Here is a 54,429-nt window from a genome sequence, read left to right as displayed (position 1 = left end):
GATCGCCGTCTTGCCTTGCTTAAGAATCAGATACCCGGCGATATTCACCGCTTTCGTCGACTTGCCGACACCGCCTTTTTGCGAGCCAATCAGAACAATCATGCTGCCATCTCTCAAGTTATTAAGCTGATAACTTATTAAGTTAATGCGCTTATTAGGTTGATAATCAAACAGGTTAACAAGAACAACTCGCGAACAATATGCACCAACTGCGGCGGCTTGCCAAGCCAGTATGTCGTTAACTGCGCAGCTTATTTTGCGGTGAATTGCCCGGGTGGGTAAGTAGGAATTCTCTGGGAAGTCGCGGAGCGGATAAGAGGATATTAATTTAACAGCTTAATAAGTTATTTTCTTATTAAGCTGTTTTCGGCATTACTTCTTCATCATCGCCTTCAGATTGGCGAACGGATTGTGGGTGGCGACGCCGATGTCTTTCTGGGCGTCTTCACCCGCCACTACCGTGGAACCGTATTGATCGGCCTCGGTGTATTTCGAGTGTTCATGGTCGTGACAATACAGGCACAGCATCTCCCAGTTGCTGCCGTCTTCCGGGTTGTTGCTGTGATCGTGATCGATATGGTGCACCGTCAGTTCGCGCAGGTTGGAATACACGAACTCGCGCGAGCAGCGCCCGCACACCCAGGGGAACAGTTTAAGCGCTTTTTCGCGGTAGCCGGTTTCCAGCTTCGCATAGTTTTTGGGGATGTAGGCCATGGTGGTTGTCCGTCGGGAATCAATATGCGGTAAATAATACCACACTGCATGCGGCTACAACGTGCGGCTCATCACCGTGACGGTTTCACCGGCGACCCGGCGCTGCTCCAGAGGGCGCCAGCCGAGCTTTTGATACAGCGCCTGCTGGTCGGGCGTGTACAGATAGAGCTCGTCGATGCCTTGGCTTCGGCCGTGCTCAATGCAGCGCGCGATCAGACTGCGGGCGATGCCTTGACCGCGGTGCTGCGGGTGGGTGAAGACTTCGCTCAGCCAGTATTGGCGCTCCGGTTTATCCGCCAGCTCATAAAGCGTCAAACTGGCGGTGCCGAGGATCTGCCGTTGCTGCGACAGCGCCAGCAGCACGATGCCCCGATGATGTCCGGGCTCGCTGCGCTCAGCCAGACGCCGGCTGATGGCGTCGCGGTTGCTCCACTGTGCAAAGGCGCCCCATTCCTGATGCAGTAATTCGGCCAGTTCGTCAATGCGCTGACGATGTGCGAGCAGCGGTTCGATATGCATGGTTTGCCCGTTTTTGTTGTCCGTAAGAGAAGCCACTATAGCCGGGGCGATCGGTTAATGAAACGTCTCCATCGCCCAGTCGATAAACGCCCGCAGCTTGCCGCTGAGGTGGCGATTGGACGGATAGACGACATACATCTGTTCCGGCGGCGGCTGCCAGTCGTGCAGCAGGCTGACCAGCTCGCCGGCATCGAGGTGCGGCTGCGCCATAAAACGATAGGTCTGGATGATGCCCAGGCCGGCCAGGCTCGCCGCCAGCAGCGCGTTGCCTTCATTGATGCTGACCGGGTAGCGTTGTTGGATGGCGATCTCTTTGCCGCGTTCGACGTAGCGCTGCGGATGGATGCGGTCGTTGAGCGGGTGGCGATAGTGCACCATCGGAAAACCCTGTTCCAGATCGCACGGGTGGCGGGGCGTGCCGTGGCGCGCCAGGTAGTCTGGGGTGGCGCAGCTGACCCAGTCCAGATCGAACAGGCGCCGCGCGATCAGGCTGGAGTCGGCCAGCGGACCGCTGCGGATCACGCAGTCGGCGCTGTCGCTGATCAAATCGATAACGCGATCGCCGACGCTCAGATCGATCTGTATCTGCGGGTAGCGCGCCAGAAAGTCGGGAAGGGCGGGCAGCAGCAGCCGGCGGGCGGTGCCGCCGCCGGTATCGATGCGCAGCACGCCCTGTGGAGAACTTTGCGATTCGGTCAGGCAGCCTTCCATCTGCTCCAGATCCGCCAGCCATTTCACCGTGCGCTGGTAATAGCATTCGCCCTCACGGGTGACCGAAACGCTGCGGGTGGTGCGCTGGAACAGCTTGGTCTGCAGGTGATCTTCCAGGCTCTGGATCAGCTTGGTGACCGTGGCTTTCGGCATGCCCAGCGACTCGGCGGCGCGGGTAAAGCCGCCGGTTTCCACCACGCGGTTGAACACCCGTATGGCGAGTAAATGATGGTCCATAGGCTCTCAGCGTAGTGCGCCGGCTGCCGCCGGCGCGTGTTTATGCGGGTAAATAATGATTAACACTGTTTAGCGCCAATCACGCCGGCGCGCAAGCTGAGACCGAACACCAGCGCGGCGGAGAGGATCAGCGCGCCGCCGAACAGCATGGCGCTGCTGACGCCCTGCCAGTCCACCACCTCGCCGCCCAGCAATGCGCCGGAGGCCAGCGCGATTTGGACGACGCACACCAGCAGCGCCTGGCCGGCCTCCGGCGCCTGCGGCACCGCGGCGAACATCCAGTTGGTGGCGCACACCGGCACGGCGCCAAAGGCCAGTCCCCAGACCATCACCATCAGCGTGGCGCCGCCGAGGCCGCTGAGCAGCGGTGAGACGATCAGGATGCCCGCCAACATGGCGGCGATCAGGATAAAGGTGGCGCGCAGGCTGTATTCCCCCAGGCGTTCGCCGAGGAACGTGCCCAGCAGGCCGACGGCACCATAGGCCAACAGCTGCAGCGAGATGGCCGACGGGCTGAGCACGAACACCTGCTGCAGCAGGGGGCGCAGATAGGTATAGGCGGCGAAGTGGCCGATGAACAGCAGCACGATGGCGATAAGGCCGATGCGCGCCATCGGCAGGCGCAACGGCAGCACCAGATCGCGCGGCGTGACCGGCCGGGACGGCGGCACCGACGTCAGTAAGCGCAGTTGCGCCAACAGTACGCCGACCGCCAGCGCCGCGCCGCCGAAGAAGGCGGCGCGCCAGCCGAACAGATCGCCGACCAGTGCGCCGATCGGCACGCCGCACACCGCGCCGACCGAAACGCCGCTGAGGATCAGCGCGGTGGCTCGCCCCTGGCTGGCTTCCGGCACCAGATGGCGGCCATAGTTGGCGGCGAACGACCAGAAGCCGCCGACGCAGACGCCCAGCAGCACGCGGCCGAGCAACATCATCGGAAAGTTGACGGCCAGCGCCGCCACCAGATTGGATACCACCAGCAGCAACGACAGCCCCAGCATCAATAAACGCCGATCCAGGCGGCCGGACATCAGGCTCAATGCGGGGGCGGCCACCGCCGCCACGATGCCGGGCATGGTGACCATCAGCCCGGCGCTGCCGGTACTGACGCCGAGCGAGGGGGCGATGTTGGTCAGCAGACCGATCGGCAGAAACTCGGTGGTGACCATGACAAAACAGGCAACCGTCAGCGAGAAGATCGCCAACCACGGGGATGATGCAGGGTTATCTTTATGATTCAGCATAATGCCGCTCTTCTCAGGTGAATGCGCAGGCCGCGCGAGGGGCGCAGCGTGACCGAAATCACAATTTACGGCAGGCGAGAGCGGCGGATAAATCCATTCACGGTGGTTACACTGTTTCTGAGGGGGAATAATCGCCAGCGGCGAGTGGAAACGCGGCTTGCGCCGCGCTGAGGGAAAGGGATAAAACGGCATAAGGTGATGACCGAATGCCGTTTGCGTTTAAAGCCCCGGCGCTTTCCACATGGAGGTGGTCAGGCCGTTATCCACCAGCGTCAGCTGATCGGCGTAAACCTGCCGCCAGTTTTCCTTCTGCTCCTGATACAAGGCGTGGTTGGTCATGTCCGGCTGATGTTCACGCTCCCAGCGCACCAGGCGCTCGCCGGTTTCGGCCAGCGATTCGTACAGCCCGGCGCCGACGCCGGCGGCGATGGCGCAGCCCAGCGCGGTGGCCTCTTTCACCACCGGTACCCGTACCGTCAGCCCGGTGACGTCGCTGAGGATCTGACTCCACAGTTTGCCCTTCGCACCGCCGCCGGCGAACACCAGCGAGCGGGCCTGCACGCCGGAGAAGGCGGCGATCTGCTCCAGATTGCAGGCGGAGACGATGGCGGCGTTCTCTTCCAGCGCGCGGAACAGCGTCTGTTTGTTGCAGCGTTCCGGATCGATCGACAGGTTGATGAACGACGGCGCGGCGTGATACCAGGTTTTGAAATGCATAGCGTCGGAAAAGATTGGCATCACGCCGTAGGCGCCCGGCGGCACTCTGGCCGCCATCTCTTCCAGCAGGCTGTAGGCATCGACGCCCAACCGCTCCGCCAGCAGTTTCTCTTCGGCGCAGAACGCGTCGCGGAACCAGCGCATGGTCAGGCCGGTAAAGAAGCTGATGGATTCCGCCTGCGCCATGCCGGGAATGACGTGAGGATTGATGCGGATATTCATCTCCGGATCGATGGCCGGCTCCGGCAGGTTAACGATTTGCTGCCAGAAGGTGCCGCCGAGCACCGCCGTTTGCCCGGCACGCACGATGCCAAGCCCCAGACTGCCGAGTTGCACGTCGCCGCCGCCCATCACCACCGGGGTGCCGCGCAGCAGCCCGCTCTCCTGCGCCGCCTGTTCGGTGACGCGCCCCAGCACGCTGCCGGTCTCTTTCACCGGCGACAGAATATCTGCGCGCAGGCCGGCCATATCGAGCAGCGCCGGCCGCCAGTCGCGGCTGGTCAGATCCAGCATGCCGGTGGTGCCGGCGTTGGAAGGATCGACCGCCAGCTCGCCGCTCAGCATGTTGGCCAACCAGTCGCTGATCATGGTCAGCGTCGCCGCCTGGCGGTAGATGTCCGGCCGATGGTGCGCCAGCCACAGCAGGCGCGGCATGGCGCTCAACGCCAGCGTCTGGCCGGAATAGTGATACACCTCGCGTTCGAAACCGTGGTTGTGCAGCTCTTTCAGCTCGCTGACTTCGTGGCTGGCGCGCGCATCGACGTTGGCGCAGGCCCAGATCGGCACGCCGTTGCGATCGTACAGAACGATGCCTTCACGCATCGAGCAGCAGGCCACCGCGCGGATCGCCTGAGCGCTCAATCCCGCGCGTTGCATCGCCTGGCGGATGCACTGACAGGCCAACTGCCAGTTGCGGCTGAGGTCGAACTCCATCGAGCCGGGCACGCCCGGCACCGCCAGATGCTGCCACTCCGCCTGGCCGTGCGCGATCTGATTGCCCGCCAAATCGAAGATCACCGCGCGAATACTGCCTGTTCCTGCGTCCAGCGCCATCAAGTAGTTATCCATAGCCTATGCTCTCAGGGGGAGGAGTGTTAACTATAGATGCCGCCGCCTTGCCCCGCCGGGGAAGGTATGGGCACCGCCGGTGCGATTTGTGAGCCATGCGGCAAAATTGCCGTTGCGGCAGGGCAATCGACGGGAATGAACCTATGGTTGGAAAGCGCCATGTTACGGCGCGCCGTTTAAACAAGGAGCTGTCATGCACGTCACATTGGTTGAGATCAACGTTAAACAGGACAAGATCGACGAATTTATCGAGGTTTTCCGCGCCAATCACCTGGGGGCGATCGAAGAGCCGGGCAATCTGCGCTTCGACGTGCTGCAGGATGAGCATATTCCAACGCGGTTTTACATCTACGAAGCCTATCGCGACGAGCAGGCGGTGGCGGCGCACAAGCAGACTCCGCACTATCTGCAGTGCGTGGAGAAGCTGGAAGCGCTGATGACCGGTCCGCGCAAGAAAACCACCTTCATCGGCCTGATGCCGGAATAATCGCCGGATTTTGCCGGTGTCCATACGCCCGGTTTGGCTGTAACCTGCAAGCTAAAGTGAATTTTCAATGGGATAAGCGGGGCGAGGATGACATTGCGCGATCGGCTGTTGGCGCTGTTGGTGGTGGTGATCTGGGGCGTGAATTTCGTCGTGATCAAGTTCGGTTTACAGGGCATGCCGCCGTTTCTGCTGGCCGGAATGCGTTTTTTGCTGGTGGCGTTGCCGGCGATCTTCTTTATCCCGCGCCCGACCATTCCGTGGAAATGGCTGTTGCTGTACGGCATGACCATGAGCTTCGCGCAGTTCGCTTTTCTGTTCGTCGCCATCAAGGTGGGCATGCCGGCGGGATTGGCTTCGCTGGTGCTGCAGGCGCAGGTGTTCTTCACCCTGCTGCTGGGGGTCGTGCTGATGGGCGACAAGCTGCGCGTCAATCATTTCGTCGGCATCGCTATCGCCAGCGGCGGCATGCTGGTGCTGGCGCAGGCCAGCCTGCATAAGCCGGGCAGCGGCGCGGTGCCTCTGGCGGGCCTGTTGCTGACCCTGGCGGCGGCGTTTTCCTGGGCGCTGGGCAACCTGACCAACAAGAAGATCCTGGCCGGTTTCCCGCAGCGTAATATCTTATCGCTGGTGGTGTGGAGCGCGCCGATCCCGGTGGTGCCGTTCCTGGCCTGCAGCTGGCTGTTCGACGGCCCGCAGGCGGTGCTGAGCAGCCTGAGCCATGTGCAGCTCGGCACCTGGCTGGCGGTTGCCTACCTGGCGTTCGCCGCCACGCTGTTCGGTTATTCGGTGTGGGGCAGCCTGCTGGGGCGCTACGAGACCTGGCGCGTTGCACCGCTGACGCTGCTGGTGCCGCTGGTCGGGCTGTTCGCCGCCTGGTTGCTGCTGGACGAAGCGCTGTCGCCGGCTCAGTTCGGCGGCGCATTGCTGGTGCTGGCCGGCATGGCGGTCAATACCTTCGGGCTACCGCGCCGCCGGGCGGCGATCGCGCGTTAAACCGAACAGGGCAATTCTGTTCAATACCGGGTTGGCGCGGCCCGGCACTCTGGTGCCTGTGAATATTTTCTCAGGTGCCTATCATGAACATTTACCTCTCTATGGCCGCGTTTGCGCTGGCGGCCTCCATCACCCCCGGCCCGGTCAACATCGTCGCATTGAGCGCCGGGGCGCAATTCGGCTTTGGCGCGACCCAGCGTCACGTGTTCGGCGCCACGCTGGGGTTTACCCTGTTGTTGGTGCTGCTGGGATTGGGCATGCACCAGTTGCTGATCCTGTGGCCGGCGTTGACCCGCTTGATCCAGTGGGCCGGCGTGGCCTTCCTGCTGTTTATGGCTTATCGCCTGGCGTTTGATGATGGCAATTTGGGCCGCGGCGCGGCGCGGCCGCCTTCCTGGCGCTACGGTGCGCTGATGCAATGGCTGAACCCCAAGGCATGGCTGGCGTCGGTGGCCAGCCTCGGCGCCTTTGTCGGCGACGGCGATTGGCTGCTGCTGTGGCAGTTCGCCGGGCTCTACTTCGTGATTTGCTATGCTTCGGTGGCCTGCTGGGCCTATGTCGGCGCGATGCTGCGCGGCCTGCTCAGGCAGGCGCGCAACGTGCAGCGTTTCAACCGCGCGATGGCGCTGCTGTTGGCGGCCAGCGCCTGCTATCTGCTGGCTGAGGGTTTTTGATACTGGCCCGGCGTGGCGGCCAACAGCTGTTTGAAGGTGCGCTGAAAGTGCGCCTGATCGGCAAAACCGCTTTCGCTGGCGGCGGCGGCGATCGGCAGGCCGCTTTTCAACAGGCGGTGGCCGTGCTGCACGCGGCGATTGACCAGATAGGCGTGCGGCGTCATGCCGTAACGCTGGCGGAAGGCGCGGATCAGGTAAGAGGGCGACAGGGCGGCGGCGCGGCAAATGTCTTCCAGCGTCAGTGCCTGGGTGCAGTGCGCGTCGATGAACGCCGCCGCCGCTTCCAGCCGGGGATGCGGCGTTGTTTCGGGATGGCGGATGTCACCCAGCGCGCGCAGCAGGGCGCTGAAATACTCCACCATGGCGATCTGCTTTTCCAGCGCGCCGCACTGCGGAGTCGTCAGTAGCGCGTACAGCCGGTTCAGGCCGCTGAACAGCTCTGGATCGCGGCTAAGCGGTTGGCTAAAGGGGACAAAACGGTCGCCGTCGCCGCCGAGCAGTTCCTGCTGCAGTGCGCCGATCCAGGCGAGATCGAGATAGAACATGATGTACGACCAACGGCGGTCGGCTATCGGGTTGCAGGCATGCGCCTGCTGCGGGTTGATGATCACCAGATCGCCGGCGCCGACCTGCATGCGCCGCTCGCCGTTGACATAGGTGCTGATGCCGCCGGTGATGGCGCCGATGGAAAAGAATTCGTGGCTGTGCAGGCTGTAGCACACCTGGCGGCCATCCTCGATGGCGCGTGCTTCGACAAACGGCAACTGCGGATCGCGCCAGAACTGCGGCGTTTTTTCACTCATACGCTTTCCTTTTCACTGCGGCGGCATCACAGTGTTATAGCCTGAAAGCGACGAGAGGGGGAATGGCGGATGATGATTTTTAACGTGTTCGGCCGCCTGGTGGGCGTGAAGCGCATCGGGGACGAATGGCGGCTGTTCCGCGTGACGCTGCCGGAGCGCAAGTATTCCCCCAACTACGATATCGTGCTGCCGGCCGAACTGCGCGAAGAGGAGATCGCCGGCTATCTGGGGGATATCTATCACGAGGCGGCGACGCCGCAGCGGCCGGACGTGTTTCGCGTCGAATAGCGCGGCGCGTTACTCTTCCGTATTGCGCGCCATCATCCGGCGTTGGTGCTCCTCGCTGGCGGCCTGGATCTCTTCCAGCACCGAGCCGACGTCGGCGCGCTTCTGGATTTCGCTGAACCGGCCGCTGAGCACGCTGTCCGGCGTCAGGTTGCCTTCCTGATACAGCGCCCAGATCTCTTTGGCGTATTGGCTGTCGCGCAGCTCCGGTGCGAACTGACCGTAATACTCCGCCAGATTGCCGATATCGCGCTCGAACATGCTTTTGGCGTGGTTGTTGGCGGCGGCGTCCACCACCTGCGGCAGATCGATGATCACCGGCCCGTCTTTATCCATCAGCACGTTGAATTCCGACAGGTCGCCGTGCACCAGCCCGGCGCACAGCATGCGCACCGCGTAGTTCATCATCAGGGCGTGATCGGCGCGCGCCTGTTCCGGCGTCAGGGTAACATCGCTCAGGCGCGGCGCCACCAGGCCTTCTTCGTCGGTGATCAGCTCCATCAGCAGCACGCCGTCCAGGCAGATATCTGGCTGCGGCACCCGCACTCCGGCCTTGGCCAGCAGATACAGCGCGTCCACTTCGGTGTTTTGCCAGGCTTCCTCTTGCTGCTGGCGGCCGAATTTGGAGCCTTTGCTCATGGCGCGCGCGTCGCGGCTGTTGCGCACCTTGCGCCCTTCCTGATAGTGAACGGCCTGCTTGAAGTTGCGCTTCTCGGCCTCTTTGTACACTTTGGCGCAGCGGATCTCATCGCCGCAGCGCACGATAAACACGTCGGCTTCTTTGCCGCTTTTCAACCGGCGGATGACTTCGTCGATTAACCCGTCATCAACCAGCGGCTGGAGTCGTTTTGGAATTTTCATGCAGCCTTGTACCCTATTTAGGCTCCGGTGTGAATGGCTTGCGCAGTTGATAGCGTAAGTTAGACCCGAAAGGCAAACATTAGTTTTGCCGCCGCGTCATCATTACGCGGCGGCGGGCGCTCACAGGCTGGCGGCCGGCACCCAAACGCTGACGCTGCCGGCATTGACCGGGAAATGGGCGCTGCCCTGATCGTCGGTAGTGATTTCTTCCTGGCGGTTGCCGAGGAAATCGCGCCAGGCGGTGTGCGCCAGATCGGCGCCGAGCGCGACCGTCTTGCCGCTCTCGCCGCCGTTGGTCAGCACCACCACGCAGCCGGGGGCCTCGGCGGTGCCGGCGCGGCTGAAGGCCACGCAGTGGCTGTCGTCGAAGTAGTCGGTTTGTGGGCCGTTGGCGAAGCGCTGGCGAGCGGCGATCAGTTTCTCCAGCTCCGGGATCGCCGGCATGTCTATTTGGTATTCGCCGCCGTCGCGCCCTTTGTCGCGGTAGCTGGCGCCATACAGGTCTGGGTAAAACACGCAGGGCACGCCCTGTTCGCGCAACAGGATCAGCGCGTAGGCCAGCGGTTTGAACCAGGGTTCCACCGGCGCTTCCAGCGACTGCAGTGGCTGGGTGTCATGGTTGGCGACCAGCGTCACCGCATGGGCCGGAGCGGCGGCGGTCAGGGTATCGGTGAAGATCTGTGCCATGTCGAAGCCGTCGCCCTGTTTCGACGCCTGATGAAACTTCAGGTGCAGCGCCACGTCGAACAGCATCACCTTACCGTCCACCAACTCGATGTATTGTTGCAGCGCGCTGAGATCGTGCGACCAGTATTCGGCAACGATAAACAGGTCGCGTTGCGCACTGCCGCGCACGTGATCCGCCCACTCTTTGAAAAACCAGGCGGGAATGTGTTTGGCGGCGTCGAGGCGGAAGCCGTCGCACGGCAGGCTGTCCAGCAGCCAGCGCGCCCAGTATTTGAGCTCCTCCGTCACGGCGGCGTTGCGGAACTCGACGTCGGCGCCCATCAGATAGTCGTAGTTGCCTTTCTCGTCGTCGACCTGATTGTTCCAACCGTCGTCGCCATAGTCGTTGGCGATTTTGAATACCCCTTTGTCGTCCGGTTGCTCAACGTAGTCGACGCCGCCGAAGCATTTGTAATCCCAGATGAATTCGGAGTGCATGCCCCGGCGGCCGGGGAAGGTGAAGCGGGTATAGGCCAGCGCGTCGAAGCCCTGGTCGTCGATGTTATTGCGGTTGTTGGCATCCACTTTGAACACGTGTACCCGTTCTTTTTCGTCCGCGCCGAGCTTGTGGTTGAACACCACGTCGTAGATCACCCTCACGCCGTGTTCGCGCAGGGTAGTGGCGGCATGTTCGAGCGCCGCCCTGTCGCCGTATTTGGTGGCCACGCTGCCTTTCTGGTCAAATTCGCCCAGGTCGAACAGATCGTAAGTATCGTAGCCGACGGAGTAGCCGCCGGAAGCGCCCTTATAGGCGGGCGGCAGCCACAGGGCGGTGATGCCCAGTTCGGCGAGGTGCGGGGCGCGTTCGGCGGCCTCCCGCCACAGTTTGCCGCCGTCGGGGTAATACCAGTGGAAAAATTGCAGCAGGGTGGTTTTTTGCGTCATGAGCCAGCGTCCCGGTTAGCCAGAAGGAGAGGAGCAGTTAAAAGCATGGGCTACTTTTGGCAAAAGGGTAAATGACGCAGAGAGAAGAGCGGGGGCGGAAGGAAATATGTAACCGACCTTAACGAGATAGCGGTGAAGTTGTCGCTATCAATCTTTTTGATTATTCATTTTTATTATTATTTTTCAATTGGATGTGTTTTGTTTTCTTTGTTGTCTCTATTCTTGTTGTTTTTGCGCCCTTTTTTATTTGATTTTTATTTCAATTTTAATTGATTATTTAATATTTAAATTCAATTTATCGTTATTTATAAGTTTAAAATTCTGTTTAATGAAATGTTTTGACATATCCGCTCACGCCGTTGGTTATTCATTCGCAATTATTTATGCGTTATCGTTATGTTCTAAATTAGGTAACACTATCAACCAATAATCTGTCGCAACGCAGAGCGAACGAGAGAGCACAGAGGAGCATAACGCCGTGAACATCAGGGATTTCAGAGCATTGGCGCGCAGTTTGGTCAGAGAATTCGGCATGTTGAACAAGCAGAGCAACGGCTCGCGCTTTTCGCCGCTGCAGATCCATCTGATGATCGAAGTCAGCGAGCAGCCGCTCGGCGTCACGGAGTTGGCGGCCCGATTGTGCATTGACAAGGCCAGCGCCAGTCGGGCGTTGCGCAGCCTGGTCGCCGCCGGCGTGATAGAGACGGTGGATCATCCGGATGACAAGCGGCACAGCCTCCATCGGTTGAGTAAACCGGGCGGCAAGACGCTGGCCGGCATCGAGAACGACGCCGACGGTTTTATGCAGGCGGCGCTGGCGCAGTTGGACGACGATGAGCTGGCGAGCACCACTGCGGCGATGAAAAAGATGACCGCGGCGCTGCGCAGCGCGCGCAAACAGCGCGACGCCAACCTGCGGGTACGGCCGATCGCCGCGCGCGACGATGCGGCGATGGCGGCGATCATTCGCGGCGTGTTTCGCGAGTACGGTATGGACAAGATGGAGGGGGTCAGCCTGCACGATCCGGATCTCGATCGGTTGACCGGCCTGTATCGCGACAACGGCGGCCGCTATTGGGTGCTGGAGCGGGACGGGCAGGTGGTGGGCGGCGTCGGCATGGCGCCGCTGGCCGGCGAAGAGCCCGGCTATTGCGAACTGCAGAAACTGTTCTTCAAACCCGGCGCGCGCGGATTGGGCATGGCGCGCCATATGGTGGTGCAGGCGCTGAAGGCGGCGCGGGCGGCGGGTTATCGCTACTGTTACCTGGAAACCACCGAGCAGTTGAAAGAGGCGATCGGGTTGTACTACGCGCTCGGTTTCACGCTGCTGACGGAGCGGCGCGGCAATACCGGCCACCACGGTTGCAACGTGTGCATGCTGAAAAATCTGCAGAACGACGATATGTGAGCGGTTTCAAGGTTAGCGCCCGCGCCTTGTGTCACCCTGTTAACCGTTTGATAACAATCATAACGTTTTATCAGGGAGGAGAAGGATGTTGGGGGATCCGATGGCGCTGTCTGCGCTGGTTACGCTGGTGGTCATTGTGCTCTGGGCCAGCGCCCGTTTACCGGAGTATGTGGTCGCGCTGCTGTTCTTTGCGGCGGTGATGGTGTTGCAGCTGGCGCCCGCCGCGGTGACCTTTTCCGGTTTTGCGTCTTCCGCATTCTGGCTGGTGCTCAGCGGCTTCGTACTGGGCACCGCCATCCGCAGCACCGGGCTGGCGGATCGCCTGGCCAACCGACTCTTGCCGCATCTGTCCGGTTCCTGGCTCCGCCTGGTGGGCGGCGTAGTGGCGATAAGCTATGCGTTGGCGTTTGTCATGCCTTCCAATATGGGGCGCATCACGCTGCTGATGCCGATCGTCATGGCGTTGGCCGAGCGCGCCGGGCTGGCGGAAGGGTCACGCGGCCGTATCGGTTTGGCGCTGGCGGTGGGGTTCGGCACCTTCCAGCTCTCCGCCAGCATTCTGCCGGCCAACGTGCCCAACCTGGTGATGAGCGGCGCGGCGGAAAATGCCTACGGCAGCCACTTCGCTTATCTCACTTATCTGCTGCTGCACGCCCCGGTTCTCGGGGTAGCCAAAGGCGCGCTGCTGACGCTGTGCATTTGCGGCCTGTTTCGCGCCCGGCCGCAGCCGGTGGCGGCCATGGCGGCGCAACCTCCGCTCAGCGCCGCCGAATGGCGGCTGATCGCGCTGTTGGGCGTCACGGTGCTGCTGTGGATGACCGACAGCTGGCACGGCATCGCTCCCGCCTGGGTGGGGTTGGCGGCGGCGTGTTGCTGCCTGCTGCCGCGCATCGGTTTTCTCAACGGCGAGCAGTTCGCCGTCGGGGTCAACGTGCGCACCTGCATCTATGTCGCGGGGATCTTGGGCCTGACCGCGCTGGTCAGCCATTCGGGTCTTGGCGATCGGCTGGGCGGCGTGCTGTTGACGGCGATACCGGATCTGCACGGCAAGCCGTTCACCGCGTTCGGCGCGTTGGTGGGGATCACCGCATTGCTCAATTTCGTGGTGACCGCCAATGGCGTGCCGGCGCTGTTTACCCCGCTGGCGGAGGCGCTGTCGGCGGGCAGCGGTTTACCGCTGCTGACGGTGCTGATGACCCAGGTGAGCGGTTACGCCACTCCGCTGCTGCCGTATCAGGCTGCGCCGATCGTGGTGGCGATGGGGATGGGCAAAGTGCCGGCGCGCGAGGGGCTGAAGCTGTGCCTGTTGCTGGCGCTGCTCAGCTTCGCGCTGCTGGTGCCGTTGGACTATTTGTGGTTCAGGCTGCTGGGGTGGATCCCGTAAACAACCCCGCGCCGCCGGCAAAACAATCTTCGTCCAGCGTCAGAGTGGCGATTTTATGCACCGGCCCGCGCATGCTGACCTGAAAGTCGCCGCTGAAGGCGATCTGCAGCTCGCCGCCCGGCATCCGTACGCTGACCCGATCGTCGACTCGTCCCAGCTTGCGCATCACGCTGGCGGCGGCGCAGCTGCTGCTGCCGGAGGCCAGGGTGAAACCGGCGCCGCGCTCCCAGATGCCGATGCGCAGCGTCTGGCGATCGACCACTTCCACCAGTTGTACATTGGTGCGTTTCGGGAACAGCGGATGGCGTTCAATCTGCGGCCCCAGCCGGCGCACCTGTGCCAGATCCAGTTTTTCAACCGGCACCACGCAGTGCGGGTTGCCCATCGACACCAGCGACACCCTCAAGGTCTCTTCCTCCAGCGGCAACGGGTAGTTCAGCGCCTCCGGCAGATCGATCAACGCCGGCAGGGCCGCCGGGCTGAAATTGGCGCGCCCCATCTCCACGGTGATCTGATGCGGGTCTTCCGCTACCTGGCAGCGCACGTCGCCGCCGGCGGTGTGCACCAGAAACGGTTGATGCCCTATGCGGCCGCTGTCGAACAAATAGCGCGCGTAGATGCGCAGACCGTTGCCGCTTTTCTCCGCTTCGGATCCGTCCGGGTTGATGATGCGCAGGGTGGGATTGACGGCGTCGCCGCTGTCGATCAGCAGGCCGTCGGAACCGACGCCGTAATGCGGATGGCACAGCAGACGAATTTGCTCCTGATTCAAGCGGTCGGCGACCGCACGGTGACACACCAGGTAGTCGTTGCCCAGCCCGTGATATTTGTGGAACAGCAGGGGAGTCATGGCGTTGCTCGGCTCAGCAAGAAAAGGTGGCTACAGCTTACAACAGAATGTTGGCGTCAAAACAAACAAAAGGCGGCCTAAGCCGCCCTTTTGCACGATTGCCGGTCTGGCAATTAATTGTAGATGATCGCGGTGCCGTGCAGCTTGTTGTCACCGGTGGTCGCGATGATCTGGAAGGATTTTGCGCCCGCCGCGTCGGCTTTGGCCGCCAGTTTGTTCTCCAGGCTGCTCAGGTCGGATGCCCCGCTGACGGTGACGACGCCGGCTTTTTGCAGATCGGCCGGTTGAGCGTTGACCAGTTCGGCGGCGAAGCTGCCGAAGGAGACGGAGGCCAGTGCGATGGCGGCGATGGTCATTTTCAGGTTTTTCATGGTCTTATTTCCTATCTATGTTCTTTACAATGTTTGTTTGGTAAGGTCGTTAAATTAATTAACGATCGATAATTTAATGTTAGATGCCGGTTTGACGGATTGCAAGTATTTTTTTAACGCTCGTTAATTAATTTTTTCTTACGCCCTGGCGTGGTGAGCAGAAAGTCGTGCAGTCCGTGAGTGTAATGCTTTGTTATTGATAGATTTCAGCAGTGCCGTGCAGCTGGTTGTTACCACCGGCGCCGATGATGCGGAAGGATTTTGCACCGGCCTGATCGGCTTTCGCAGCCAGGCTGCTTTCCAGTGAGGTCAGATCGGACGCGCCGCTGACGGTGATGACGCCCACTTTCTGCTGGTCGGCCGGTTGGCTGCTGACTAAATCAGCGGCGAAACTGCCGAAGGAAACGCTGGCCAGGGCGAGGGCTGATAGAGTTAATTTTAAGTTTTTCATGATGTTAATTCCTTTCCGATAACGGTGAATAGAGGGTGTTAATCCGGTTCGCTAATTTTTCTTAACGATCGATAACTAAATGCTAATCGGTTCTCGACGAGCGCGCAATATTTTTTTATAATGATCGTTAAGTTATTTGTGCTAACCCTGCCGTGGAGCGGGATAGGAGAGGAGCGATGAGCATCAATGAAACGGTCTGCGGCAAGAAAAGCCGTGGCAGACCGAAACAATTTGATCGCGACCGGGCGCTGGAAAGCGCGCTCGATCTGTTCTGGCGGCACGGTTATGAAGCCACTTCGCTGGCCGATCTGGTGGAAGTGACCGGCGCCAAAGCACCGACGCTGTATGCGGAGTTCGGCAACAAGGAAGGGATGTTCCGCGCGGCGGTGGAGCGCTATCTGCAAAAATATACCGCCTGCACCAACCAACTGTTGGAACAGGCGTTGCCGGTGGCCGAGATCGTCGAGGCCTACGTGCGTTCTTCCGTCGAAGTGTTTACCGACCCCGATACGCCGTCAGGCTGCTTTATGGTGTGTGCCTCCGCCGCGCTATCGTCCGCTTCCGACGACGTCGCCCAGATGCTGCGCAAGAAACATCATGCGCAGGAAGCGGCGCTGAAAGCCTGCTTCGATCGCAAGGTGCAACAAGGCGAACTGCTGGCGAAAACCGACACCGCGCTGCTGGCGAAATACGTGATTTGTACCATTGAAGGCATGTCGGTGCAGGCGCGCGAAGGGGCAAACCGGGGCGATCTGTTGCGGTTGCTCGAGGCGCTGATGCTGGTGTGGCCGCGGCTCAGCCAGATAGGCAATAAGGTGTAATAACGGGCCCGGTTTTCACCGGGCACCGTAAAGCATTACTGATTGACCGGGATCACCGCGCCCTGGTACTTCTCGCGAATAAAGTCCTGAATCGGCTTGGAGTGCAGCACCTTCACCAGTGCCACGATCTCCGGTTTGTTCACGTCGGCTTTATGCACGGTGATTATGTTGGCGTACGGGTTGTTTTCGCCGCTTTCGACCGCGATCGGGTCTTTGGTGGGATTCAACCCGGCGTCGATGGCGTAGTTGGCGTTGATCACCACCGCGTCGCCTTCGTCGTTGTTGTACATCTGCGGCAGCAGCGCGCCCTCAACGTTGGCCTGGAACTTCAGGTGTTTCGGGTTTTCCACCACGTCGGCGATGCGCGCATCCACCTTGCTCACCCCCGGTTTCAGCTTGATCACGCCTTGCTGTTCAAAGATTGACAGGATACGGCCTTCTTCCGCCACTGCGTCGCGCATGATGATTTTGCCGTTGTCCGGCAGATCTTTCAGGCTTTTGTACTTCTTCGAGTAGATGCCGATAGGCTCGATATGGATCGCGCCGGCACTGACGAAGTCGTAGCTCTTGTCATCGGCATGGTCTTTCAGCACCGAGTTCAGGTAAGGCACGTGCTGGAAGTAGTTGGCGTCGATGTCGTGGCTGGCCAGGGCGGTGTTCGGCAGAATGTAATCCTGAAAGCGCTTGATCTGCAGATCGATGCCTTCCTTCGCCAGTATCGGTTTGGCCTGTTCGAGGATTTCGGCGTGCGGCACGTTGGAGGCGCCGACCACCAGCTTGGTCGCCGCGGCGGCGCCATAGGAGGCGAGGGTGGCGACGGAGGCGAAAGCCAACATCAGTAGGTGCTTTTTCATCATCGTTTTCCTTGGTTAATTAACGTTTGTCGAGCGTTCTTGTCAGGGTGTCGCCAATGAACTGAATGACGAAAACGATCAGCAGAATCGTCAGCGTCGCCACCAGCGTCACGTCACTGTGGTTGCGTTGGAATCCTTCCAGATAGGCCAGGTTGCCCAGGCCGCCGGCACCGATCACCCCGGCCATCGCGGTGTAGCTCACCAGCGCGATCAGAGTGACGGTGATGCCGGAAACCAGCGCCGGCGAGCTCTCCGGCAGCAAGACGCGGAAAATCAGGGTGCGGTTTTTGGCACCCATCGAGCGCGCCGCCTCGATCACCCCTTTGTCGACCTCGCGCAGCGCAATCTCCACCAGCCGGGCGTAGAACGGCGCCGCACCGACGATCAGCGCCGGCAGGGCGGCGTCGGCGCCGAGAATGGTGCCGATCAGCGACTTGGTGAACGGAATCAGCAGTACGATCAGAATGATGAACGGAATGGAACGGAAGACGTTGACCAGCACGGAGATCAGCGAGTAGACCGCTCGGTTCTGCAACAGCTGCCCTTTCGAGGTTAAAAACAGCAGCACGCCGAGCACCATACCCAGCACCAGCGTGGCCAAACCGGCGAGACCGGTCATGTACAGCGTTTCCCAGGTGGCGTCCCACAGTTGATCCAGACGCAGGTGGGGGAACAGGGATTCAATCATGTTGGATAACCTCGACGGCGATGTTTCTTTCGTTCAGCAACTTGAGCATGTCGGCGACCTGTTGTTCGTTGCCTTCGGCGTGGATGTACAGTTCGCCGTACGAACCGTTGAGGGTGTGGCTGATCTTGCCGTGCAGAATGTTGACGGTCAGGGCGTAGCGTCGGATCACCTCGGAAATCACCGCCTGATGGGTTTGCACGCCGACGAAGGTCAGCTTGAAGATCGCGCCCGGCAGGTGGGCGGTGAGCCGTGGGTTGAAGCTCTCTTCGGCGTCCGCATATTGCGACACCTGTTTGACGAACTGCCGGGTGATCGGCTGCTGCGGTCGGGTGAAGACGTCGAGCACCGGGCCTTCTTCGACGATGCGGCCGTTCTCCATCACCGCCACGCGGTGACAGATCTTGCGCACCACATGCATCTCGTGGGTGATCAGCACGATGGTCAGTTTCAGCTGGCGATTGATGTCCAGCAGCAGATCGAGAATGGCGTCGGTGGTCTGCGGATCGAGGGCCGAGGTGGCCTCGTCGCACAGCAGCACGCTCGGATTATTGGCCAGCGCGCGGGCGATGCCGACGCGCTGTTTTTGGCCGCCGCTGAGCTGCGACGGGTAGGCGTCTTCGCGCCCCTGCAGGCCGACCAGCGCGATCAACTCCGCCACGCGCGGCGCAATCCGCGCCTTGGGCACGCCGGCGATCTGCATGGAAAACGCGATGTTCTGGCTGACGGTGCGCGACCACAGCAGGTTGAAGTGCTGAAACACCATGCTGATTTTCAGCCGCGCCTGGCGCAGATGGCTGCCTTTGGCGCGGGCGATGTCGAAACCGCCCACCTCAATGCGGCCGCGGGTCGGTGTTTCCAGCCCGTTGAGCAGGCGGATCAGCGTGCTTTTACCGGCGCCGCTGTAGCCGATGATGCCGTAAATTTGCCCGGCGTCTACCGCCAGACTGACGTCGTCTACCGCCACGACGGGGCCCTGAGTGCTGTCAAAAGTTTTGCAAACGTTCGAAAGAACGATCATAGCGAAGCGAATCCTTATCGATACATCACAGCATTCCGTCCGGAACGCGTTGCGCCGGACAGGGATCGTTCGGCTTATCGGCGGGGCACAGCCCGGCGGGAAGTGGCGGACGGAACCGCTGTTGCGGGTGAATACCGGGCAATCCTACCGAGGGTTTATAGTGACAGGAAGAATGTAAAATCTATTACTTATTCTTGTTTGATATATATAACGGCGGGCGAAACGTGGAGGGGAAAAACCGGCCGCAGGGCGGCCGGCGATGGCGGGCTAGCGTTTGTCCAGCTTCATGTGCAGCAGCGGGAACGGGTTGCCCTGGCCGTCGAGCGGCGAGCGGCCGGTGATGACAAACCCATAGTGGCGGTAAAAGCCGCTGGCCTGCGGATTTTGCTCGTTCACGTCCAGCTGCAGCTCATCGTGCAGCGTTTCCGCGTGGGTCAACAGCGCTTTGCCCACGCCTTGGCCGCGCTGATCGGCATCGATAAACAGCATCTCCACCTTGTTGCCGTTCAGGCCGATAAAGCCGCAGGGATGCCCCGGTTGGTCTTCGGCCACCCAGACGTTGACCGCGGGCAGGTAGTCATTCAACACCAGCGGGAACAACTGCGCGATGTTGTCTTCGGTTAAAAAATGGTGGGTGGCGCGCACCGAACGCAGCCAGATATCTGCCAATTGCGCGTTGTCTTCCGCCGCGCGTGCTCTGATGGTAATCATCGAACTCTCTGCTATCTAAGTTGAAGGAAAAGAAACTAGATAGAGGTTTTGTGGGGTTAGTGCCGAATTAACGTGGGTTAACGCCCTGCAAAGCGCCTCTGCAGTGGATCGAATAAGCCCGCCTTCTTGCAAGCGGTATAACAACTGTAATTCAGCAAGTTAATGCTTTCAACCGCCCATGGCGCAATGAGGCGCTCGCCGCATGATACACTGGCCGCTGAACCAGCAAGAGGGCGGCAGGATGGAAGCGGTACGCGCAGCGATAGAAAAACAGGTGCTCAGCCTGACCGGGCTGGCGCTCGGCGGCGTCGACTTCGAGAACCCGCCGGGCGATCCGGGGTTGTTCGGCCCGCAGTCGGTCATCTGGCAGGTACACCGCGATTTCACCCCGATGCTGTGCGGCGGCGTCAGCGCCTTGCTGCTGCAAATGCTGCATCCGCTGGCGCTGGCCGGGGTGTGGGATCACTCCAACTTCCGCGAAGATATGATTGGCCGCCTGCGCCGCACCAGCCAGTTCGTGTCGGTCACCACCTTTGGCCCGACCGCCGAGGCGGAGCGGCTGATCGCCAAAGTCAAAGCCATCCATCTGCGGGTGACCGGCGTCGGCAGCGACGGCACGCCTTATGCCGCCAGCGATCCGGCGCTGCTCACCTGGGTTCACGTGGCGGAGAGCAGCCGTTTTCTGGCCAGCCACCTGCGCTACCGTAATCCCCATCTTTCCCGCGATTTACAGGATCAATACTATCGCGAAGCGGCGCGGATAGCCGCTGCGTTGGGGGCGACCGCCATCCCCCAGTCCTGCGCGGAGGTCGAAGAGTACCTGCAGACGATGCGGCCGCAGTTGGTGTGCGACGAACGGACTCAAGAGGTGGCACGCATTCTGCTGAAGGCGCCGGCGCCGAGCGCATTGGCGCGCCCGCTCGGCAGGGTGGTGATGCAGGCGGGCATCGATCTGTTGCCCGATTGGGCGCAGCGGCAGTTCGGTTTTCAGCCGGGCGCGCTGCGGCGGCGGCTGGTGCGAACGGGCGCCGCAGGCCTCGGCAAGGTGCTGGGCGCGTCGATGCGCAACGGCTCCTATCAGCGCGCGGTGCGGCGCATTACTCAGCCGTCATAAGCCACAGCCGCTATAATTAGTCTTTGTTTATCTTCGTTTACGGCCGCTTTTGAGACTTTTACGGGTGATCCGGCCAGTAATGCGTTTTACACTTGGGGGCAAAGCCACATTCCATTTTTGGCGCGCAGCCGATTCTGCCGCGCCCTGACCCTATTGAGGTGATATGAACGAATCATACGTACTTGCTGAAGTCAGCAATGAGAACCAGACGCTGGTCGCGGTGGTTCAGCAAGATCACCGGGCAGCCTATTTTTACATCTATCCCGCCGAAGCCTACAGCGATCGCTATCAGGTGCGTGCCTGCTGGCTGCGCAATCTGGCCGCCGCGCCGCTGCAGGAAGATCGCGCCGCGCTGGAGCAAGGGCAGCCGCCGATGTTGGCGGCGGAGTTTTGCCGCAACCTGGAAGGGGAAGCGCCGCTGAACCCGGAAGGGTTGATGGTGGTGTGGAGCGAAAGCGACGACGGCGCAGCCCTGTGGTATTACGGCCAACTGCTGGCGGTGATCCCCGGCTGGAGCCTGTATATCGACCATTCGGTGTGCTATTCCGCCAGCTGCATCAAGGAGAGCCCGTTGGCCTATCCGCTCGGCTCGGCCTCGACCAACACGCAATATGCGCAGGCGGAGAGCACCCGCCAATTCTGGCGCAGCTGGCAGCGTGAAGAGGGCAATCCGTGGCCGAAGATGCAGCGCGATTTTCAGGCGCGCTATGAGCAGCATTTCGGCCCCTCGGTAAAATACTACGCCATCGATCAGGGCAAGTGGCCGCCGATGGCCATCACCCAGCACGAGCGCGACGGCATTTATTACTTTCTCACCATGGGGGTCAGCATCCGGCCGATGCCGTGGGTGGAGATCCTGTTCAACGACGAGGCTTCGCGCTATCGCCGCATGGAGATGGCGATCGCCATCGACAGTCAATACATGACCGAAGACAACGCGGTGCAGATGGCCAGCGCGCTGGCCGGTTTCGCGCACGCGCCGTGGGCGCGGCTAACCTGGATCGGCGAAGGGCATACGCTGGAGTCGGACGTGGCGCCGCTGGGCTACGAGGGCTATATTTTATCGTCGTCCTTCTACCCATATAACGCGCACCTGGCTTTGCCGCAGCAGTACGGCGACCCGGTGAACCTGTTCTGGGCCAGCCCGGTGTTTACCGCCGAACGCCAACTGGCGCACGCCACGCCGAACGGCGGGCACGATCTGGTGAACCGGCTGCGCGAGCAGGGCGTCGACCATATTTTCCGCCCGCGCCAGCCGGTGTGCTGATGCGATTGACTCTTCAGGAGCTGCCATGACCGCCGCGCTGTTGATTATCGATGTGCAGGAAGGTTTGTTTACGCCGCCGCCGGCGGATGCCACGGGCACCGTTGCGCGCATCAATCTGCTGAGCGAGCGCGCCCGTCGGGCCGGCGCGCCGGTTGTCGTGATTCAGCACCACACGCCGGACGACGAACTGCCGCACGGCAGCGCCGCCTGGCAAGTGCTTGCGGCGTTGACGGTGGCGCCGGGCGACCACCGGGTGGAGAAAACCACGCCGGACTCCTTCCTGCGCACCTCGCTGGGCGCATTGCTGATCGCCAACGGCGTTTCGCAGCTGGTGGTGTGCGGCTACTCCACGCCGTTTTGCATCGATACCACGGTGCGTAGCGCGGCGGCGCGCGGTTATCCGGTGACGCTGGCGGCGGATGCTCATACCTGCCACGACAAATCCTATGCCGACGGCCTGCTGATCCGCACCCACCATAACGAGACGCTGTCGAATATCGACAGTTTCGGCGTGCCGATCCGCGCCGTGCCTGCGGCGGACATCGTGTTCTGATTACGGAAAAACGGGGGCCTCGGCCCCCGTTCGTTATTTCAGGCCCGCCCGCCGCGCCGCCACCTTGGCCAGCGCCGCCCAATCCAGATCCGCATCCCCCTGCGCCATCGCGTCGAGGAAGTTGTCTTTCAGCACCCCGGCGAACGGCATCGGCGTATGGCTGTCGGCGCCGGCGGCCAGCGCCAACCCGACGTCCTTCAGCCCCAGCGCCAGCCGGAATCCAGCCGGGGAATAATTCTCGGCGGCGATCAGCGCGCCATAGCCCTGATAGGCCGGGGCGGCGAAGACGGTGCTGCTCAGCATCTGCAGATAGTCGGCGCCGGACACGCCATAGTTGCGCACCAGCGCACTGCCTTCCGCCATCGCTTCAATGGCGCTGGCCAAGGTAAAGTTGGTGGCGATCTTGACCACGTTGGCCTGCGCCGGATCGGCGCCGAAGTGCCAGGTTTTCTGGCCGAGGGCATCGAACAGCGGCTGCGCTTTCTTCAGCAGCTCGCTCTCGCCGGCCGCCAGAATATTCAGCTTGCCGGCGGCGGCCACGTCGACCCGGCCCAGCACCGGCGCGGCGAGATAGCCGATGCCGTGTTCCGCATGCAGCGCCGTCAGGCGTTTGGCGAGCTCGACCGAGATGGTCGCCATATTGATATGCAACGCGCCCGGTTTCATTCGTTGCAGCAACCCGCTGCCCACCACCACCTGCTGCGTGGCGGCGTCGTCGGCCAGCATGGTGATCAGCACATCGGCATCGGCCAACTGTTCCGGCCGCTCGGCCTGCCGCGCGCCGGCGCTGACCAGTGGCTGCGCCGCCTGTGGCGAGCGGTTCCATACCGTTAATGCGAAGCCCGCCTGCAACAGGTTGGCCGCCATGGCGCTGCCCATCCCACCCAGTCCGGCAAATCCGATCTTCATCATGCGCTCCTTTTTCAGGTTGAAGGTTTTACCCTAGCGCGCCGGGCCAGGAACGCAAATGCCGGAGTGTAACGCCGTCTTACGCACCGGCGGCGGGCTATTGACGTGCTGCCGCTGCGGGTATACCTTGATGGCATGAATATATCGATGCCTTCCACCCACAATCAGTCATGGTGGCGCCTTTTCTGAGGCGGCACGAGTATTCACATTTCTTTTTAATGCCGCCGGTTTGGCGGCATTATTTTTTGTGGCGTTGATCCGGCGGTGTACTGACCTTCAGGAGCACTGCCATGAGTTACACCATTCTTACCGGCGATCGCGCCACCGGCCCACTGCATTTAGGCCACTTCGTCGGCTCGCTGCGCCAGCGCGTCGAACTGCAGCACCAGCATAACCAAACGGTGATGGTGGCGGATCTGCAGGGCCTGACCGACAACGGCAACAACCCGCAAAAAATCAGCGCCAACGTGCTCAACGTAGTGGCCGACTATCTGGCGGTGGGCATCGATCCGCACAAGACCACGATCTGCCTGCAGTCGGCGCTGCCGGCGTTGGCCGAGCTGACAATGTACTACCTCAACCTGGTCAGCGTGGCGCGACTGGAACGCAACCCGACGGTGAAAAATGAAATCGCCGAGAAGGATTTCGCCCGCAGCCTGCCGGCCGGCTTTTTGATCTATCCGGTCAGCCAGGCGGCGGACATCACCGCCTTTGGCGCCACCCACGTGCCGGTCGGCGAGGATCAGCTGCCGATGCTGGAGCAAACCAACGAGATCGTGCGGCGTTTCAACCATATCGTCGGCCAACCGGTACTGACGGAGTGCCAGCCGCTGCTGAGCAACGTCGGGCGTCTGCCGGGGCTGGACGGGCAGGGCAAGATGTCGAAATCGCGCGGCAACGCCATCCAGCTTGGCGCCAGCGCCGACGAGGTGCACAAGGCGGTGATGAGCATGTTCACCGATCCCGGTCATCTCAACGTCAGCGATCCCGGCCGGGTGGAGGGCAACATGGTGTTCACCTACCTGGACGCCTTCTGCGACGACGCCACGCTGGTGGCGGATCTGAAGGCGCATTACCGCCGCGGCGGGTTGGGGGACGTGAAAATCAAACGGCTGCTGGAGGATTGCCTGCAGAGCCTGCTCGAGCCCATCCGCACCCGCCGCGCCGAATTCATCGCCGATAAAGGCGAGCTGACGCGCATCCTGCAGCACGGCACCCGCCGCGCGCATCAGGTCAGCCAGCAGACGCTGCAGCAGGTCAAGGCGGCGCTGGGGCTGGACTTCTTTAGCCTGGAATGATGCGCACGCCGGGGCGTCACGCGTCACGCCCCGGCCATAAAACCATCATCCCACTGTCATAAACTTATTCGTTAATAGGTGCCCATAATGATTAGCCACTGAAACCAGAGAAATCATATGGCTCAGGCACTGTTAAAATTGGCACAGCACGACTTCCCAGGGCAGCACGCCGCCGCATCCCGCAAAGTGTTATCGGTAAAGGGACTCGGCAAGGCCTACAAAGCGCAGCAGCGCGTGCTGGATGACATCAACTTCGATCTGCACGCCGGCGAGTTCGTGGCGGTGATCGGCCGTTCCGGCGCGGGCAAGTCCACGCTGCTGCACACCCTGAACGGCACCATCCCTTCCAGCTGCGGCGAGATGCTGCACTTCGAAGACGATGGCGTGGCGCAGGATATCGCCCAGCTTGCCGGCCGCCAGATGCGCCAGTGGCGCGCGCGCTGCGGCATGATCTTCCAGGACTTCTGCCTGGTGCCGCGGCTGGACGTGATGACCAACGTGCTGCTGGGTCGTCTGAGCCACACGTCTACCCTGAAATCCTTCTTCAAACTGTTCGATGACGCCGACCGCGCTCGCGCCATCGAGCTGTTGCAGTGGCTCAACATGCTGCCGCATGCGCTGCAGCGCGCCGAGCACCTCTCCGGCGGCCAGATGCAGCGCGTCGCCATCTGCCGTGCGCTGATGCAAAACCCGCAAATCCTGCTGGCCGATGAGCCGGTGGCGTCGCTCGATCCGAAAAACACCCGCCGCATCATGGACGCGCTGCAGAAAATCAGCGAAGACGGCATCGCGGTGATGGTGAACCTGCACTCGGTCGAACTGGTGAAAGAGTATTGCTCGCGGGTGATCGGCATCGCCCACGGGAAGATCGTGTTTGACGGGCATCCTTCGCAACTGAACGAACGGATCCTGCACCAGCTGTATGGCGAAGAAGCCAATCAGATCCATTGAAGCACTTTTGACCTTTACCCTTTACACACAAGGCACACCTAATGAAAAAAGTATTGAGTCTGACCACCCTGATGGCCGGCGCGATGATGGTCTTTAATGCTGCCGCAGCGGATGCGCCGAAAGAGCTGAACCTGGGCATTCTCGGCGGCCAGAACGCCACCCAGCAGATCGGCGATAACCAGTGCGTGAAGCAGTTCCTGGATAAAGAGCTGAACGTCGATACCAAGCTGCGCAACTCGTCCGACTATTCCGGCGTGATCCAGGGCCTGCTGGGCGGCAAGATTGATCTGGTGCTGAGCATGTCGCCGTCCTCGTTCGCTTCGGTCTATATCAAGGATCCGAAAGCGGTGGACATCGTCGGCATCGCGGTCGACGACGTCGACCAGTCGCGCGGCTACCACTCGGTCGTGGTGGTGAAGGCCGGTAGCCCGTACCAGAAGCTGGAAGACTTGAAGGGCAAGGCCATCGGCTTCGCCGATCCGGACTCCACCTCCGGCTTCCTGATCCCGAACCAGGCGTTTAAAAAGCTGTTCGGCGGCACGGTCGACAACAAATACAACAACACCTTCTCCAGCGTCACCTTCTCCGGCGGCCACGAGCAGGACATCCTCGGCGTGCTGAACGGCCAGTTCGAAGGTGCGGTAACCTGGGCGTCGATGATCGGCGATTACAACACCGGCTACACCAGCGGCGCGTTCACCCGCATGATCCGCATGGATCACCCGGACCTGATGAAACAGATCCGCATCATCTGGCAGTCGCCGCTGATCCCGAACGGCCCGATCCTGGTGAGCAACTCGCTGCCGGCCGACTTCAAGGCCAAAGTGGTCACCGCCATCAAGAAGCTGGATAAAGACGATCACCAGTGCTTTATCAAAGCGATGGGCGGCAAGCAGCACATCGGCGACACCACCCTGGCGGAATACCAGAACATCATCGATATGAAGCGCGAGCTGACCAAAGGCGACCGTTAATTCCCGGCTGCCTCGGCCGTCCGAATGAAGGGGTTCAGCGTGCTGAACCCCTTGTTCCATAAAGATGGAAGACCTGTTTTGAATACCGATTTCGCACACTATTACCAACGGATCCGCAGCAAGCAAAAGCGCGAAGCGCTGTTGTGGTCGCTCGGGCTGGTGGTGTTGTACCTGGGCGCCGGCAACCTCGCCGAGTTCAACCTGCACACCGTCTGGGTGTCTATTCCGCACTTCTTCGACTACCTGGCCGAAACCATTCCGACGCTGCACTGGCACCTGCTGTTCGCCGACGGGCGCACCGAAGGCTCGCTGGCCTATTGGGGTTACCGCCTGAACATTCAGCTGCCGCTGATCTGGGAGACCCTGCAACTGGCACTGGCGGCGACCATTTTCTCGGTGCTGGTGGCGACCGTACTGGCGTTCCTGGCGGCCGGCAACACCTATACTCCGGCCTCGGTGCGGCTGGCGATCCGCACGCTGGTGGCGTTTCTGCGCACCATGCCGGAGCTGGCGTGGGCGGTGATGTTCGTGATGGCGTTCGGCATCGGCGCCATTCCCGGCTTCCTGGCGCTGGCGCTGCACACCATCGGCAGCCTGACCAAACTGTTCTACGAATCGATCGAAACCGCCTCCAACAAGCCGGTGCGCGGGCTGGCGGCCTGCGGCGCGACGCCGCTGCAGCGCATGCGCTTCGGCCTGTGGCCGCAGGTGAAACCGGTGTTTCTCTCCTACAGCTTCATGCGGCTGGAGATCAACTTCCGCCAGTCGACCATTTTGGGACTGGTGGGGGCGGGGGGCATCGGCCAGGAGCTGATGACCAACATTAAACTCGACCGCTACGATCAGGTCAGCATGACGCTGCTGCTGATCATCGTGGTGGTTTCCGTGCTCGACTATGTGTCGGGCGAACTGCGCAAGCGCGTGGTGGAGGGGGCAAAATGACAGCGGGCACTCCGGCGTCGGCGGAAACGCTGCGCCAGCTAAAACAGCAGCATCCGGCGATCTTCGCGCAGCAGGGGCGTTATCTGCGCACCGTCGGCCTGATCGCGCTGGCGATCGTGCTGTACTACGTGTTCTTCTTCCTGGTCTTCGGCATTAGCTGGCCGCAATTTATCAACGGCTGCCAGCAGCTGGGGCGTTATTTCCTGCGCATGTTCGTCTGGCATGACTTCGTCAACTGGCCGTTCATGTACTACTTCCAGCAGATTGGCATCACCATCGCCATCGTGTTCGCCGGGACGATCACCGCGTCGCTGATCGCGCTGCCGCTGTCGTTCTTCGCCGCGCGCAACGTGATGTCGACGCCGCTGCTGCGGCCGATTTCGGTGCTGGTGCGCCGCTTGCTCGACGTGCTGCGCGGCATCGACATGGCTATCTGGGGGCTGATCTTCGTGCGCGCCGTCGGCATGGGGCCGCTGGCCGGGGTGTTGGCTATCGTGATGCAGGACGTCGGGCTGCTGGGCAAACTGTACGCGGAAGGGCACGAGGCGGTGGACAAGTCCCCCAGCCGCGGCCTGACGGCGGTGGGCGCCAACGGGTTGCAGAAGCACCGCTACGGCATCTTCACCCAATCGTTCCCCACCTTCCTGGCGCTCAGCCTGTACCAGATCGAATCCAACACCCGCTCTGCGGCGGTGCTGGGCTTCGTCGGCGCCGGCGGCATCGGCCTGGTGTATGCGGAGAACATGCGGCTGTGGAACTGGGACGTGGTGATGTTCATCACCCTGATCCTGGTGGTGGTGGTGATGATCATGGATAAGGTCTCTTCGCTGCTGCGCAACAAGTACATCATCGGCGAAGATATCCCGCTGTATCAGCAAAAAAGCCAAATCGATTGAGAAACCCCTTGCCGATCCCTATACTGCCGCACATTCAAGGTGTGTGGCAGTCATTTCGTTTCGCAATGTGCGCACGTCCCCGTTAGACAAGTAAAGGCAATGCAATCCCATGATGAACAACGACGTGCTGCGCAGCGTGCGCTATATGCTGAGCATTAACAACGCCAAAATGGTCGAGATTATCAAACTGGACGATTTCGAGGTGGCGGTGTCGGCGATGGACGCTTACGTGATCAAAGAAGGCGAGCCGGGCTACGAGAAGTGCCCGGACGAAGTGATGGCGCACTTCCTCAACGGCCTGGTGTTCTTCAAACGCGGCAAGGACGACAAGTTCCCGGCGCCGGCGGTTGAACTGCCGATCACCAATAACCTGGTGCTGAAAAAGCTGCGCGTGGCGTTCGAGCTGAAAGACACCGATATGCACCAGATCTTCACCGCGGTGGATTTCCGCATCTCCAAGCCGGAACTGAGCGCGCTGTTCCGCAAAGAGGGCACCAAGAACTACCGCCCATGCGGCGATCAGATGCTGCGCTACTTCCTCAAAGGGCTGGCGCAGCGCGTTCGCGGCGAGTAACGCGCAGCGTTCACCGAGCATCAGGCGCAATCGCAAGGTTGCGCCTTTTTTATTATCTCTCTCCCGCCTGCCGTTGTTGTACAGGCCCTCAGCCATCCGTCATCGATGGAGGGCGCGCCGCCTATCCGGTTACTTTTTCATGGTCAATTCAATCCCCCAACCATGAGGAAAGCAGGATGCCAACCATCACGAAAACCCAATCACTCTACACATTGACCCGGCCTGTCTGGCTGGATGCGGCAGGCATGAGCAAGGGCATCGACCACGATCGCCAGCACCTGGGCATCATTCTCGCCGCCGGGCAGGTGCTGCGCGTGCGGCAGACCAACGCGGCGTTTACCGGCAAGCTCACGCTGCGCTTGCTGAATGACGACAGCAAAACGGAGGCTGAATTCAGCGTCGGCGCGAGCTGGGTCGAGGCCCAGGTCAATGCCGTCTCGGTACCCTTTATCGATACGCCGTACGGGCAGGGCGAACCGGTACTGGAGTTCGACTATCCGGACACGGCGAAAGCGCTGCCGGTTTATCGCCGTGGCGAAAACGAAGCCGCATTCTTTGCCCGTTGGGACGATCGGGACGCCGAGTTTGCCCTGATCGATGCGGAATACGCCGTGTTGCTGGTGCCGAAAATCAGTAAACCGGCGCTGAAGTCGCTGGGCGAAGCGAAAAACATCGACGGGCTGATCGCCTACTACGACCGCATTTTCACTTTCTACAATGCGCTGACCGGCGTCTCGTTCGAGGCTGAACACGAATCCGATCGCAATATTCACAACCGCTATTTTATGAAGGCCGATAAACACGGCGCCGGTGCCGCGTATTACGGCGGCCGTTGGACGGCGGAAACCAGCGATTCGGTCAGCAGCTTCTGGCTGACGCCGCAAGACAGCAACTGGGGCAGCCTGCATGAGATCGCGCACGGCTATCAGGGGCACTTTATGGGCGATAAATATTTCTCCACCGGTGAGATGTGGAACAATATTTATGCCGCTTGCTATCAGGACGTGATGCTGGGGGAACGCAAGTACCGGGAGGGGTGGCTGTATAACTACGGCAACGCGGCCGGCGTCGAGAAGAAAATCGTCGATCTGATCGCTCAAGGCACGCCGCTCAACCAGTGGGACCTGCGCTCCAAGCTGTTCTTCGCGATGCTGATGGTCGACAAGGCTGGCAAGAACGCCTTCACGCACTTTAATCAGCAGTATCGCCAAAGCTGCAATACGCCGGGCTTCGTGCCGTCAGAACATGCCTTGCTGGATCTGCTGTCGGCAAGCTTCGCCGCGGCTGGCGAGCAGATCGACGTGACGCCGTTCGTCGAGTTGACCGGCGGCGTGATCACGCAAACGCAGCGCGATCTCAACGCGTTCAGCCACGCCAAGGCGGTATATCCGCTGTATCAACTGGTGGATGCGCAGAGTTTGCCGGCGGTGCAGGCGCAGCTGAAGCTGGATTCCTCCCTGCGCCTGGTCGATTCTTATCAGCTCAAGGCGAGCGGCCTGAAAGGCGATGTCACCCTGAGTCTGGATATCGATGATTTTGCGCAGATCTACGGTGAGGATTTGATCCTGATGGAAGGGGCGCGCTATGCCCACAAGGTCCGTATCGACGCGCCGACCCTGACCCTGGCTGCGTTGCCGATCGGCGTGTACACCCTGCGATTGCCGACCGGCAAAGATCGCAAATACCGGCCAACGGCGGGTTACCTGACGGTGAAGCAGGGGAAAAACGCGGTGACGCTTCGCTTCGTGCGTAAAGCTGCTTCGCCGATCGTTTCACAGGAGATCAATCTGTTGGGCCTGGGCGATGCGGTCTTCGCCACCGTGGTCGTCGATCGCGCCAAAGGGGCGGTGGTGGTTGACGTGACCAGCACCACGCCGCACTCCTACTTCCCGGGTGAAACCTATGCCCGGATGACGCTGCGCGATCGACAGGGCGCGGTGCGCTTCAGCAAGGAGATTCAGGGCACTCAGGCTACCTTAAGTCATGACGAGCTGCCGTTTGCCGAGGGTGATGATATCGAAATTTACCATGTGGAGCCGAGCCGGGTGCGCCTGAATCCGGCGGCGACCGGAGTTATCGATAACAAAAACAAAACCAACGTGCTGCGTATCGAAAAAAGCGGGCTGAAAAACCCGGCGCTGTCCGGCGATCCTGAACAAGCGCTGCTGACGCGTCTGGAACAGGCTGCGCAGCGTTTGCGCCGCCTGTTGCCGGCCTATTATGCGCCGTCGTCGTTCAAGGACGATATTTATCTGGCGATCGGCGCCTTCGCCGAGCCGCAGCGCGAGTCACTGTTGGCGACCTATCGGGATTGCCTGCCTGCCGACAATACGCCGCCGGGCGCCAACGTCGGCAATGCGTTTACCGTGGCTGCCAAAGGGATCGGCGATCGCCAGTTTCTGACCTGTGCCGTCGATCTGGTGAAGAAAACCGTGACCGTAACGTTGGCGGCGGGGATTGCTCACCACTACTTTGCCGACAGCTACGCCTTCCTCAGCGTGACGGATGCGGACGGTAGTACCTTGCTCAGCTACGACATCATCGGCAGCCAGAATCAACCGGCCAAAACCTGGGTGCTGCCGCTGTCGGGCTATGGCGGCGAGGTGATCCATCTGCGGCATGAAGAGCCGGACAACCGTCTGGCGATCGTCAACGAGATGCAGCACGTGCGGCTGGCGGAGAAGGGCAAGCAACAGACCTACTGCATTACGCCGGTCGGTTTGAAACGCATCAACGACTGATTCCACATAGTCCTTCCGGGGCGGTGAGTTTCGCCGCCCCGGTTTTCCTCTGCACATTGCCTTATTGCACTCTTTTTGTTCTCCCGTTGCGCGCCGCTGGTGCAGCCCGTTCGCCGGGGCTGTCATAAGTTTTAATTATAATTTATTGAAATCATGAGATTAAAAACTGGCACGCTGGTTGCTCTGTTGAATCCCATCTTGTGTACCAGATGGAATTCAGCCGATGAGCGAACCTGTTGAAGCGTGCGGTTTTACCCTCAGTGAATGGCAGCACCATTATCAAACCCGTCCGGCGGGCGAGCGCCTCGCCTGCGTCAGTGCGACGATCGAAAGGCTGATCGCCGGCCTGAAGCCGGACGATAACGCCTGGCTGTATCTTGCCACGCCGGCGCAGCGCGAGCAGCAGTATCGGCAGCTGGCGCAGAGGCTAGAGGCGGTCGCCGGCGATCTCAGTTGCTTGCCGCTGTTCGGCGTACCCTTTGCCATCAAAGACAATATCGACGTCGGCGGCTGGCCGACCAGCGCCGCTTGCCCGTCGTTCACCTATCAGGCCGCGGCGGACGCCACCGTGGTCGCCAGGCTGCGCGCCGCCGGGGCGATCGCCCTCGGTAAAACCAACCTCGACCAGTTTGCTACCGGGTTGGTGGGCACCCGCTCACCTTATGGCGCGGTGGTCAACAGCTTCGACAGCCGCTACGTCAGCGGCGGTTCCAGCTCCGGCTCCGCTTCGGTGGTGGCGCGCGGCCTGGTGCCGTTCGCGCTGGGCACCGATACCGCCGGTTCGGGGCGCGTACCCGCCGGGTTCAACAACATCGTCGGGCTGAAGCCGACCAAGGGGCGGTTGTCCAACCGCGGCGTAGTGCCGGCCTGCCGGTTGAACGACACCGTTTCGATCTTCGCGCTGACGGTGGCCGATGCGGCGCAGGTGGCGGAGCTGGCGAGCGGCTTTGACGCGGCAGATCCTTATTCCCGCGCCGATCCGCATACCGCGCCGGCGGATATTCCCGCCGCGCCGCGTTTCGCCGTTCCCGCCCAGCTGGAGTTTTTCGGCGACGTGCAGGCCGAGCGGGCGTTTCATCGTGCGCTGGCGCAGCTGCAGGCGGGCGGCGCCACGCTGGAGCCCCTCGATTTCGCGCCGTTTCGCACCCTGGCGGAACAGCTGTATTACGGCCCCTGGGTAGCGGAGCGCACTGTGGCCATTGAGCAGGTGCTGGAAGCGAACCCGCAGGCCATCGATCCGGTGGTGCGCGGCATCGTCGGCAACGGCCTGAGCTACAGCGCCTGCGACGCCTACAAGGCGGAATACCTGCGCGCCGAATTGGCGCGGCAAATCGCCCAGCGGCTGGCGCCGTTCGACGCGCTGGTGGTGCCGACCGCGCCCACTATCCGCACCCTGGCGGAGATGGCGCAAGAGCCGGTGCTGTTCAACTCGCAATTCGGCACTTACACCAATTTCACCAACCTGGCCGATCTGAGCGCGCTGGCGTTGCCGGGGCCGCTGCGCGAAGACGGGCTGCCGGCGGGCATCACCCTGATTGCGCCCGCCTGGCATGACCGGGCGCTGGCAGCGTTTGGCCTGCGTTGGCAACGGCAAAGCGCCTTGCCGCTCGGGGCTATCGGCCGGGTATTGCCGACGCAGCCTGCGCCGGCGCCGTCCACAGGGCACGTGCGTCTGGCGGTAGTAGGCGCTCACCTCAGCGGCATGCCGCTCAACATCCAGCTGACGCAGCGCGACGCGGTGCGGGTAGAGCAAACCGTTACCGCTCCCTGTTACCGCCTCTACGCGCTGGCCGATACCGAGCCGCCAAAGCCGGGGCTGGCGCGCACGGCACAGGGGGCGGCGATCCACCTTGAGCTGTGGGACATCCCGCTGGCCCGTTTCGGCGAGTTTGTAGCGGAAATCCCGGCGCCATTGGGCATCGGCACGCTGCTGCTGGCGGACGGCCGGCGGGTGAAGGGGTTTATCTGCGAAGCCTGGGCGTTGGAAGGCGCCACGGATATCACTGAGTTTGGCGGCTGGCGTAACTATCTCGCCAGCGTTAAGGGGGCATGAACATGTTTACTACCGTACTGATCGCTAACCGCGGCGAAATCGCCTGCCGCGCCATTCGCACCCTGAAACGCCTGGGCATAACCAGCGTGGCGGTCTATTCAGACGCCGACCGCAATGCGCCGCATGTCACCGAAGCCGACAGGGCGGTGGCGCTCGGCGGCGACAAGGCCGCCGACAGCTACCTGCGCATCGACAAGATCCTTGCGGCGGCCGCCGCCACCGGCGCGCAGGCGATCTACCCCGGCTACGGCTTTTTGTCCGAGAGCGCCGAGTTTGCCGAAGCCTGCGAGGCGGCGGGCATCGCCTTTATCGGCCCGACGGCGGCGCAGATCCGCGAGTTCGGCCTCAAGCACCGGGCGCGCGAGCTGGCGGCGTTGGCCGGGGTGCCGATGACGCCGGGCACCGGCTTGCTGGAGAGCGTTGAGCAGGCGGTCGCCGCCGCTGCGGGCATCGGCTACCCGGTGATGCTGAAAAGCACCGCCGGCGGTGGCGGCATCGGCCTGACGCGCTGTGACGACGAGGCGGCGCTGCGCGACGCGTACGACAGCGTCAAACGGCTGGGGGAGCAGTTCTTCCGCGACGCCGGCGCCTTTATCGAACGCTTCGTCGATCGGGCACGCCACGTCGAGGTGCAGATTTTCGGCGACGGCCAGGGGCGGGTGGTGGCGCTCGGCGAGCGCGACTGCTCGCTGCAGCGCCGCAACCAAAAGGTGGTGGAAGAAACCCCGGCGCCGCACCTGCCGGCGGCGACCCGCCAGGCGCTGCATCGGGCGGCGGTGGCGCTGGGCGAGTCGGTGAATTACCGCAGCGCCGGCACGGTGGAATTCATTTACGACGCCGCACGCGACGAGTTTTATTTCCTGGAAGTGAACACCCGCTTACAGGTAGAGCACCCGGTTACCGAGATGGTCACCGGTCTGGATCTGATCGAATGCATGTTGCAGGTGGCGGCGGGCGACGCGCTGGATTGGGCGGCATTGCACCGCGCGCCGCAGGGCGCGGCGATCGAGGTGCGCCTCTATGCCGAAGATCCGCTGAAAAACTTCCAGCCCAGCCCCGGCGTGTTGACCGAGGTGCATTTCCCGACCGACGTGCGCCTCGACGGCTGGGTGGCGACCGGCAGCGAAGTCTCTGCGTTTTACGACCCGATGATCGCCAAGCTGATCGTCCATGGCGCCGATCGGGCGCAGGCGCTGGAAAAACTGCGCGTGGCGCTGGCGGCGACCCGTCTGCACGGCATCGCCACCAACCTCGACTATCTGCGGCAGGTAATCGCCACGCCGCAATTTCAGCGCGGCGACGTCTGGACGCGCCTGCTGGACGATGTGCGTTTCCAGCCGCACTGCCTCGAAGTGCTGCAACCCGGCACCTACAGCAGCGTGCAGGACTATCCCGGCCGCCTCGGCTATTGGGATATCGGCGTGCCGCCGTCCGGCCCGATGGACGACTTCGCGTTTCGGCTGGCCAATCGCATCGTCGGCAACCATCCGGCGGCCGCCGGGCTGGAATTTACCCTGCAGGGGCCGACGCTGCGTTTTCACTGCGACGCCACCATCGCGCTGACGGGCGCCAGCTGCCCGGCCGATCTCGACGGCGAAGCGGTCGCTTACTGGCGGCCGATTACGGTGCGGGCCGGGCAGGTGCTGACTCTGGGGCGCGCTACGCACGGCTGCCGCACCTATCTGGCAGTGCGTAACGGCTTCGACGTGCCGGTATATCTCGGCAGCCGCTCTACCTTCGCGCTCGGGCAGTTCGGCGGCCACGCCGGGCGCACCTTGCGCGTGGCGGACATGCTGGCGATCGCTCAACCGGCGCTGGCGGCCAGCACCACCCCGGCACCGATCGCCGCGCCGCAGGCGATGGACAACAGCCTGATCCCGCACTACGGCGATCAATGGCACATCGGCGTGCTGTATGGGCCGCACGGCGCGCCGGACTTTTTCACCACCGAATCGATAGAGGCCTTCTTCGCCACCGACTGGCAGGTGCATTACAACTCCAACCGCCTCGGCGTGCGTCTGGCGGGGCCGAAGCCCGAGTGGGCGCGGGAGGACGGCGGCGAAGCCGGTTTGCATCCTTCCAACGTGCACGACTGCGAGTACGCCATCGGCGCGATCAACTTCACCGGCGACTTCCCGGTGATCCTGACCCGCGACGGGCCCAGCCTCGGTGGCTTCGTTTGCCCGGTGACCATCGCCAAGGCCGAACTGTGGAAAGTGGGGCAGGTGAAGCCGGGCGACCGCATCCGTTTCCATCCGATCGGCTTCCGGCAGGCGCAGTCGCTGGAGCAGGCGCAGCTTGGCAGCATCGAAGCGCTGGCGGCGGTGAAGGCCATCACCCTGCCACCGCCGGATCTGGCCCCGGCGGATACCGTTTCCGCCGCGGTGCTGGCGGCGCTGCCGGCGGCGGAGGGGCGCCCGGCGGTGGCGTATCGTCAGGCGGGGGACGGCTACATCCTGATGGAGTACGGCGACAACGTGCTCGATCTGGCGCTGCGCCTGCGCATTCATCTGCTGATGCAGTCGCTGCGCCAGGAGGCGATCCCGGGCGTGGCGGAGCTGGCGCCGGGCGTGCGTTCGCTGCAGATCCGCTACGACAGCCGGCAGATAAGCCAGGCCGACCTGTTGCAGCGCCTGCTGGCGCGCGAACGGGCGCTGGGGGACGTCAGCCGGCTGAAGGTGCCGACGCGCACCGTCTGGCTGCCGATGGCGTTCGAGGATTCGGCCACGCTGGGGGCGGTGGATCGCTATCAGCAGACGGTGCGCGCCTCGGCGCCCTGGCTGCCGAACAACGTCGATTTCATTCAGCGCATCAACGGCCTGAGCCGACGCGAGCAGGTGCGCGACATTCTGTTCGACGCCAGCTACCTGATCCTCGGGCTGGGGGATGTGTACCTCGGTGCGCCATGCGCGGTGCCGCTCGATCCGCGCCATCGCCTGCTGAGTTCCAAATACAACCCGGCGCGCACCCACACCGCCGAAGGGACGGTCGGTATCGGCGGCATGTACATGTGCATCTACGGCATGGATTCGCCGGGCGGTTACCAGCTGGTCGGGCGCACGCTGCCGATCTGGAACAAATTCCTCAAAAACTCGCAGTTCACCGCCGGTGAACCCTGGCTGCTGCGCTTCTTCGATCAGGTGCGCTTCTACCCGGTCAGCGAGCGAGAGTTGGACGAGCAGCGCGAAGCGTTCCGCGAAGGGCGCATGCAGGTGCGCATCGAAGAGAGCGAGTTCGACTTCGCCGCATACACCCATTTCCTGGCCGACAACGCCGGGGCGATCGCCGATTTCCAGCATCGTCAGCAACAGGCGTTCAGCGCCGAAGTGGCGCGCTGGCGCAGCGATGACGACGAGGCCGAGGCGCAGCTGTTGCCGCCGGTGGAAGAAGACGCCATCGACGGCGATCTGGTCAGCGCCGATCTGAACGGCAGCGTGTGGAAGATCCTGGTGGAGCCGGGGCAGGCGGTGGCGGCCGGGCAGCCGCTGATCGTGGTCGAGGCGATGAAGATGGAGCTGGCGGTCACTGCGCCGCGCGCCGGGATCGTTAAGCGCATCAGCTGCCGGCAGGGGCGGCCGGTCGGGCCGGGCGACGCCCTGCTGTGGCTGGAAAAGGCGGTTTGAACGGAGGATCGATGATGCAAATCACCAACGGAGAGCACAAGGCGCGCCCGGAGGGGCTGGCGGAGCGCATTTATCTGCAGCTCAAGGCCGACATCTTCGAGTTTCGTCTGCTGCCGGGCGATCGCTTCAGCGAAAGCGAGGTGGCGCAGCGCATGGCGGCCAGCCGCACGCCGGTGCGCCAGGCGCTGTTTCGGCTGGAGCGTGAAGGCTATGTCGAGGTGCTGTTTCGCAGCGGCTGGCAGGTGCGGCCGTTCGACTTCGCCTACTTCGAAGAGCTGTACGATCTGCGCATCGTGCTGGAACAAGAGGCGGTGAAACGGCTGTGCGAACGCCCGGCCGGGGAAACGCAGGGCGCGCTGGCGGCGCTGAGCCATTTTTGGGCCGAAGCGCCGCGACTGGCGGACGGCAAGGCGGTGTCGCAGCACGATGAGCAGTTTCATCAGGCGTTGGTGGCCGCGGCGGGCAACGGCGAAATGGCGCGCATTCACCGCGAACTGACCGAAAAGATCCGCATCATTCGCCGGCTGGATTTCACCCAGCAGGCGCGGGTGGACGCCACCTACCGCGAACACGCCGCCATTTTGCAGGCGATCCTGCAGCGGCGAAGCGGGGAGGCGCAAACGCTGCTCGGCGAGCATATCGCCGTCAGCAAGGCAGAGGTACGAAAAATAACGCTGCACATGTTGCACCAGGCGCGGGCTCAGCAGCCTGCGCGCTCGGCGTAACGATTTTGATTTCACACACATCAGGAGTTTGAACTATGCAACGTCGTCGTTTTATCAAAGCTTTTGCGCTGTCCGCCGCCGCGATCGGCCTTGGCCTGGCCTGGAGCGCACAGGCCGCCGACACCATCAAGGTCGGCATTCTGAGTTCGCTCTCCGGCACCATGGCGATATCCGAGACGCCGCTGAAGGATGTGGCGCTGATGACCATCGACGAGATCAACGCCAAAGGCGGGGTGCTCGGCAAAAAGCTGGAGCCGGTGGTGGTGGATCCGGCTTCCAACTGGCCGCTGTTCGCCGAAAAGGCGCGCCAGCTGCTGAGCCAGGACAAGGTGGCGGCGGTGTTCGGCTGCTGGACTTCGGTGTCGCGCAAGTCGGTGCTGCCGGTGTTTGAGGAGCTGAATGGGCTGCTGTTCTACCCGGTGCAGTACGAAGGTGAAGAGATGTCGCCGAACGTGTTCTACACCGGCGCGGCGCCGAATCAGCAGGCGATCCCGGCGGTGGAATACCTGCTGAGCGAGGACGGCGGCGGCGCCAAACGCTTCTTCCTGTTGGGCACTGATTACGTCTATCCGCGCACCACCAACAAGATCCTGCGCGCTTTCCTGCACAGCAAGGGGGTGCAGGACAAGGATATCGAAGAGGTCTACACGCCGTTCGGCTACAGCGATTATCAGACCATCGTCGCCAACATCAAGAAATTCGCCGCCGGCGGCAACACCGCGGTGATCTCCACCATCAACGGCGATTCCAACGTGCCGTTCTACAAAGAGCTGGCCAACCAGGGCGTCAAGGCCACCGACGTGCCGGTGATCGCCTTCTCGGTCGGCGAGGAAGAGCTTCGTGGTATCGACACCAAACCGCTGGTGGGCAACCTGGCGGCCTGGAACTACTTCGAATCGCTGGATAACCCGACCAATAAACAGTTTGTCAGCCAGTGGAAAGCCTACGCCAAGGCGCACAACCTGCCGAATTACGCCACTGCGGTGACCAACGACCCGATGGAGGCCACTTACGTCGGCCTGCATATGTGGGCGCAGGCGGTGCAAAAGGCCGGCACCACCGACGTCGATAAGGTGCGCGCGGCGATGGCTGGGCAAACCTTCGCCGCGCCGTCGGGATTCACGCTGACCATGGACAAAACCAACCATCACCTGCACAAGCCGGTGATGATCGGCGAGATCGAGGGCAACGGCCAGTTCAACGTGGTGTGGCAGACCGAGGCACCGGTGCGCGCGCAGCCGTGGAGCCCGTATATCGCCGGCAACGACAAAAAACCGGATTACCCGGTGAAAGGCGGCAAGTAACGTCACTCAGCGCCGGCGCGGCCCAACGCCCGCCGGCCCAACAGAAGAGGCAGCTGATGCAATCTCCGTTTTTATCCTCTCTGCGCGCCGGGCTGTGGCTGCTGTGCGCCTGGCCCCTGCTGGCGCAGGCCGGGCCGGCCGATGAGTTCGCGGCGGCCAACCGTGCACAGCAGGCCAAACTGCTGCAGGCGTGGGCGGCCGAGCCGGACGCCGCGCGCCTGCCGTTGCTGCAGGGGCTGCAGCAGGAAACCGTGGCGATCGACGGGGCGAAGCGCGCCTTTATCCGCCAGGGCGACCGCTATCTGCCGCTCGAAGGTGCGGCGGCTCCGGTTGGCGAACCGAAGAAGGTATGGCTGAACAACCGGCTGCGCATTCTGATCGCCAACGCGTTGTCGGCGCAGCGATTGGTCAGCGCGGATGCGGCGGTGCGGCTGCAGGCGGCGACCGCGCTGCAGCGTGAGGCGCAGGGCGAGCAGTTGCCGCTGTTGACCCGGCGGCTGGCGCAGGAGAAAGACCCGCAGGTGCACGACGCGCTGAGCATTGCGCTGGCCAACCTGCAATTGACCGACGCCAGCCCGCAGGTGCGTTTCAATGCGGTGCGGCTGCTGGGCGAATCGGGCGAGCCGGAAACCCGCGCGCGGCTGCAAGCGTTGACCGATGCTGCCCACGAACCGGACGCCGCGGTGCGCGCCGAGGCGCAACGCAGCCTGCAGCGCGTGCAGCACCGTCTGATGATCGGCGATCTGCTCGGCCAGGCGTTCAGCGGCCTGTCGCTCGGTTCGATCCTGCTGCTGGCGGCGCTCGGCCTGGCGATCACCTACGGCCTGCTCGGCGTCATCAATATGGCGCACGGCGAAATGCTGATGCTCGGCGCCTATTCCGCTTACCTGGTGCAGGGGCTGTTTCAGCAGTGGGTGCCGCAGTGGCTGGCGCTTTATCCGCTGGCGGCGCTGCCGGTGGCGTTCGCCATCACCGCCGGGATCGGCATGCTGCTGGAGCGCACGGTGATCCGCCACCTGTACGGCCGGCCGCTGGAAACCCTGCTGGCTACCTGGGGCATCAGCCTGGTGCTGATCCAGCTGGTGCGGGTGCTGTTCGGCGCGCAGAACGTCGAGGTCGCCAACCCGGCGTGGCTGTCGGGCGGCGTGCAGCTGTTGCCGAACCTGGTGCTGCCGTGGAACCGCATCGCGGTGATCGCGTTCGTGCTCTTGGTGCTGGCGTTGACCTGGCTGCTCTTGAACAAGACCCGCCTCGGCATGAACGTGCGCGCGGTGACGCAAAACCGCGCGATGGCCGCCTGCTGCGGTGTGCCCACCGGGCGGGTGGACATGCTGGCTTTCGGGTTGGGATCCGGCATCGCCGGGCTCGGCGGGGTGGCGCTGTCGCAGCTGGGCAACGTCGGGCCGGAGCTGGGGCAAGGCTACATCATCGATTCGTTCCTGGTGGTGGTGCTCGGCGGCGTCGGCCAGCTGGCGGGGACGGTAGCGGCGGCCTTTGGCCTCGGCATCGTCAACAAGATCCTCGAGCCGCAGATCGGCGCCGTGCTGGGCAAGATCCTGATCCTGGTGCTGATCGTTCTGTTTATTCAAAAGCGTCCGCAGGGGCTATTCGCCCTTAAGGGCAGGGTGATTGACTGATGAGCCAACCATTGACCGTAACCGGCGTGCAGAAAGCGCCTCGGCTGGCGTTGAGCATCGGCGTGCTGGCGTTGCTGGCGCTGCTGGTCATGCCGTTCATGACGCTGTTGCCGGCGGATCATCCGCTGGCAGTGTCCACCTATACCCTGACGCTGACGGGCAAGATCCTGTGCTACGCGGTGGTGGCGGTGGCGCTCGATCTGGTGTGGGGCTATGCCGGGCTGTTGTCGCTCGGCCACGGGCTGTTCTTCGCGCTCGGCGGCTACGCCATGGGCATGTACCTGATGCGGCAGGCGGCGGGCGACGGGCTGCCGGCGTTTATGGCGTTCCTCTCCTGGACTGAGCTGCCGTGGTTCTGGAGCGGCACCCAGCATTTCGCCTGGGCGCTGTGTCTGATCGTGCTGGTGCCGGGCCTGCTGGCCTTTCTGTTCGGCTACTTCGCCTTCCGCTCGAAAATCAAAGGGGTGTATTTCTCGATCATGACCCAGGCGCTGACCTATGCCGGCATGCTGCTGTTCTTTCGCAATGAGACCGGTTTCGGCGGCAATAACGGCTTTACCGGTTTCACCACGCTGCTCGGCTTTCCCATCACCGCCGCCGGCACGCGGGTGGCGCTGTTTCTGGCGACGGTGCTGCTGCTGGTCGCCAGCCTGGCCATCGGCTTTGCGCTGGCGCGCAGCAAGTTCGGCCGGGTGCTGACTGCGGTGCGCGATGCGGAAAACCGCCTGACTTTCTGCGGCTACGATCCGAAGGGCTTCAAGCTGTTCGTCTGGACGCTGTCGGCGGTGCTGTGCGGGCTGGCCGGCGCGCTCTATGTGCCGCAGGTCGGCATCATCAACCCTGGTGAAATGTCGCCGACCAACTCGATCGAGGCCGCCATCTGGGTGGCGCTTGGCGGGCGCGGCACGCTGGTGGGGCCGCTGCTCGGCGCCGGCATCGTCAACGGCGCCAAGAGCTGGTTCACCATGGCCATTCCCGAATACTGGCAGCTGTTCCTCGGCCTGATGTTTATCGTCGTTACGCTGTTTCTGCCCAAAGGGGTGATCGGCCTGCTGCGGCGGAGGAAAAGCTCATGAAGGCGATGCAAGTGACCGACGAGCTATTTACCCATCCGCTACCGGCGGATAAATATCGGCAGCAAACCGATCCGGTGCTGCAGCTCGACAACATCAACGTCAGCTTCGACGGTTTTCGCGCGCTGACCGATCTGTCGCTGCGCATTGGCGTCGGCGAACTGCGCTGCGTGATCGGCCCCAACGGGGCCGGCAAGACTACGCTGATGGATGTGATCACCGGCAAGACCCGGCCGGACAGCGGCAGGGTGTTTTACGACCAGACCGTCGATCTGACCCGGCTGGCACCGATGCAGATCGCCCACGCCGGCATTGGCCGCAAGTTTCAAAAGCCGACGGTGTTCGAGGCGCTGACGGTGTTCGAAAACCTGGAGATCGCGCAGAAAACCCGTAAGTCGGTGTGGGCCTGCCTGCGCGCCCGCCTGAGCAGCGAGCAGCGCGACCGCATCGACGAGATGCTGAAAACCCTGCGGCTGGGGCATGAGCGCCACCGGCCCGCCGGGTTGCTGTCCCACGGGCAGAAACAGTTTCTCGAGATCGGCATGCTGCTGGTACAGGAGCCGCACCTGCTGCTGCTCGACGAACCGGCGGCCGGCATGACCGACGCCGAAACCGACTACACCGCCGAACTGTTCCGCGAGCTGGCGGGCAAGCATTCGCTGATGGTGGTGGAGCACGACATGGGGTTTGTGGAGACCATCGCCGATCGCGTGACGGTGCTGCATCAGGGACAGGTGCTGGCGGAAGGATCGCTGGCGCAGGTGCAGGCCGATGAACGGGTGATTGAGGTATATCTGGGGCGCTGAGGAGGCGTAATCATGCTGCAGGTAGAGGAATTGAATCAGTGTTACGGCGGCAGCCACATTCTGCGCGGCCTGTCGTTTGAGGCGCGCATCGGCGAAGTGACCTGCCTGCTGGGGCGCAACGGCGTGGGCAAGACCACGCTGCTGAAATGCCTGATGGGGCTGATCCCGGCGCGCAGCGGCAGCGTCCGTTGGCAGGGCGAAACCATCACCGGTAAAAAGCCGCACCAGCGGGTGCAGGCGGGCATCGCCTATGTGCCGCAGGGGCGGGAAATCTTCCCGCGTCTGACGGTGGAAGAAAATCTGCTGATGGGGCTGGCGCGCTTCTCCGGCGGCGCCGCGCGCACGGTGCCGGATCCGATCTATGACCTGTTTCCGGTACTGAGGCAGATGAAGGATCGGCGCGGCGGCGATCTCTCCGGCGGGCAGCAACAGCAGCTGGCGATCGGCCGGGCGCTGGCCTGCCGGCCGCAGCTGTTGATCCTCGACGAGCCGACGGAAGGGATCCAACCGTCGGTGATCAAGGAGATCGGCGCGGTGATCAAGCAGCTGGCGGCGCGCGGCGATATGGCGATCCTGCTGGTGGAACAGTTCTATGACTTTGCCGCCGATCTGGCGGACAGCTATCTGGTGATGTCGCGCGGCAGCATCGTGCAGCGCGGCGCCGGCAGCAATATGGAACAGGACGGCGTACGTGGGCTGGTGGCGATTTGAACGAGGTAAAGGGAGCCGCATGTCTGAAAGTCGTGCAGCTGTTTCTCCTTGCGGATGTTATGGACTAATCTAAAAGGCGTTTTTTATTAATCCCTTGCCATGGATAGCTAACATCATCATGAACGAAATCACTGTGTCACGCCTCGCTTGCATCGTCCTGTCCCTGTTTCCGGCCCTGTGGGGGCTGTTCAGCCTGTTGAACAATACGGCGGACTTCGCCGGCACCGCGCGCAATGCGGTGGGGCCGCTGCTCGCCATGCAAGATACCTATCAGACGCCGGGGCTGATGTGGCGCGCCGTCACCGCCGACTGGGCCTGCATGTTGGGGTTGGCGGCCATCACCGCGCTGGAAACGCTGGCCGGGTTGCTGGCGACGGCCGGCGTGGTGCTGATGGTCGGGCGATTGAAAGACCCTTACGCCGCTTTCGCCAAGGGTAAAGCCTGGGCGATGCTGGGGGCGCTTTGCGCGATCGCGGTGTGGGGCGTCGGCTTTATGGTGGTCGCCGGCGACTGGTTTATGGCCTGGCAGGCCAAAGAGAACCCGCTGGCGGTGCAACTGGGGGCGCTGATCTACCTGGCGCCCAATGCGTTTGCCTTGCTGTTCCTGATGCTGCAGCGGGAGCCGCGCTAAACGGCGGCGGAGCGGGGCGCGGTTACAGCGCCTTGCTCATATACCAGATGCCTATCGAGCCTTGGGCGCTGGTGTAGCAGGTCTCGCCACAAATGCTCAATCCCTGACGCTGATAAAAACGTTGGGCGCCGGTGTTGCGTTGCAGCACCTCCAGCCACAGCGTTTTTTGCCGGCGCTCGATGGCCCGCCGCTGCACCTGTTCGAACAGGCGCTGGCCATAGCCGTTGCCGGCGTGGCCCGGCAGGAAATAGATTTTCTGCAGCTCTGCGCCGATTTGTTCGGTTGGTGCCAGCAGGCTGTCGAAGTTCACCCGCGCATAGCCGACGAGGGCATCATTCTCATAGGCCAACAGCCAGCACACGTCGGGATCGCGCAGCGTCCGTTCCAGCGCGGAGACGGAAAAATCCTCGGCCAGAAAGGCCTCCAGCTCGTGCGGGTAGTGCCACAGCTCACCGAAGTGCGAACGATAGGTGCTGATGCCGATATCGCGCACCTGGGTTAAATCTTCTACCAATGCCTGACGGACGGTGAACATGAGTGAACCTCATCGAAGCGAGAACCGATGAGTATAGCGGCTTAATTTTCAAGATGTCGCGGCGTTTCGCGGCGAAAGCCCAGGCCGATGATGCGACCGAACAGGCGCGGCAGCCAACGGCTGTTGCCGACGCGAGCGATCAGGCGCGAACCGCCGGCGGCGCGACGCTGACCCGGCTTGCGCTGGCTCATTTTGATCTGCAAAAACTGGATCGCCCGGGTGGGGAACTCACGCCGGCGCTGCACGCTCAGCAAATGTTTCAGCTGCAGCCGATGTTGGCGCAGCGGCGGTATCAGGGCGTTGGCGGCGGCTACCGCGTCCTGAATCGCCAGATTGACGCCCACGCCACCGATCGGTGACATGGCGTGCGCGGCGTCGCCGATGCACAGCACGCCCGGTTTGGCCCAGCGATCCAGACGATCGATGCGGATGCTCAGCAGTTTCAGCTGATCCCACTCGACGATCTCCTGCAGGCGATCGTCCTGGAATGGCGCCACCTCGGCGAGGTGCAGCAAAAATTTCTCCAGCCCGTTGCGGCGGATCGCGTCGAAGCTGCCTTTGTCGATCGAGTAGCCGCACTGCCAGTAGTCACCGCGATCGATCATGATGAAGTTCTGCTTTGGCCCGGTGTGGCCCATTGACCAGGCCGGATCGCCCGGCTGCTTGCTGAGCTTCATCCACAAGACGTCGCGCGGGGCACCGAAGGATCGGCTGCTGAGCGCCGCCTGCTCACGCACCACCGAGTTGCGGCCGTCGGTGCCGATCACCAACTGGCTGCGCACGCGGATCGGGCCTTCCGGCGTGTCGGCCAGTACGCCGCATACCTGGCCGCGGTCATACAGCAGCTCATGAACCTGCGTTGAGGTCAACAATCTGAAATTGGGAAAAGCGGCGGCCTGCTGTGCCAAAAAATTGAGGAACTCCCACTGCGGCATAAAGGCGATAAATTTGCAGCGCGTCGGCAGGCGGGTGAAATCCGCCAGCTTGATGTCGCGCCCGGCGACTTCGGCGTGCAGGGATTCCGCGCGCTGGTGCGGCAGCGTCAACAGTTCATCGAGTAGGCCCAGCTGATGCATGACTTCCAGCGTCGAGGGATGAATGGTGTCACCGCGAAAATCGCGCAGGAAGTCGGCGTGCTTCTCCAGCACCGTCACGTCGATCCCCGCCCGCGCCAGCAGATAGCCGAGCATCAGCCCGGCGGGGCCGCCTCCCACGATGCAGCAGGCGGTGGCGTAAGGTGTGATCGGTGATGACGACATGGCGGTTGACCCCGGAGAGCGGCCCGCATCCCGCGAACCGCAAATGAGTGTTTAGTATTGATAATGATTATCAATATCACATTTAACTGTCAACCCGCGGCGCAGTGTGGTCAAAGGGAGCGGACAGATGGCCGACGCGGAACAGCTGGCTGTTTTGCGGCCGCGCCTGCGGCGCTTCACGCCAGATATCCAGCCGTACTAACCGCCACTCGGCGGGATCGAACGCCACGATGGAGGCCAGCGCGCCGGGGGCCGCCTGCTGTTGGCGACGCAATGCAGGCAGATCGCTGTAGGGGGCGATAGCCTGTTCCTGACGGGTCGCCCATGCGGCCTCGGCCAGATGAAGGCGATCGAAATGCGTCAGCCACGGCAGCCAGTGGCTGACGCGCGGCCAGCCGAACGCCTGGCTGAGGCCCCTGAAGCCTTCGCCGGCCAGGAAGTCGCTCATGCCGGCGCTGCTGTTCCACAGGTAAAAAGGGGCGTAGAGATTCTCGGCGCTGCCTTCGCTGCGCTGCGCGTACAGATAGGCTTTGACGATCAGCTGCGGGCAGGCGTCGAGCAGGTGGCCGAAATCGGCAATGCGGCGGCGAACGATCGCCATATCGTAGTCGGCGGGCAGGGTGAAACGGTATTGCATCGCGAGCATAAGGATTCTCCTGAAAGACATTGACCCGGAGAGCGTGACACGCCATCTTTATCAGTAAAATCGGTATTATTTTGATTGATGGTTCAGAAAATCAGGACGGTCAGCATGGGACGAATTACCTTCGATCTCGAGGATTTACGCAGCTTCGTCACCGGCGTCGAGCTGGGCAGCTTCGCCAAGGCGGCGGAACGGCTGGGGCGTTCGACGTCGGCGGTCAGCGCCCACCTGAAAAAGCTGGAGCAGCAGGTCGGCGCGCCGATCCTGCGCAAGGCCGGACGCGGCATGGTGATGACTGAGGCGGGGGAGACCCTGCTCGGTTACGCGCGCCGTCTGCTGGAGCTCAATGATGAGGCCGCCGCCGCGGTGCGAGGATTGGATCTGCAGGGCACGGTGCGGCTGGGGCTGCAGGAAGATTTCGGCGAGACGTTTCTGCCGCAGGTGTTGGGCAGCTTCGCGCGCGCCAATCCGAAGGTGCGTATCGAGGCGCGCATCGCCCGCAATGCCGAGTTGATCGACTGGGTGCTGAAAGGCCAGCTGGATCTGTCGCTGGCGTGGGATGGCGGTTTGAGCACGCCGTTTCATCAGGCGCTGGGCCGGCGGCAACTGCACTGGATCGCCTCGCCCGGCTTCGCGCTGGCGCCCTGGCGAGAAGGGGATGAGCCGCTGCCGCTGGTGATGTTCGACGCGCCCTGCCTGATGCGTAGCGCGGCGACGCAGGCGCTGGATCGCGCCGGCATCCCCTGGCGCATCGCCTTTACCAGCCGCAGCCTGAACGGCGTGTGGGCGGCGGTGAACGCCGGGTTGGGCGTCACGGTGCGGGCGGCTGCCGGTTTGCCGCCCGGCCTGTCGCCGCTGGCGCCCGATTTGCTGCCCGCTCTGGGCCAGCTCGGCGTGGTGCTGCACCGCGCCGAGGATCAGCCTTCTGCCGCCGTGCAGCGGCTGGCGCAGATCGTGGTCGAGCGGATCGAATCTTAATCTTTGGCGATCGGCTGCTTGCCGCTCAGTTGGCCCCATTCGCTCCAGGCGCCGTCATACAGTTTGACCTGCGGAGCGCCGAGCGACAGCAGGCCGAACGCCAGCACCGCCGCCGTTACGCCGGAGCCGCAGCTGGTGATGATCGGGCCGTTGATGTCCACGCCCTTGTCGCTGAAGGTTTGGCGCAGCGCTGCCAGCGATTTGAAACGGCCGTTCTCCAGCAGCTCGCCGTACGGAATATTGATGCTGCCGGGAATGTGGCCGCGATGCAGGCCGGGGCGCGGCTCTGGCGCTTCGGCATAAAAGCGCGGCGCGGCGCGCGCGTCGAGAATTTGCACCGGCGTGCCTAACGCCTGCTCCACTTGCCGCATATCCACTACCGCTTCGGCGTTGAAGCGGGCGTTGAAGGTCTGCGGCTCAGGCTGCGCCGGGCCGGTTTCCAGCGCTTGCCCCAGCGCGGTCCAGCCGTTCAGCCCTTCGTCCAGCACGTAAACACGCTGGGCGCCGAAATTGCGGAAAGTCCACCAGCCGCGCGGCGCGGAGAACTGGTTGCCTTCGTCGTAAATCACCAGGGTGTCGCGCTCGCTGATGCCCAGCTTGCCCGCCGCTGCGCCGAATTCCGCCGCCGTTGGCAACATGTGCGGCAGCGTGGTGTTCTTGTCCGCCACCTCGTCGATATCGAAGTAGACCGCGCCGGGGATATGGCCGCGTTCGAACTCGGCAAGCATGTCTTTTTTCGGCGTCAGCCCGACCGGCGACATTCGCACGTCGAGAACGACCAGATTTTCATCGTTGATATGTTGCGCAAGCCATTGGGGAGTCACCAGAAACGGAGAGTTCATCGTCATTGTTCGCCTGTTGTGAAAACGGGTTTTCACTATACACCAGGCCGCGCGGGGATGAAGTATGATGTTCAGTGACAGGGGATGGACGGGGTGAGGAGAAAATATGACGGAACGGGCGTTTGGCGGAGCCAAGATCGCGCTGCTGTGCGACGGTTTTCTGCTGGTTTACCAACGGGACGATAAGCCGGGCATTCCGTGGCCCGGCCTGTGGGATCTGCCTGGCGGCGGGCGGGAAAACGGCGAAACGCCGCTGCAGTGCGTGCAGCGGGAGACGCGGGAAGAGTTCGGCGTATCGATCGCCGAACGGCAGATCGTCTGGCGGCGGCGCTACGACGGCATTTCGCCCGGCGGTTCGCCGACCTGGTTTATGGCCGGAATGATCACTCCGGCGCAGATCGCCGCGATTCGCTTTGGCGACGAGGGGCAGCGTTGGCGGATGATGCCGGTGGAGCAGTTTATTCACCATCCGCAGGGTATCGAACATCTGCGCCGCCGGGTGGCGGAGTATTGGCGGCAGGGCGGTTAACCCCGTTGTTTCAGGACGCCGCCACTCGGTTGATCTGCGCCGGCTCCAGGATGCGTAAGTCGGTTTCCCGGCGCGCCACCGCCAGCATCGCCAGCCCAACCCGCTCGGTGGTGGTCACCTGAGCGGGAAGCAGCCGCAAAGCGCTAAGCCACAGCGGTTTGAACAGCCGATAGGCCAGATCGTAGAGGCGGGTTTTGGAGCGAATGCCGTGCAGCGGCACAATGGCGCCAGGGCGGAACATCACCGCGTGGAACGGCAGCGTCAGCAAGGCGTTTTCGGTAGCGCCCTTGACCCTGGCCCACATGCTGCGGCCGCGTTCGCTGCTGTCGGTGCCGAGGCCGGAGACGTAAATAAAGACCATCGTCGGGTTCAGCATCGCCAACGGGCGGGCGGCGGCCAGCGTCAGATCGTAAGTCACCGCGCGATACTCGGCCTCGCTCAGGCCGGCGGACGACGTTCCCAGGCAGAAGAAACAGGCGTCGTAGCCGGCGAGCTGCGGCTCCAGCGAAGACAGGTTGCGCAGGTCGGGCAGGGTGAGCTGACGCAGTTTGGCGTGGCTCTGGGCCAACGGGCTTCGGCCGATGCTGAGTACTTCGCTGACCTGCGGATCGCGCAGGCATTCCCGCAGTGCGCCCTGGCCCACCATGCCGCTGGCGCCGAAAATAATCACTTTCATGTTCTGTTCTCCCGTTGGCCGACGGCGCGCTGCGTGCGCCAGCGGCTGGGCGTCAGCGCTTCCCACTGCATGAACGCGCGGCTGAACGAATTCAGTTCTTCAAATCCCAGTACAAAGGCGATTTCTCCCGGCTCGAGATCGGTGTCCGCCAACAGCCGACAGGCGGTGCGGTGGCGGGTTTTGTCCAACAGCTGCTGGTAGCTGTAGCCGTGCTGTTGCAGGCGGCGCTGCAGCGTGCGCGGGCTGAGATAGAGCTCAGCGGCCACGCTGTTGACGCTGGGGCGTTGGCCGCGCATGCTGCGCCCGAGGATCGCCATCACCTGCGTCGGCAGATCGTGTTCCGCCAAAGAGCGGGCCAGCTCCGCCTCCAGCCCCGGCAGCAGCACCGCCAGCATGTCCTGGTTATAGGTGACGAAGGGTTGACGCATCAACGCGCGATCGAACACCAGCACGTCCAGCGGGGCGTTGAATGCCACCGGGCAACCGAAATAGCGCGCCAGCGGGGAGGCGGCATCCGCTCGCCGGGTCAATTCGATCGCCAGCGGCTGCAGGGGCAAGCCGGTGCCGCGTCGACACAGGGTGGTGATGGCGGCGAACATGGCGTCGATCAGCATCGCCGGCGCATGGCCTTCGCTCATGGTCCAGCGAGTGTGCAGGCGCATGCTGTCGCCGTCTTCCACCAGCATCAGCTCCTCCGGGCAGACCAGCCGTTTGTAGCGCGCGATCTTTTGCAGCGCTTCGCCCAGCGTCGCGGAATGCAGCGCGGCGACCAAAGCGATGTCATAGTGTTCCGGCGCCACATCGCCGCCGAGGCGCAGACCGAAACCCGGGTCGTCGCTCAGCTGCGGCAGGGTGCGCCAGACGGAGAAAAATTGCTGCGTGGTGAGTTTCACCTTGTCGCGCCGTTCGCCGAACAGCCCGGCGGGCAACCCGGCCAATCGGCCGAGCTGCTCGATATCGACGCCCAGCGCCGCCAGGCGTACCGCCAGTGCGCTGGAGACCGGAATTTGATCGCTGCTCAATGCGGGCTCCTTAGGGTTTTCCCGTCACCACCGCCGCCATCGCGGCGTGATCCGGCGAGCTGTCGTCGTGGTCGGTGCTCAGGCTGAGAGCGCGGAATGCCGTGTCTTCCGCCTGACGTTCGGCCAGGATCTGCGCTGCCATATGCACCGCGTCGCTGCCGAGCAGCAGGCGCAGCGGAGGGGCTTCCAGCGCCGCCAACTGCAGGATCGCCTGCGCCGCCTTGGCCGGATCGCCGGTTTGGCTGCCGTTATGCTGCTGCAGGAAGGCCAGCATCGGACCCAGCGTCGGCTGATAGGCTTCGCCGATCGGCGCAATGGTCATTGAAGAACCGGCCCAATCGGTGCGGAAGCCGCCGGGCTCGACCATCGTCACCTTAACGCCGAACGGCGCGATCTCTTTGGCCAGCGATTCGGAGAAACCTTCGACCGCCCACTTGGCGGTATGGTAGGCGCTGAGACCGGCAATGCCGAGGCGAGCGCCGATGGTGGCGATCTGGATGATATGGCCGCTGCCCTGCCGGCGCAATATCGGCAACGCCGCGCGGGTGACGTTGAACACGCCGAAAAAGTTGGTCTCGAGCTGCGCGCGGAAGTCCGCCTCATCGGCTTCTTCTATCGGCGCGATATTGCCGTAACCGGCGTTGTTGACCAGCACGTCCAGCCGGCCGAAGCGTTCGATCGCCGTGCGCACCGCGCGTTCGGCGGCCCTGGCGTCGGTGACGTCGAGCGCGACCGTAGCGACCCGATCGCCGTAGCGTTCCACCAGCGGCTGCAGCTGTTGCGCCTGACGGGCGGTGGCGATCAGACGGTGTCCGGCGGCCAGCACCGCCTGCGCCAGCTGTTGGCCCAGGCCGCGGGAGCTGCCGGTGATTAACCATACCTGTGACTGAGACATCATGACCTTCCTGATTGCGAGTGGGTGTGATGCCACTTTAGAGCGCCGGGCCGCACAGCGATAATCCGATCGCGTCAAGATTTAATCCGATTGCGCCAAACTGTCGGCCGGCATCAGCGCCTGGATGGTGGCGCCGACCTTCTGCACCGCTTGCTCTATCTCCGGCGTCAGCGCCGGCGCATAGTTGATGCGCAGGCAGTTGCGGTATTTGCCGGCGGCGGAAAAGATGCTGCCGACGGCGATCTGCACGCCCTGCTGCTCGAGATGACGGTTGAGGCGCAGGGTGTCGAACGCCTCATCCAGCTCGATCCACAGCATAAAGCCGCCGCGCGGGCGGCTGACGCGGGTGCCTGCCGGGAAGTATTTCAGGATCAGATCGGTCATCCGATCGCGGTTCTGCCGGTAACGGGCGCGCATGCGCCGCAGGTGCTGCAGATAGTGCCCGCCGCGAATAAACTCGGCGATCGCCAGCTGCGGCTGGGTGGCGGTGGCGCCGGAGCCGATGAATTTCATATGCAGCACCCGCTCCAGGTAGCGGCCGGGCGCGATCCAGCCCACGCGCAGCCCCGGCGCCAGCGTTTTGGAAAACGAGCTGCACAGCAGCACGCGGCCATCTTCGTCGAACGACTTGATGGTGCGCGGCCGTGGGTAGTGATAGGCGATGTCGCCGTAAACGTCATCCTCGATGATCGCCGCGTCGTGGCGCTGCGCCAGCGTCAGCAACCGCTGTTTGTGGGCGTCGGGCATGATGTAGCCCAGCGGGTTGTTGCAGTTGGGCGTCAGCAGGATAGCCTTGACCGGCCACTGCTCCAGCGCCATTTCCAGCGCTGCCAGGCTGACGCCGCTGAGCGGATCGGTGGGGATTTCCAGCGCCTTGATGCCCAGGCCTTTGAGTGTCTGCATGGTGCCGTGGAAACAGGGCGAGTCGACCGCCACGATGTCGCCGGGTTGGCAAACGGCGCGCAGCCCGGCGGAGATCGCTTCCTGGCAGCCGGTGGTGATCAGCAGCTGATCGGGGCCGATTTGGCAGCCCGAATCCAGCAGCAGGCGAGCGACCTGTTCGCGCAGCGCGGCCACGCCCTGAATGCTGTCGTAATACAGGCTGCGCAAATCGCCGTGGCGGGCGGCGTTGCGCAGGGCGACGATCAGCGGTTTCATCGTCGGTTCGGCGATATCCGGCATGCCGCGGCCCAGCTGAATCAGGCCTTCGCGCGGCCGGCTGCGCACCAGTTCCAGCACCTGTTCCCATTGTGAAATATCCACCGGCCGCTGCACCGGCGCCGTCATGGCAGGCAGCTCGGCCTGCGCGCGGCGCGCGTGCACGAAGTAACCCGACTTCGGCCGCGCTTCCACCAGGCGCTGTTCCTCCAGCAGCCGATAGGCTTGTTGCACCGTACTGATGCTGACGCCGTGCTCCTGGCTCAGCGTGCGCACCGAAGGCAGGCGGTCGCCGGCCGGATACAGTCCTTGCTGGATGCGCTGGCTAAGAATGGCGGCCAGGGCGGCATAGCGTGTCATACAGATGCCTCTCGTTGAGTTGAATGCCGTAAAAACCGGTACAGATGCTTTCAAAGTAAAGCATTCAGCCTGTTTTTGGGTATGGCTGTATGAAAAAAATAACGCTGACGTGAATCTGTATTGTTTTTTGCTCGCACAGCATCATGACGGCAGAGTCAGTTGCCCAGGAGAACATGATGACCGTCTTGTCTATCGTAAAAGCCGCCATGCCGCGGCGAACATGGCTATCCCGCTGGCGTTTGTATCAACTGCGCCAGCGGACGCGAAGAGAGTTGCTGCTGCTGAACGACAGGCAACTGGCGGATATCGGCCTGACGCGAGCGGATGCGCGCCGCGAAGGGGATAAGCCTTTCTGGAGAGGGTGAGGAAAGCGGATGCTGAAATTATTGGGTAAGGCTTCATCGATCAACGTGCGCAAGGTGTTGTGGACCTGCCATGAGCTGGCGCTGCCGCTGGAACGGGAGGAGTGGGGCAGCGGCTTTCGCTCCACGCAGGAACCCGAGTTTTTGGCGCTCAATCCCAACGGCCTGGTGCCGGTGTTGATCGACGGCGCCCGAGTGCTGTGGGAGTCGAACACCATTTGCCGCTATCTGGCGGGGCGGGAAGGACGGAAAGATCTGCTGCCGCAGGCACCCGGCGTGCGGGCGGCGGTAGAGATGTGGATGGATTGGCAGGCCACCGATCTGAACGGTGCCTGGCGCTATGTGTTCATGTCGCGGGTGCGCGGGCATGCGGATTATCAGGATGCCGCCAGCCTGGCCGCCGCCGAGTGCGAATGGAACCGGCTGATGGGCTTGTTGGACGCACATCTGGCGCAGCGCGGCCCTTACGCCGCCGGCGCCGTTTTTACGTTGGCAGACGTGGTGCTGGGGTTGTCGCTGAACCGTTGGTTGATGACGCCGTTCGAGCGGCCGCATTATGCGGCGCTGGCGGACTATCAGCAGCGCCTGCTGCAACGTCCCGGCTACGTGCGGCACGGCGCCAACGGTTTACCGTGATATGAAATAAATGGTTCATTTTATCTCGTCCGGATACGACCTGCCGTGTCCGGACTTTCTCCGTTGCATCATCCCGTCAAGGTTTCATGAACGTCATCACGAATATGAACTTTATTTTCCCGTGTGCTTGTTATTGAAATTTATATTCCATATAAACCCGTTATCAACCGGCGCGTTTCATTGAGCGGCGCCTGGTTCTACGCAGGATTTCGGTCACGGGAGAGAATGATGAAACAGGTACGCGTTGGGTTAATCGGCACCGGCTATATCGG

56 protein-coding genes (2 of these 56 cut by a window edge) are annotated in these 54,429 nt (G+C 62.6%); 31 read left to right on the top strand and 25 right to left on the bottom strand.

The genetic code is table 11. The features are described from left to right. The 6 genes from ACRAWE_RS13060 to lsrK all read right to left on the bottom strand — a co-directional run. A protein-coding gene (locus tag ACRAWE_RS13060) for an AAA family ATPase (RefSeq protein WP_019453916.1) crosses the window boundary here: on the bottom strand, positions 1-102 show its beginning. The gene continues 534 nt to the left of window position 1, outside the view; only the first 102 of its 636 coding nucleotides appear in the window; it begins with the start codon at positions 100-102; the stop codon falls past the left edge of the window. Positions 103-372: 270 nt separating this feature from the next. After that, positions 373-714, bottom strand: coding sequence for an HNH nuclease YajD (gene yajD, locus ACRAWE_RS13055; RefSeq protein WP_004939576.1), 342 nt, complete (start codon positions 712-714; stop codon positions 373-375). A gap of 54 nt (positions 715-768) precedes the next feature. Further along, positions 769-1,233, bottom strand: coding sequence for a GNAT family N-acetyltransferase (locus ACRAWE_RS13050; protein WP_432525449.1), 465 nt, complete (start codon positions 1,231-1,233; stop codon positions 769-771). A gap of 54 nt (positions 1,234-1,287) precedes the next feature. After that, positions 1,288-2,181 carry a LysR family transcriptional regulator gene (locus tag ACRAWE_RS13045; protein ID WP_063918970.1) on the bottom strand — a complete coding sequence of 298 codons (894 nt, stop codon included), beginning with the start codon at positions 2,179-2,181 and terminating at the stop codon, positions 1,288-1,290. A gap of 59 nt (positions 2,182-2,240) precedes the next feature. Continuing rightward, complete coding sequence (locus ACRAWE_RS13040) at positions 2,241-3,425, bottom strand: MFS transporter (RefSeq protein WP_063918971.1); 1,185 nt, start codon at positions 3,423-3,425, stop codon at positions 2,241-2,243. Between the two features lie 219 nt (positions 3,426-3,644). Continuing rightward, the gene (gene lsrK / locus ACRAWE_RS13035) at positions 3,645-5,210 is read right to left on the bottom strand and encodes an autoinducer-2 kinase (RefSeq protein ID WP_019453907.1); all 1,566 of its coding nucleotides are present in this window, start codon (positions 5,208-5,210) and stop codon (positions 3,645-3,647) included. Positions 5,211-5,403: 193 nt separating this feature from the next. On the opposite strand from lsrK, the gene lsrG reads away from it, so the two are divergent. From lsrG to ACRAWE_RS13020, 3 genes are all read left to right on the top strand, one after another. Continuing rightward, positions 5,404-5,697 (top strand): (4S)-4-hydroxy-5-phosphonooxypentane-2,3-dione isomerase, encoded by a 294-nt coding sequence (gene lsrG / locus ACRAWE_RS13030; protein ID WP_019453906.1) that lies wholly within the window; start codon positions 5,404-5,406, stop codon positions 5,695-5,697. Positions 5,698-5,784: 87 nt separating this feature from the next. Next, the gene (locus ACRAWE_RS13025; RefSeq protein WP_025160008.1) at positions 5,785-6,690 is read left to right on the top strand and encodes an EamA family transporter; all 906 of its coding nucleotides are present in this window, start codon (positions 5,785-5,787) and stop codon (positions 6,688-6,690) included. An 83-nt stretch (positions 6,691-6,773) separates the two neighbouring features. After that, positions 6,774-7,364: a LysE family translocator gene (locus tag ACRAWE_RS13020; protein ID WP_197667334.1), complete on the top strand. Its 591-nt coding sequence runs from the start codon at positions 6,774-6,776 to the stop codon at positions 7,362-7,364. Here ACRAWE_RS13020 and ACRAWE_RS13015 read toward each other — a convergent pair. Next, positions 7,340-8,167 carry an AraC family transcriptional regulator gene (locus ACRAWE_RS13015; protein ID WP_063918976.1) on the bottom strand — a complete coding sequence of 276 codons (828 nt, stop codon included), beginning with the start codon at positions 8,165-8,167 and terminating at the stop codon, positions 7,340-7,342. The two genes, ACRAWE_RS13020 and ACRAWE_RS13015, sit on opposite strands and share 25 nt — an antisense overlap. A 69-nt stretch (positions 8,168-8,236) precedes the next feature. Between ACRAWE_RS13015 and ACRAWE_RS13010 the strand changes: the two genes are divergently transcribed. After that, positions 8,237-8,455, top strand: coding sequence for a DUF7661 family protein (locus tag ACRAWE_RS13010; protein ID WP_019453902.1), 219 nt, complete (start codon positions 8,237-8,239; stop codon positions 8,453-8,455). Between the two features lie 9 nt (positions 8,456-8,464). Here ACRAWE_RS13010 and ACRAWE_RS13005 read toward each other — a convergent pair whose 3' ends face one another. Both ACRAWE_RS13005 and amyA read right to left on the bottom strand, forming a co-directional pair. Next, positions 8,465-9,313 carry a PA4780 family RIO1-like protein kinase gene (locus ACRAWE_RS13005; protein WP_019453901.1) on the bottom strand — a complete coding sequence of 283 codons (849 nt, stop codon included), beginning with the start codon at positions 9,311-9,313 and terminating at the stop codon, positions 8,465-8,467. A 120-nt stretch (positions 9,314-9,433) separates the two neighbouring features. After that, complete coding sequence (amyA, locus tag ACRAWE_RS13000; RefSeq protein ID WP_432525448.1) at positions 9,434-10,924, bottom strand: alpha-amylase; 1,491 nt, start codon at positions 10,922-10,924, stop codon at positions 9,434-9,436. A 502-nt stretch (positions 10,925-11,426) separates the two neighbouring features. Here amyA and ACRAWE_RS12995 point away from each other — a divergent pair. Together ACRAWE_RS12995 and ACRAWE_RS12990 are read left to right on the top strand one after the other, a co-directional pair. Next, the gene (locus ACRAWE_RS12995) at positions 11,427-12,332 is read left to right on the top strand and encodes a bifunctional helix-turn-helix transcriptional regulator/GNAT family N-acetyltransferase (protein WP_084799111.1); all 906 of its coding nucleotides are present in this window, start codon (positions 11,427-11,429) and stop codon (positions 12,330-12,332) included. Positions 12,333-12,417: 85 nt separating this feature from the next. Next, complete coding sequence (locus ACRAWE_RS12990) at positions 12,418-13,716, top strand: SLC13 family permease (protein ID WP_432525447.1); 1,299 nt, start codon at positions 12,418-12,420, stop codon at positions 13,714-13,716. Here the strand turns inward: ACRAWE_RS12990 and dapF are convergent. The 3 genes from dapF to bhsA (ACRAWE_RS12975) all read right to left on the bottom strand — a co-directional run bounded on the left by dapF (position 13,691) and on the right by bhsA (ACRAWE_RS12975) (position 15,388). Further along, positions 13,691-14,566, bottom strand: coding sequence for a diaminopimelate epimerase (gene dapF / locus ACRAWE_RS12985; RefSeq protein ID WP_063918980.1), 876 nt, complete (start codon positions 14,564-14,566; stop codon positions 13,691-13,693). The two genes, ACRAWE_RS12990 and dapF, sit on opposite strands and share 26 nt — an antisense overlap. A gap of 113 nt (positions 14,567-14,679) precedes the next feature. Further along, on the bottom strand, positions 14,680-14,937 hold the full coding sequence (gene bhsA, locus ACRAWE_RS12980; protein WP_004939517.1) for a multiple stress resistance protein BhsA: 258 nt from the start codon (positions 14,935-14,937) through the stop codon (positions 14,680-14,682). A 193-nt stretch (positions 14,938-15,130) separates the two neighbouring features. Further along, positions 15,131-15,388: a multiple stress resistance protein BhsA gene (gene bhsA / locus ACRAWE_RS12975; RefSeq protein ID WP_432525446.1), complete on the bottom strand. Its 258-nt coding sequence runs from the start codon at positions 15,386-15,388 to the stop codon at positions 15,131-15,133. Positions 15,389-15,564: 176 nt separating this feature from the next. On the opposite strand from bhsA (ACRAWE_RS12975), the gene ACRAWE_RS12970 reads away from it, so the two are divergent. Then, positions 15,565-16,209 carry a TetR/AcrR family transcriptional regulator gene (locus ACRAWE_RS12970; protein ID WP_019454707.1) on the top strand — a complete coding sequence of 215 codons (645 nt, stop codon included), beginning with the start codon at positions 15,565-15,567 and terminating at the stop codon, positions 16,207-16,209. A gap of 35 nt (positions 16,210-16,244) precedes the next feature. Here ACRAWE_RS12970 and ACRAWE_RS12965 read toward each other — a convergent pair whose 3' ends face one another. The 4 genes from ACRAWE_RS12965 to ACRAWE_RS12950 form a co-directional block, all read right to left on the bottom strand. After that, positions 16,245-17,063, bottom strand: a complete 819-nt coding sequence (locus ACRAWE_RS12965) for a MetQ/NlpA family ABC transporter substrate-binding protein (RefSeq protein ID WP_019454706.1) — start codon at positions 17,061-17,063, stop codon at positions 16,245-16,247. 19 nt (positions 17,064-17,082) lie between these two features. Further along, complete coding sequence (locus ACRAWE_RS12960) at positions 17,083-17,751, bottom strand: methionine ABC transporter permease (RefSeq protein ID WP_019454705.1); 669 nt, start codon at positions 17,749-17,751, stop codon at positions 17,083-17,085. Next, on the bottom strand, positions 17,744-18,769 hold the full coding sequence (locus ACRAWE_RS12955) for a methionine ABC transporter ATP-binding protein (RefSeq protein WP_019454704.1): 1,026 nt from the start codon (positions 18,767-18,769) through the stop codon (positions 17,744-17,746). Before ACRAWE_RS12955 ends, ACRAWE_RS12960 begins: the two co-directional genes overlap by 8 nt. A 267-nt stretch (positions 18,770-19,036) precedes the next feature. After that, positions 19,037-19,480, bottom strand: a complete 444-nt coding sequence (locus ACRAWE_RS12950; protein WP_019454703.1) for an acetyltransferase — start codon at positions 19,478-19,480, stop codon at positions 19,037-19,039. A 241-nt stretch (positions 19,481-19,721) separates the two neighbouring features. On the opposite strand from ACRAWE_RS12950, the gene ACRAWE_RS12945 reads away from it, so the two are divergent. The 3 genes from ACRAWE_RS12945 (at position 19,722) to ACRAWE_RS12935 (ending at position 22,414) form a co-directional block, all read left to right on the top strand. Beyond that, positions 19,722-20,594, top strand: a complete 873-nt coding sequence (locus ACRAWE_RS12945) for an oxygenase MpaB family protein (protein ID WP_025160004.1) — start codon at positions 19,722-19,724, stop codon at positions 20,592-20,594. 163 nt (positions 20,595-20,757) lie between these two features. Continuing rightward, the gene (locus tag ACRAWE_RS12940) at positions 20,758-21,861 is read left to right on the top strand and encodes a suppressor of fused domain protein (RefSeq protein ID WP_063918981.1); all 1,104 of its coding nucleotides are present in this window, start codon (positions 20,758-20,760) and stop codon (positions 21,859-21,861) included. A gap of 25 nt (positions 21,862-21,886) precedes the next feature. Beyond that, complete coding sequence (locus ACRAWE_RS12935; protein ID WP_063918982.1) at positions 21,887-22,414, top strand: cysteine hydrolase family protein; 528 nt, start codon at positions 21,887-21,889, stop codon at positions 22,412-22,414. Between the two features lie 33 nt (positions 22,415-22,447). Here the strand turns inward: ACRAWE_RS12935 and ACRAWE_RS12930 are convergent, their stop codons facing one another. Beyond that, a complete protein-coding gene (locus tag ACRAWE_RS12930) occupies positions 22,448-23,323 on the bottom strand; it encodes an NAD(P)-dependent oxidoreductase (RefSeq protein ID WP_432525588.1) in 876 nt (291 codons plus the stop codon). Positions 23,324-23,613: 290 nt separating this feature from the next. Between ACRAWE_RS12930 and trpS the strand changes: the two genes are divergently transcribed. The 16 genes from trpS (at position 23,614) to ACRAWE_RS12850 (ending at position 44,262) form a co-directional block, all read left to right on the top strand. After that, positions 23,614-24,621 (top strand): tryptophan--tRNA ligase, encoded by a 1,008-nt coding sequence (gene trpS, locus ACRAWE_RS12925; protein ID WP_432525445.1) that lies wholly within the window; start codon positions 23,614-23,616, stop codon positions 24,619-24,621. A 117-nt stretch (positions 24,622-24,738) separates the two neighbouring features. Then, positions 24,739-25,572, top strand: a complete 834-nt coding sequence (gene phnC, locus ACRAWE_RS12920) for a phosphonate ABC transporter ATP-binding protein (RefSeq protein ID WP_019454697.1) — start codon at positions 24,739-24,741, stop codon at positions 25,570-25,572. A gap of 41 nt (positions 25,573-25,613) precedes the next feature. Continuing rightward, complete coding sequence (gene phnD, locus ACRAWE_RS12915; RefSeq protein WP_019454696.1) at positions 25,614-26,546, top strand: phosphonate ABC transporter substrate-binding protein; 933 nt, start codon at positions 25,614-25,616, stop codon at positions 26,544-26,546. 78 nt (positions 26,547-26,624) lie between these two features. Further along, positions 26,625-27,488, top strand: a complete 864-nt coding sequence (phnE, locus tag ACRAWE_RS12910; RefSeq protein ID WP_019454695.1) for a phosphonate ABC transporter, permease protein PhnE — start codon at positions 26,625-26,627, stop codon at positions 27,486-27,488. Then, the gene (phnE, locus tag ACRAWE_RS12905; protein WP_019454694.1) at positions 27,485-28,384 is read left to right on the top strand and encodes a phosphonate ABC transporter, permease protein PhnE; all 900 of its coding nucleotides are present in this window, start codon (positions 27,485-27,487) and stop codon (positions 28,382-28,384) included. Before phnE (ACRAWE_RS12910) ends, phnE (ACRAWE_RS12905) begins: the two co-directional genes overlap by 4 nt. Positions 28,385-28,493: 109 nt before the next feature. Next, positions 28,494-28,958 (top strand): DUF1456 family protein, encoded by a 465-nt coding sequence (locus ACRAWE_RS12900; RefSeq protein WP_004939471.1) that lies wholly within the window; start codon positions 28,494-28,496, stop codon positions 28,956-28,958. Between the two features lie 176 nt (positions 28,959-29,134). Next, positions 29,135-31,699: a putative mucin/carbohydrate-binding domain-containing protein gene (locus tag ACRAWE_RS12895; protein ID WP_432525444.1), complete on the top strand. Its 2,565-nt coding sequence runs from the start codon at positions 29,135-29,137 to the stop codon at positions 31,697-31,699. Between the two features lie 223 nt (positions 31,700-31,922). Next, positions 31,923-33,752 carry an allophanate hydrolase gene (atzF, locus tag ACRAWE_RS12890; protein ID WP_432525443.1) on the top strand — a complete coding sequence of 610 codons (1,830 nt, stop codon included), beginning with the start codon at positions 31,923-31,925 and terminating at the stop codon, positions 33,750-33,752. A 2-nt stretch (positions 33,753-33,754) separates the two neighbouring features. Next, complete coding sequence (uca, locus tag ACRAWE_RS12885; RefSeq protein ID WP_432525442.1) at positions 33,755-37,375, top strand: urea carboxylase; 3,621 nt, start codon at positions 33,755-33,757, stop codon at positions 37,373-37,375. Positions 37,376-37,389: 14 nt separating this feature from the next. Next, the gene (locus ACRAWE_RS12880) at positions 37,390-38,100 is read left to right on the top strand and encodes a GntR family transcriptional regulator (protein WP_198635689.1); all 711 of its coding nucleotides are present in this window, start codon (positions 37,390-37,392) and stop codon (positions 38,098-38,100) included. A gap of 35 nt (positions 38,101-38,135) precedes the next feature. Beyond that, positions 38,136-39,404, top strand: a complete 1,269-nt coding sequence (gene urtA, locus ACRAWE_RS12875) for an urea ABC transporter substrate-binding protein (RefSeq protein WP_019454688.1) — start codon at positions 38,136-38,138, stop codon at positions 39,402-39,404. Positions 39,405-39,460: 56 nt separating this feature from the next. Further along, the gene (urtB, locus tag ACRAWE_RS12870; protein ID WP_063918988.1) at positions 39,461-41,041 is read left to right on the top strand and encodes an urea ABC transporter permease subunit UrtB; all 1,581 of its coding nucleotides are present in this window, start codon (positions 39,461-39,463) and stop codon (positions 41,039-41,041) included. After that, on the top strand, positions 41,041-42,117 hold the full coding sequence (urtC, locus tag ACRAWE_RS12865) for an urea ABC transporter permease subunit UrtC (RefSeq protein WP_432525441.1): 1,077 nt from the start codon (positions 41,041-41,043) through the stop codon (positions 42,115-42,117). The genes urtB and urtC overlap by 1 nt, the downstream gene beginning before the upstream one ends. Beyond that, on the top strand, positions 42,114-42,920 hold the full coding sequence (urtD, locus tag ACRAWE_RS12860; protein ID WP_019454685.1) for an urea ABC transporter ATP-binding protein UrtD: 807 nt from the start codon (positions 42,114-42,116) through the stop codon (positions 42,918-42,920). Before urtC ends, urtD begins: the two co-directional genes overlap by 4 nt. Positions 42,921-42,932: 12 nt before the next feature. Then, the gene (urtE, locus tag ACRAWE_RS12855) at positions 42,933-43,631 is read left to right on the top strand and encodes an urea ABC transporter ATP-binding subunit UrtE (RefSeq protein ID WP_432525440.1); all 699 of its coding nucleotides are present in this window, start codon (positions 42,933-42,935) and stop codon (positions 43,629-43,631) included. A gap of 118 nt (positions 43,632-43,749) precedes the next feature. Continuing rightward, positions 43,750-44,262 (top strand): DUF2165 family protein, encoded by a 513-nt coding sequence (locus ACRAWE_RS12850; RefSeq protein WP_432525439.1) that lies wholly within the window; start codon positions 43,750-43,752, stop codon positions 44,260-44,262. Positions 44,263-44,284: 22 nt separating this feature from the next. Here ACRAWE_RS12850 and ACRAWE_RS12845 read toward each other — a convergent pair whose 3' ends face one another. The 3 genes from ACRAWE_RS12845 to ACRAWE_RS12835 form a co-directional block, all read right to left on the bottom strand. Then, positions 44,285-44,797: a GNAT family N-acetyltransferase gene (locus ACRAWE_RS12845; RefSeq protein WP_019454682.1), complete on the bottom strand. Its 513-nt coding sequence runs from the start codon at positions 44,795-44,797 to the stop codon at positions 44,285-44,287. A gap of 41 nt (positions 44,798-44,838) precedes the next feature. After that, on the bottom strand, positions 44,839-46,056 hold the full coding sequence (locus ACRAWE_RS12840) for an FAD-dependent oxidoreductase (RefSeq protein ID WP_025159999.1): 1,218 nt from the start codon (positions 46,054-46,056) through the stop codon (positions 44,839-44,841). An 82-nt stretch (positions 46,057-46,138) separates the two neighbouring features. Then, complete coding sequence (locus ACRAWE_RS12835; protein WP_019454680.1) at positions 46,139-46,702, bottom strand: DUF4865 family protein; 564 nt, start codon at positions 46,700-46,702, stop codon at positions 46,139-46,141. Between the two features lie 105 nt (positions 46,703-46,807). Here ACRAWE_RS12835 and ACRAWE_RS12830 point away from each other — a divergent pair, with 105 nt between their 5' ends. Then, positions 46,808-47,677 carry a LysR substrate-binding domain-containing protein gene (locus ACRAWE_RS12830; protein WP_432525437.1) on the top strand — a complete coding sequence of 290 codons (870 nt, stop codon included), beginning with the start codon at positions 46,808-46,810 and terminating at the stop codon, positions 47,675-47,677. Here ACRAWE_RS12830 and sseA read toward each other — a convergent pair. Further along, on the bottom strand, positions 47,674-48,519 hold the full coding sequence (sseA, locus tag ACRAWE_RS12825; protein ID WP_074054759.1) for a 3-mercaptopyruvate sulfurtransferase: 846 nt from the start codon (positions 48,517-48,519) through the stop codon (positions 47,674-47,676). The genes ACRAWE_RS12830 and sseA overlap by 4 nt on opposite strands. Before the next feature lie 106 nt (positions 48,520-48,625). Here sseA and ACRAWE_RS12820 point away from each other — a divergent pair, with 106 nt between their 5' ends. Continuing rightward, entirely contained in the window at positions 48,626-49,048 is a 423-nt protein-coding gene (locus ACRAWE_RS12820; RefSeq protein ID WP_198635619.1) for an NUDIX hydrolase, read from the top strand. A 10-nt stretch (positions 49,049-49,058) separates the two neighbouring features. Here the strand turns inward: ACRAWE_RS12820 and ACRAWE_RS12815 are convergent, their stop codons facing one another. The 4 genes from ACRAWE_RS12815 to ACRAWE_RS12800 form a co-directional block, all read right to left on the bottom strand. Further along, a complete protein-coding gene (locus tag ACRAWE_RS12815; RefSeq protein ID WP_432525436.1) occupies positions 49,059-49,724 on the bottom strand; it encodes an epimerase in 666 nt (221 codons plus the stop codon). Next, positions 49,721-50,746, bottom strand: coding sequence for an AraC family transcriptional regulator (locus ACRAWE_RS12810; protein ID WP_074054756.1), 1,026 nt, complete (start codon positions 50,744-50,746; stop codon positions 49,721-49,723). The genes ACRAWE_RS12815 and ACRAWE_RS12810 overlap by 4 nt, the downstream gene beginning before the upstream one ends. 10 nt (positions 50,747-50,756) lie before the next feature. Then, a complete protein-coding gene (locus tag ACRAWE_RS12805) occupies positions 50,757-51,644 on the bottom strand; it encodes an oxidoreductase (protein ID WP_432525435.1) in 888 nt (295 codons plus the stop codon). 78 nt (positions 51,645-51,722) lie between these two features. After that, positions 51,723-53,159, bottom strand: coding sequence for a PLP-dependent aminotransferase family protein (locus tag ACRAWE_RS12800; RefSeq protein WP_019454673.1), 1,437 nt, complete (start codon positions 53,157-53,159; stop codon positions 51,723-51,725). 176 nt (positions 53,160-53,335) lie between these two features. Between ACRAWE_RS12800 and ACRAWE_RS12795 the strand changes: the two genes are divergently transcribed. The 3 genes from ACRAWE_RS12795 to ACRAWE_RS12785 all read left to right on the top strand — a co-directional run. Then, positions 53,336-53,524, top strand: a complete 189-nt coding sequence (locus tag ACRAWE_RS12795; RefSeq protein WP_019454672.1) for a DUF1127 domain-containing protein — start codon at positions 53,336-53,338, stop codon at positions 53,522-53,524. Between the two features lie 9 nt (positions 53,525-53,533). Then, positions 53,534-54,157, top strand: a complete 624-nt coding sequence (locus ACRAWE_RS12790; RefSeq protein WP_432525434.1) for a glutathione S-transferase family protein — start codon at positions 53,534-53,536, stop codon at positions 54,155-54,157. A 228-nt stretch (positions 54,158-54,385) separates the two neighbouring features. Next, positions 54,386-54,429, top strand: the beginning of a protein-coding gene (locus tag ACRAWE_RS12785; protein ID WP_019454670.1) for a Gfo/Idh/MocA family protein. Its footprint extends 1,087 nt past the window's final position; the window shows 44 of its 1,131 coding nt (coding positions 1-44); its start codon is at positions 54,386-54,388; its stop codon lies beyond the right edge, outside the window.

Origin of the sequence: Serratia sp. BFP-2025 (assembly GCF_050880365.1) — a bacterium.
Classification (GTDB): Bacteria; Pseudomonadota; Gammaproteobacteria; order Enterobacterales; family Enterobacteriaceae; genus Serratia; species Serratia surfactantfaciens.
This window is presented reverse-complemented; position numbering and strand designations above follow the sequence as displayed.

What these genes read in the sequence shown, in the direction of transcription:
- yajD (WP_004939576.1), bottom strand. Translation starts at nt 714, where the DNA reads ATGGCCTACATCCCCAAAAACTATGCGAAGCTGGAAACCGGCTACCGC.
- ACRAWE_RS13050 (WP_432525449.1), bottom strand. Translation starts at nt 1,233, where the DNA reads ATGCATATCGAACCGCTGCTCGCACATCGTCAGCGCATTGACGAACTG.
- ACRAWE_RS13045 (WP_063918970.1), bottom strand. Translation starts at nt 2,181, where the DNA reads ATGGACCATCATTTACTCGCCATACGGGTGTTCAACCGCGTGGTGGAA.
- ACRAWE_RS13040 (WP_063918971.1), bottom strand. Translation starts at nt 3,425, where the DNA reads ATGCTGAATCATAAAGATAACCCTGCATCATCCCCGTGGTTGGCGATC.
- lsrK (WP_019453907.1), bottom strand. Translation starts at nt 5,210, where the DNA reads ATGGATAACTACTTGATGGCGCTGGACGCAGGAACAGGCAGTATTCGC.
- lsrG (WP_019453906.1), top strand. Translation starts at nt 5,404, where the DNA reads ATGCACGTCACATTGGTTGAGATCAACGTTAAACAGGACAAGATCGAC.
- ACRAWE_RS13025 (WP_025160008.1), top strand. Translation starts at nt 5,785, where the DNA reads ATGACATTGCGCGATCGGCTGTTGGCGCTGTTGGTGGTGGTGATCTGG.
- ACRAWE_RS13020 (WP_197667334.1), top strand. Translation starts at nt 6,774, where the DNA reads ATGAACATTTACCTCTCTATGGCCGCGTTTGCGCTGGCGGCCTCCATC.
- ACRAWE_RS13015 (WP_063918976.1), bottom strand. Translation starts at nt 8,167, where the DNA reads ATGAGTGAAAAAACGCCGCAGTTCTGGCGCGATCCGCAGTTGCCGTTT.
- ACRAWE_RS13010 (WP_019453902.1), top strand. Translation starts at nt 8,237, where the DNA reads ATGATGATTTTTAACGTGTTCGGCCGCCTGGTGGGCGTGAAGCGCATC.
- ACRAWE_RS13005 (WP_019453901.1), bottom strand. Translation starts at nt 9,313, where the DNA reads ATGAAAATTCCAAAACGACTCCAGCCGCTGGTTGATGACGGGTTAATC.
- amyA (WP_432525448.1), bottom strand. Translation starts at nt 10,924, where the DNA reads ATGACGCAAAAAACCACCCTGCTGCAATTTTTCCACTGGTATTACCCC.
- ACRAWE_RS12990 (WP_432525447.1), top strand. Translation starts at nt 12,418, where the DNA reads ATGTTGGGGGATCCGATGGCGCTGTCTGCGCTGGTTACGCTGGTGGTC.
- dapF (WP_063918980.1), bottom strand. Translation starts at nt 14,566, where the DNA reads ATGACTCCCCTGCTGTTCCACAAATATCACGGGCTGGGCAACGACTAC.
- bhsA (WP_004939517.1), bottom strand. Translation starts at nt 14,937, where the DNA reads ATGAAAAACCTGAAAATGACCATCGCCGCCATCGCACTGGCCTCCGTC.
- bhsA (WP_432525446.1), bottom strand. Translation starts at nt 15,388, where the DNA reads ATGAAAAACTTAAAATTAACTCTATCAGCCCTCGCCCTGGCCAGCGTT.
- ACRAWE_RS12970 (WP_019454707.1), top strand. Translation starts at nt 15,565, where the DNA reads ATGAGCATCAATGAAACGGTCTGCGGCAAGAAAAGCCGTGGCAGACCG.
- ACRAWE_RS12965 (WP_019454706.1), bottom strand. Translation starts at nt 17,063, where the DNA reads ATGAAAAAGCACCTACTGATGTTGGCTTTCGCCTCCGTCGCCACCCTC.
- ACRAWE_RS12960 (WP_019454705.1), bottom strand. Translation starts at nt 17,751, where the DNA reads ATGATTGAATCCCTGTTCCCCCACCTGCGTCTGGATCAACTGTGGGAC.
- ACRAWE_RS12955 (WP_019454704.1), bottom strand. Translation starts at nt 18,769, where the DNA reads ATGATCGTTCTTTCGAACGTTTGCAAAACTTTTGACAGCACTCAGGGC.
- ACRAWE_RS12950 (WP_019454703.1), bottom strand. Translation starts at nt 19,480, where the DNA reads ATGATTACCATCAGAGCACGCGCGGCGGAAGACAACGCGCAATTGGCA.
- ACRAWE_RS12945 (WP_025160004.1), top strand. Translation starts at nt 19,722, where the DNA reads ATGGAAGCGGTACGCGCAGCGATAGAAAAACAGGTGCTCAGCCTGACC.
- ACRAWE_RS12940 (WP_063918981.1), top strand. Translation starts at nt 20,758, where the DNA reads ATGAACGAATCATACGTACTTGCTGAAGTCAGCAATGAGAACCAGACG.
- ACRAWE_RS12935 (WP_063918982.1), top strand. Translation starts at nt 21,887, where the DNA reads ATGACCGCCGCGCTGTTGATTATCGATGTGCAGGAAGGTTTGTTTACG.
- ACRAWE_RS12930 (WP_432525588.1), bottom strand. Translation starts at nt 23,323, where the DNA reads ATGAAGATCGGATTTGCCGGACTGGGTGGGATGGGCAGCGCCATGGCG.
- trpS (WP_432525445.1), top strand. Translation starts at nt 23,614, where the DNA reads ATGAGTTACACCATTCTTACCGGCGATCGCGCCACCGGCCCACTGCAT.
- phnC (WP_019454697.1), top strand. Translation starts at nt 24,739, where the DNA reads ATGGCTCAGGCACTGTTAAAATTGGCACAGCACGACTTCCCAGGGCAG.
- phnD (WP_019454696.1), top strand. Translation starts at nt 25,614, where the DNA reads ATGAAAAAAGTATTGAGTCTGACCACCCTGATGGCCGGCGCGATGATG.
- phnE (WP_019454694.1), top strand. Translation starts at nt 27,485, where the DNA reads ATGACAGCGGGCACTCCGGCGTCGGCGGAAACGCTGCGCCAGCTAAAA.
- ACRAWE_RS12900 (WP_004939471.1), top strand. Translation starts at nt 28,494, where the DNA reads ATGATGAACAACGACGTGCTGCGCAGCGTGCGCTATATGCTGAGCATT.
- ACRAWE_RS12895 (WP_432525444.1), top strand. Translation starts at nt 29,135, where the DNA reads ATGCCAACCATCACGAAAACCCAATCACTCTACACATTGACCCGGCCT.
- atzF (WP_432525443.1), top strand. Translation starts at nt 31,923, where the DNA reads ATGAGCGAACCTGTTGAAGCGTGCGGTTTTACCCTCAGTGAATGGCAG.
- uca (WP_432525442.1), top strand. Translation starts at nt 33,755, where the DNA reads ATGTTTACTACCGTACTGATCGCTAACCGCGGCGAAATCGCCTGCCGC.
- ACRAWE_RS12880 (WP_198635689.1), top strand. Translation starts at nt 37,390, where the DNA reads ATGCAAATCACCAACGGAGAGCACAAGGCGCGCCCGGAGGGGCTGGCG.
- urtA (WP_019454688.1), top strand. Translation starts at nt 38,136, where the DNA reads ATGCAACGTCGTCGTTTTATCAAAGCTTTTGCGCTGTCCGCCGCCGCG.
- urtB (WP_063918988.1), top strand. Translation starts at nt 39,461, where the DNA reads ATGCAATCTCCGTTTTTATCCTCTCTGCGCGCCGGGCTGTGGCTGCTG.
- urtC (WP_432525441.1), top strand. Translation starts at nt 41,041, where the DNA reads ATGAGCCAACCATTGACCGTAACCGGCGTGCAGAAAGCGCCTCGGCTG.
- urtD (WP_019454685.1), top strand. Translation starts at nt 42,114, where the DNA reads ATGAAGGCGATGCAAGTGACCGACGAGCTATTTACCCATCCGCTACCG.
- urtE (WP_432525440.1), top strand. Translation starts at nt 42,933, where the DNA reads ATGCTGCAGGTAGAGGAATTGAATCAGTGTTACGGCGGCAGCCACATT.
- ACRAWE_RS12850 (WP_432525439.1), top strand. Translation starts at nt 43,750, where the DNA reads ATGAACGAAATCACTGTGTCACGCCTCGCTTGCATCGTCCTGTCCCTG.
- ACRAWE_RS12845 (WP_019454682.1), bottom strand. Translation starts at nt 44,797, where the DNA reads ATGTTCACCGTCCGTCAGGCATTGGTAGAAGATTTAACCCAGGTGCGC.
- ACRAWE_RS12840 (WP_025159999.1), bottom strand. Translation starts at nt 46,056, where the DNA reads ATGTCGTCATCACCGATCACACCTTACGCCACCGCCTGCTGCATCGTG.
- ACRAWE_RS12835 (WP_019454680.1), bottom strand. Translation starts at nt 46,702, where the DNA reads ATGCTCGCGATGCAATACCGTTTCACCCTGCCCGCCGACTACGATATG.
- ACRAWE_RS12830 (WP_432525437.1), top strand. Translation starts at nt 46,808, where the DNA reads ATGGGACGAATTACCTTCGATCTCGAGGATTTACGCAGCTTCGTCACC.
- sseA (WP_074054759.1), bottom strand. Translation starts at nt 48,519, where the DNA reads ATGAACTCTCCGTTTCTGGTGACTCCCCAATGGCTTGCGCAACATATC.
- ACRAWE_RS12820 (WP_198635619.1), top strand. Translation starts at nt 48,626, where the DNA reads ATGACGGAACGGGCGTTTGGCGGAGCCAAGATCGCGCTGCTGTGCGAC.
- ACRAWE_RS12815 (WP_432525436.1), bottom strand. Translation starts at nt 49,724, where the DNA reads ATGAAAGTGATTATTTTCGGCGCCAGCGGCATGGTGGGCCAGGGCGCA.
- ACRAWE_RS12805 (WP_432525435.1), bottom strand. Translation starts at nt 51,644, where the DNA reads ATGATGTCTCAGTCACAGGTATGGTTAATCACCGGCAGCTCCCGCGGC.
- ACRAWE_RS12800 (WP_019454673.1), bottom strand. Translation starts at nt 53,159, where the DNA reads ATGACACGCTATGCCGCCCTGGCCGCCATTCTTAGCCAGCGCATCCAG.
- ACRAWE_RS12795 (WP_019454672.1), top strand. Translation starts at nt 53,336, where the DNA reads ATGACCGTCTTGTCTATCGTAAAAGCCGCCATGCCGCGGCGAACATGG.
- ACRAWE_RS12790 (WP_432525434.1), top strand. Translation starts at nt 53,534, where the DNA reads ATGCTGAAATTATTGGGTAAGGCTTCATCGATCAACGTGCGCAAGGTG.